The sequence below is a fragment of the Candidatus Pelagadaptatus aseana genome, from assembly GCF_040362265.1.
GTDB classification, from domain to species: domain Bacteria; phylum Pseudomonadota; class Gammaproteobacteria; order Pseudomonadales; family Cellvibrionaceae; genus Pelagadaptatus; species Pelagadaptatus aseana.
Genome location: NZ_BAABNJ010000002.1, coordinates 1 through 57,671, shown reverse-complemented (window position 1 = coordinate 57,671; position 57,671 = coordinate 1). Strand labels below are relative to the sequence as shown.

49 protein-coding genes and 1 pseudogene (1 of these 50 running past the window's edge) are annotated in these 57,671 nt (G+C 52.7%); 18 read left to right on the top strand and 32 right to left on the bottom strand.

All coding sequences use genetic code 11. The features are described from left to right. The 7 genes from ACPXV9_RS02830 to ACPXV9_RS02800 form a co-directional block, all read right to left on the bottom strand. Positions 1–354, bottom strand: the start of a protein-coding gene (locus tag ACPXV9_RS02830) for a propionyl-CoA synthetase (protein ID WP_423894406.1). 1,551 nt of this gene lie to the left of the window's left edge; 354 of the gene's 1,905 nt are visible here — the first part of the coding sequence; it begins with the start codon at positions 352–354; its stop codon lies beyond the left edge, outside the window. A 124-nt stretch (positions 355–478) separates the two neighbouring features. Continuing rightward, the gene (locus ACPXV9_RS02825; protein ID WP_423894405.1) at positions 479–1,288 is read right to left on the bottom strand and encodes a substrate-binding periplasmic protein; all 810 of its coding nucleotides are present in this window, start codon (positions 1,286–1,288) and stop codon (positions 479–481) included. Positions 1,289–1,292: 4 nt separating this feature from the next. After that, a complete protein-coding gene (locus ACPXV9_RS02820) occupies positions 1,293–2,432 on the bottom strand; it encodes an ABC transporter substrate-binding protein (RefSeq protein WP_423894403.1) in 1,140 nt (379 codons plus the stop codon). A 92-nt stretch (positions 2,433–2,524) separates the two neighbouring features. Then, a complete protein-coding gene (locus ACPXV9_RS02815) occupies positions 2,525–3,172 on the bottom strand; it encodes an HPP family protein (RefSeq protein WP_423894402.1) in 648 nt (215 codons plus the stop codon). Between the two features lie 110 nt (positions 3,173–3,282). Beyond that, a complete protein-coding gene (locus tag ACPXV9_RS02810) occupies positions 3,283–4,518 on the bottom strand; it encodes a DUF445 domain-containing protein (protein WP_423894401.1) in 1,236 nt (411 codons plus the stop codon). An 18-nt stretch (positions 4,519–4,536) separates the two neighbouring features. Further along, the gene (locus tag ACPXV9_RS02805; RefSeq protein ID WP_423894400.1) at positions 4,537–5,295 is read right to left on the bottom strand and encodes a glutathione S-transferase N-terminal domain-containing protein; all 759 of its coding nucleotides are present in this window, start codon (positions 5,293–5,295) and stop codon (positions 4,537–4,539) included. Between the two features lie 238 nt (positions 5,296–5,533). Next, positions 5,534–6,709 (bottom strand): aromatic ring-hydroxylating oxygenase subunit alpha, encoded by a 1,176-nt coding sequence (locus ACPXV9_RS02800; protein ID WP_423894398.1) that lies wholly within the window; start codon positions 6,707–6,709, stop codon positions 5,534–5,536. A 260-nt stretch (positions 6,710–6,969) separates the two neighbouring features. Between ACPXV9_RS02800 and ACPXV9_RS02795 the strand changes: the two genes are divergently transcribed. Genes ACPXV9_RS02795 through ACPXV9_RS02785 form a run of 3 tightly spaced genes read left to right on the top strand, consistent with a single transcriptional unit; the run spans position 6,970 to position 10,819 of the window. Next, the gene (locus ACPXV9_RS02795) at positions 6,970–7,785 is read left to right on the top strand and encodes an HAD-IIB family hydrolase (protein WP_423894396.1); all 816 of its coding nucleotides are present in this window, start codon (positions 6,970–6,972) and stop codon (positions 7,783–7,785) included. 25 nt (positions 7,786–7,810) lie between these two features. Beyond that, the gene (locus ACPXV9_RS02790) at positions 7,811–9,037 is read left to right on the top strand and encodes a glycosyl transferase (RefSeq protein WP_423894395.1); all 1,227 of its coding nucleotides are present in this window, start codon (positions 7,811–7,813) and stop codon (positions 9,035–9,037) included. A gap of 36 nt (positions 9,038–9,073) precedes the next feature. Then, positions 9,074–10,819 carry a sugar phosphorylase gene (locus tag ACPXV9_RS02785; RefSeq protein WP_423894393.1) on the top strand — a complete coding sequence of 582 codons (1,746 nt, stop codon included), beginning with the start codon at positions 9,074–9,076 and terminating at the stop codon, positions 10,817–10,819. A 12-nt stretch (positions 10,820–10,831) separates the two neighbouring features. On the opposite strand, the gene ACPXV9_RS02780 is transcribed toward ACPXV9_RS02785, so the two are convergent. From ACPXV9_RS02780 to ACPXV9_RS02765, 4 genes are read right to left on the bottom strand one after another with little or no spacing between them, the layout of a single operon-like run. Continuing rightward, on the bottom strand, positions 10,832–12,142 hold the full coding sequence (locus tag ACPXV9_RS02780; protein WP_423894392.1) for an HD-GYP domain-containing protein: 1,311 nt from the start codon (positions 12,140–12,142) through the stop codon (positions 10,832–10,834). 59 nt (positions 12,143–12,201) lie between these two features. Beyond that, entirely contained in the window at positions 12,202–14,166 is a 1,965-nt protein-coding gene (locus ACPXV9_RS02775; protein ID WP_423894390.1) for an EAL domain-containing protein, read from the bottom strand. Then, positions 14,159–15,853 (bottom strand): putative bifunctional diguanylate cyclase/phosphodiesterase, encoded by a 1,695-nt coding sequence (locus tag ACPXV9_RS02770; protein ID WP_423894388.1) that lies wholly within the window; start codon positions 15,851–15,853, stop codon positions 14,159–14,161. Before ACPXV9_RS02770 ends, ACPXV9_RS02775 begins: the two co-directional genes overlap by 8 nt. Next, a complete protein-coding gene (locus ACPXV9_RS02765; RefSeq protein WP_423894387.1) occupies positions 15,846–16,427 on the bottom strand; it encodes a response regulator in 582 nt (193 codons plus the stop codon). Before ACPXV9_RS02765 ends, ACPXV9_RS02770 begins: the two co-directional genes overlap by 8 nt. Before the next feature lie 185 nt (positions 16,428–16,612). On the opposite strand from ACPXV9_RS02765, the gene ACPXV9_RS02760 reads away from it, so the two are divergent. Further along, entirely contained in the window at positions 16,613–18,658 is a 2,046-nt protein-coding gene (locus ACPXV9_RS02760) for a PAS domain-containing protein (protein ID WP_423894385.1), read from the top strand. Here ACPXV9_RS02760 and ACPXV9_RS02755 read toward each other — a convergent pair whose 3' ends face one another. Genes ACPXV9_RS02755 through ACPXV9_RS02730 form a run of 6 tightly spaced genes read right to left on the bottom strand, consistent with a single transcriptional unit; the run spans position 18,659 to position 23,762 of the window. Continuing rightward, positions 18,659–19,312: a class I SAM-dependent methyltransferase gene (locus ACPXV9_RS02755; RefSeq protein WP_423894383.1), complete on the bottom strand. Its 654-nt coding sequence runs from the start codon at positions 19,310–19,312 to the stop codon at positions 18,659–18,661. It abuts the gene before it with no gap. Between the two features lie 21 nt (positions 19,313–19,333). After that, on the bottom strand, positions 19,334–20,368 hold the full coding sequence (locus ACPXV9_RS02750) for an AI-2E family transporter (protein ID WP_423894382.1): 1,035 nt from the start codon (positions 20,366–20,368) through the stop codon (positions 19,334–19,336). Positions 20,369–20,406: 38 nt separating this feature from the next. Beyond that, the gene (locus tag ACPXV9_RS02745; protein ID WP_423894380.1) at positions 20,407–20,754 is read right to left on the bottom strand and encodes a hypothetical protein; all 348 of its coding nucleotides are present in this window, start codon (positions 20,752–20,754) and stop codon (positions 20,407–20,409) included. After that, positions 20,751–21,488 (bottom strand): TSUP family transporter, encoded by a 738-nt coding sequence (locus tag ACPXV9_RS02740; RefSeq protein WP_423894378.1) that lies wholly within the window; start codon positions 21,486–21,488, stop codon positions 20,751–20,753. The genes ACPXV9_RS02745 and ACPXV9_RS02740 overlap by 4 nt, the downstream gene beginning before the upstream one ends. A 48-nt stretch (positions 21,489–21,536) precedes the next feature. After that, positions 21,537–22,133 carry a 1-acyl-sn-glycerol-3-phosphate acyltransferase gene (locus ACPXV9_RS02735; protein ID WP_423894376.1) on the bottom strand — a complete coding sequence of 199 codons (597 nt, stop codon included), beginning with the start codon at positions 22,131–22,133 and terminating at the stop codon, positions 21,537–21,539. 48 nt (positions 22,134–22,181) lie between these two features. Next, on the bottom strand, positions 22,182–23,762 hold the full coding sequence (locus ACPXV9_RS02730) for a peptide chain release factor 3 (protein WP_423894374.1): 1,581 nt from the start codon (positions 23,760–23,762) through the stop codon (positions 22,182–22,184). Positions 23,763–24,018: 256 nt separating this feature from the next. On the opposite strand from ACPXV9_RS02730, the gene ACPXV9_RS02725 reads away from it, so the two are divergent. Further along, positions 24,019–25,050, top strand: coding sequence for a diguanylate cyclase (locus ACPXV9_RS02725; RefSeq protein ID WP_423894373.1), 1,032 nt, complete (start codon positions 24,019–24,021; stop codon positions 25,048–25,050). 141 nt (positions 25,051–25,191) lie between these two features. After that, a complete protein-coding gene (locus ACPXV9_RS02720; protein ID WP_423894371.1) occupies positions 25,192–26,988 on the top strand; it encodes a response regulator in 1,797 nt (598 codons plus the stop codon). Between the two features lie 29 nt (positions 26,989–27,017). Here ACPXV9_RS02720 and ACPXV9_RS02715 read toward each other — a convergent pair whose 3' ends face one another. Beyond that, complete coding sequence (locus ACPXV9_RS02715) at positions 27,018–27,635, bottom strand: TetR/AcrR family transcriptional regulator (protein WP_423894369.1); 618 nt, start codon at positions 27,633–27,635, stop codon at positions 27,018–27,020. A gap of 197 nt (positions 27,636–27,832) precedes the next feature. On the opposite strand from ACPXV9_RS02715, the gene ACPXV9_RS02710 reads away from it, so the two are divergent. Beyond that, entirely contained in the window at positions 27,833–28,807 is a 975-nt protein-coding gene (locus tag ACPXV9_RS02710) for an NAD(P)H-dependent flavin oxidoreductase (protein WP_423894367.1), read from the top strand. Between the two features lie 29 nt (positions 28,808–28,836). Beyond that, positions 28,837–30,633 (top strand): acyl-CoA dehydrogenase C-terminal domain-containing protein, encoded by a 1,797-nt coding sequence (locus tag ACPXV9_RS02705; RefSeq protein ID WP_423894365.1) that lies wholly within the window; start codon positions 28,837–28,839, stop codon positions 30,631–30,633. Here the strand turns inward: ACPXV9_RS02705 and ACPXV9_RS02700 are convergent. Then, positions 30,630–31,985: an MATE family efflux transporter gene (locus ACPXV9_RS02700; protein WP_423894363.1), complete on the bottom strand. Its 1,356-nt coding sequence runs from the start codon at positions 31,983–31,985 to the stop codon at positions 30,630–30,632. The two genes, ACPXV9_RS02705 and ACPXV9_RS02700, sit on opposite strands and share 4 nt — an antisense overlap. 124 nt (positions 31,986–32,109) lie before the next feature. Between ACPXV9_RS02700 and ACPXV9_RS02695 the strand changes: the two genes are divergently transcribed. From ACPXV9_RS02695 to ACPXV9_RS02685, 3 genes are all read left to right on the top strand, one after another. Further along, positions 32,110–34,176, top strand: a complete 2,067-nt coding sequence (locus tag ACPXV9_RS02695) for a TonB-dependent receptor plug domain-containing protein (RefSeq protein WP_423894361.1) — start codon at positions 32,110–32,112, stop codon at positions 34,174–34,176. Positions 34,177–34,435: 259 nt separating this feature from the next. Beyond that, entirely contained in the window at positions 34,436–35,740 is a 1,305-nt protein-coding gene (locus ACPXV9_RS02690; protein ID WP_423894360.1) for an ATP-binding protein, read from the top strand. Beyond that, a complete protein-coding gene (locus ACPXV9_RS02685) occupies positions 35,737–36,264 on the top strand; it encodes a response regulator transcription factor (RefSeq protein ID WP_423894358.1) in 528 nt (175 codons plus the stop codon). The genes ACPXV9_RS02690 and ACPXV9_RS02685 overlap by 4 nt, the downstream gene beginning before the upstream one ends. Positions 36,265–36,272: 8 nt before the next feature. On the opposite strand, the gene ispF is transcribed toward ACPXV9_RS02685, so the two are convergent. From ispF to tilS, 7 genes are all read right to left on the bottom strand, one after another. Further along, positions 36,273–36,746, bottom strand: a complete 474-nt coding sequence (gene ispF, locus ACPXV9_RS02680) for a 2-C-methyl-D-erythritol 2,4-cyclodiphosphate synthase (protein ID WP_423894357.1) — start codon at positions 36,744–36,746, stop codon at positions 36,273–36,275. Next, a complete protein-coding gene (gene ispD / locus ACPXV9_RS02675) occupies positions 36,700–37,473 on the bottom strand; it encodes a 2-C-methyl-D-erythritol 4-phosphate cytidylyltransferase (RefSeq protein WP_423894356.1) in 774 nt (257 codons plus the stop codon). Before ispD ends, ispF begins: the two co-directional genes overlap by 47 nt. Before the next feature lie 20 nt (positions 37,474–37,493). Further along, the gene (ftsB, locus tag ACPXV9_RS02670) at positions 37,494–37,772 is read right to left on the bottom strand and encodes a cell division protein FtsB (protein ID WP_423894354.1); all 279 of its coding nucleotides are present in this window, start codon (positions 37,770–37,772) and stop codon (positions 37,494–37,496) included. 96 nt (positions 37,773–37,868) lie between these two features. After that, positions 37,869–39,161: a phosphopyruvate hydratase gene (eno, locus tag ACPXV9_RS02665; protein ID WP_423894352.1), complete on the bottom strand. Its 1,293-nt coding sequence runs from the start codon at positions 39,159–39,161 to the stop codon at positions 37,869–37,871. Between the two features lie 67 nt (positions 39,162–39,228). Then, on the bottom strand, positions 39,229–40,095 hold the full coding sequence (kdsA, locus tag ACPXV9_RS02660; protein WP_423894350.1) for a 3-deoxy-8-phosphooctulonate synthase: 867 nt from the start codon (positions 40,093–40,095) through the stop codon (positions 39,229–39,231). A 110-nt stretch (positions 40,096–40,205) separates the two neighbouring features. Then, entirely contained in the window at positions 40,206–41,828 is a 1,623-nt protein-coding gene (locus ACPXV9_RS02655) for a CTP synthase (RefSeq protein WP_423894348.1), read from the bottom strand. A 226-nt stretch (positions 41,829–42,054) separates the two neighbouring features. Then, positions 42,055–43,395, bottom strand: a complete 1,341-nt coding sequence (gene tilS / locus ACPXV9_RS02650; protein WP_423894346.1) for a tRNA lysidine(34) synthetase TilS — start codon at positions 43,393–43,395, stop codon at positions 42,055–42,057. A 72-nt stretch (positions 43,396–43,467) separates the two neighbouring features. Here tilS and ACPXV9_RS02645 point away from each other — a divergent pair, with 72 nt between their 5' ends. Continuing rightward, positions 43,468–45,441 carry a S9 family peptidase gene (locus ACPXV9_RS02645; RefSeq protein ID WP_423894344.1) on the top strand — a complete coding sequence of 658 codons (1,974 nt, stop codon included), beginning with the start codon at positions 43,468–43,470 and terminating at the stop codon, positions 45,439–45,441. A gap of 2 nt (positions 45,442–45,443) precedes the next feature. Continuing rightward, positions 45,444–46,400 carry an XdhC family protein gene (locus tag ACPXV9_RS02640; RefSeq protein WP_423894342.1) on the top strand — a complete coding sequence of 319 codons (957 nt, stop codon included), beginning with the start codon at positions 45,444–45,446 and terminating at the stop codon, positions 46,398–46,400. A 6-nt stretch (positions 46,401–46,406) separates the two neighbouring features. Here ACPXV9_RS02640 and greB read toward each other — a convergent pair whose 3' ends face one another. Beyond that, a complete protein-coding gene (gene greB, locus ACPXV9_RS02635) occupies positions 46,407–46,883 on the bottom strand; it encodes a transcription elongation factor GreB (protein ID WP_423894341.1) in 477 nt (158 codons plus the stop codon). A gap of 188 nt (positions 46,884–47,071) precedes the next feature. On the opposite strand from greB, the gene ACPXV9_RS02630 reads away from it, so the two are divergent. After that, complete coding sequence (locus ACPXV9_RS02630) at positions 47,072–48,784, top strand: putative bifunctional diguanylate cyclase/phosphodiesterase (RefSeq protein WP_423894340.1); 1,713 nt, start codon at positions 47,072–47,074, stop codon at positions 48,782–48,784. A gap of 554 nt (positions 48,785–49,338) precedes the next feature. On the opposite strand, the gene ACPXV9_RS02625 is transcribed toward ACPXV9_RS02630, so the two are convergent. Then, entirely contained in the window at positions 49,339–50,511 is a 1,173-nt protein-coding gene (locus ACPXV9_RS02625; RefSeq protein ID WP_423894338.1) for an aromatic amino acid transaminase, read from the bottom strand. 124 nt (positions 50,512–50,635) lie between these two features. Between ACPXV9_RS02625 and ACPXV9_RS02620 the strand changes: the two genes are divergently transcribed. The 4 genes from ACPXV9_RS02620 to ACPXV9_RS02605 all read left to right on the top strand — a co-directional run bounded on the left by ACPXV9_RS02620 (position 50,636) and on the right by ACPXV9_RS02605 (position 53,845). Then, positions 50,636–51,127, top strand: coding sequence for an Lrp/AsnC family transcriptional regulator (locus tag ACPXV9_RS02620; RefSeq protein WP_423894336.1), 492 nt, complete (start codon positions 50,636–50,638; stop codon positions 51,125–51,127). Positions 51,128–51,247: 120 nt separating this feature from the next. After that, complete coding sequence (gene bktB / locus ACPXV9_RS02615) at positions 51,248–52,432, top strand: beta-ketothiolase BktB (RefSeq protein ID WP_423894334.1); 1,185 nt, start codon at positions 51,248–51,250, stop codon at positions 52,430–52,432. A 66-nt stretch (positions 52,433–52,498) separates the two neighbouring features. After that, positions 52,499–53,293, top strand: coding sequence for an enoyl-CoA hydratase-related protein (locus ACPXV9_RS02610; protein WP_423894333.1), 795 nt, complete (start codon positions 52,499–52,501; stop codon positions 53,291–53,293). A 39-nt stretch (positions 53,294–53,332) separates the two neighbouring features. Further along, complete coding sequence (locus ACPXV9_RS02605; RefSeq protein ID WP_423894331.1) at positions 53,333–53,845, top strand: shikimate kinase; 513 nt, start codon at positions 53,333–53,335, stop codon at positions 53,843–53,845. 109 nt (positions 53,846–53,954) lie between these two features. On the opposite strand, the gene ACPXV9_RS02600 is transcribed toward ACPXV9_RS02605, so the two are convergent. The 4 genes and pseudogenes from ACPXV9_RS02600 to ACPXV9_RS02585 form a co-directional block, all read right to left on the bottom strand. Continuing rightward, the gene (locus ACPXV9_RS02600) at positions 53,955–54,635 is read right to left on the bottom strand and encodes an exonuclease domain-containing protein (protein ID WP_423894329.1); all 681 of its coding nucleotides are present in this window, start codon (positions 54,633–54,635) and stop codon (positions 53,955–53,957) included. A gap of 10 nt (positions 54,636–54,645) precedes the next feature. Next, positions 54,646–56,484, bottom strand: a complete 1,839-nt coding sequence (locus ACPXV9_RS02595) for a DUF294 nucleotidyltransferase-like domain-containing protein (protein ID WP_423894327.1) — start codon at positions 56,482–56,484, stop codon at positions 54,646–54,648. Between the two features lie 161 nt (positions 56,485–56,645). Continuing rightward, positions 56,646–57,140 (bottom strand): hypothetical protein, encoded by a 495-nt coding sequence (locus tag ACPXV9_RS02590; protein WP_423894325.1) that lies wholly within the window; start codon positions 57,138–57,140, stop codon positions 56,646–56,648. A 220-nt stretch (positions 57,141–57,360) separates the two neighbouring features. Beyond that, a pseudogene (locus tag ACPXV9_RS02585) lies at positions 57,361–57,671 on the bottom strand (cation acetate symporter); the annotation flags it as partial.

Below are 57,671 nucleotides of genomic sequence, written 5' to 3'. Positions count from 1 at the left end.
CATTGGCATATAGATCAGCACCCGGTCACCCTTGCTGACGCCACGTTGTTTCAAGCCACCGGCAAACAAGGCCACTCGGTCGCGGAGTTCGTTGTAGGTAATGGCTTCCTTACTGGCGGTTACCGGAGAATCATAATAGATGGCGACCTGATCACCACGGCCAGCGTCAATATTGGCGTCCAGTGCCATATGGCAGGTATTCATTTCACCGTCTACAAACCAGCGATCAATGCCATTTTCATCCTTGCCCAGTACGGTTTGAGGAAACTGGAACCAATCCAGATCGCGCGCCTTTTCAGACCAAAACGCCTCCGGTTCCTGAATTGAGCGTTGATATTCAGCTGCGTAGCTCATAGATAACTCCGATACCCACTAAAGACTTTAAGCATTTGAAATTATTGTTTTTTTGCCAGCTGCACAACACGACTTTAGTAGCAGGACATTGAGCATAGACCATTTACCAGCCGGTCAGATCTGCCTATTGCTGTGCAGTATCGGGAAGAATCCGATCCTGTTGACGACTCCATTGGTAGTTACGGTCAAAAATCTCACTGAGTGAACCGTTCTGATGCAGTTGCTCCAGTGCCTCGGCGTAAACCGGCAACAGATCTTTGTGAGGGGAGTGTTTGGACATATACAGACTGCCGCTGGCACCTTTGAAATCGAGCAGCACCGTCAGCCTGGCGGGATCGACCTGCATTTTTTCCATGGCCCAGTACACCGCCTGATCGGTTCCCGCCATGGCGTAAAGGCGATTGCGCAGCAACATGGCGATACCCTGATACATACTGTTAACCGGTATGCGGCGAATGACATCGTCTTCATCAAAGACAGGACCGTATTTCGATCCCCGCATATGCCCCACATTCTGCCCGGCAAGATCTTTCATGGACGAAATAGCCGGCCTGTCGGCAAGGGCAATAATCAGAATGCGGGTATCAACAATATGCCCGACACGAAGGGCCGATTGGCGGGACTCAGGGGAATCAAACAACACCGCCAGATCCACGGCGCCACTGAACAGGGAATAAATCACCCGCGGGTAAGGCATCATTTGATTATTAGCCGCAATACCGGTGGTCGACTGGAGAGAATCCATGACAGAGACCAGCAAACCGGAGGGCGCCTGTCCCGGCTCGGAGATCCCCCAAGGCGTAATGGTTGTGGTGGCAAATTTGACCGGCTGCGTCGAAGAAGAGCCTTTTAGAGACTCAGGGTAAGAAGCATCTGCAGCCCAGACATTACCGATCCAGCCCCAACACAAAAACAACAGTAGAAATAAACGCATAAGCCTAATGATCAATCCCCTGGGTAGCGATCAGCGCTTTTGAATCAAGCAACTGTCCAAGAGAAAACTGGTAAGCCGGGCGCTCAGAATTATAAACCTTGCTCAGGCTTCTGTAGTTCAGGTTACGCCACTGTCGCGTATGTAAGATCGGTAGGTAGTGCTTTATATTATTCCGGGTCACAGCCTCAAACAGCCTCCTTTGCTGATACAGCCCGCCATCATCCTTAAAGTCGAGCCCATGATGATAATCATACAGCATGATCAGGCTCCAGCCAGCAGTCATAAAATGGCCACCCACTGAGGCAAACAGTGAACCCTCCTCCAGCGCCGCCACTTCATCGGCATCCCAGTTAATGCTGGCAAGATTGATCTCAGGCAGATCCGGGTGTTTCCTCAATGCCGCCAGAACCCCCATGGCCATGGCGCCATTGGCCGCCCAGATGGCGTTGACCTGAGGATAGCGCCGTAGCAATCCCGGAGTTTTCCTTAAGGGCGTGTCATAGCGCCAGTCGCCCGCTTCAATATGCTCAAGTCTGGCCCCGGGGTGATTAGCCACCGCACGCATTAAGCCCTTTACTCTTAATGTGGAGGCTGAGGTGATGTCGTCACCGCTGTAAGCCAGCAACCGGGCCTCCCCATCGGGCAAACTGTGGAGTAAGTGTTCCGCCAGTTGATATCCGGCGTATTCATTATCAGGCAGCAGGGAGCCGAGCCAGTGTCGATACTGTTGTCTGGGCAAGGGCTGGCGATCCAGCGTTTTACTGAAGTGGTTATAGGCCAGAAAAAAAGGAATACCCGCCGCATCAATTTGTGCAAACAGAGGATTCAATGCGAAACGCTCATTCACCAGCAGCAGATAATCGGGTTTTTGCTGGCGGTTTATCACCTCAGTGACCAGCGACTGCATCGTAAAACTGCTTCGCCCGGCGTATAGAATTTCCAGCCTGATCCCCAGATCCAGAGCAACCGCCTCAGCAAAGCGGCCGGCTTCTGGCCAGAAGCCACCCGTGGGGTTATTAGTTTGATTATGTCCCGGATTGACAAATACCACGTGCATCGGCTCGGCCTTTGGGGCTTGAGCAACAACACTGATACTGATCAACAGGGCCAGAACCGGCCCAAGTCTTCGAGCAAACTGCAACATGGAGAGTAACTGCGTCCGATTTACTTCCAGTATAGGCGCAGTCTTACTGTAATAAAGTCCGGCAGGTGATCTGCTCCAGAAATCTAGAAAGCCTAGGTCCAGAGATCAATAGGGGTTTGATGAGTCAGCGTGCGAAGAATATCCGAGCGGGTAACAATCCCGATCAGTTGTTCCCCGGCCATGATGGGCATGGCACCAACGCGATGATCCAACATAACCTCCGCCAGCGTACGCAAATAGGTGTCGGCGGTGGCCGTCAGAACCTTGTGACTCATTACGTCCCCCACCGTCAGCCTGTCGGATTTGCCATTGAGCAGCTCCGTGTCGGGCAACAACAGACTCGAACTGGCCTGCAGCGCATCGCGGTCCGAGACCAGCCCCAATAACCGTCCCTGGCCATCAAGCACCGGGAAGTGACGAAAACGCCATTGTGAAAATTGCTGCCAGAGCCCCACCAGATTCAGTCCAGGTGCGACAGACTGCACCGGTTTGCTCATAATCTGCTCAGCAAAAAACACCGGATGCCGCTGTTGCTCGACCGGCGCGGCTGAAAACAGGGGTTTGCGTTGCCGACCAGCAACCGCTGAACCATAGGGATGGTCACCGTCCTTATACTGATCTCGGGGTGATACCTTATGTGGGCCGCCACTGGCATTGGCCTTATTGACATGGCGGGGAGGAAAAACATCGTACCAGGGAGTGGCAATACCCCTCCCCTGTTCATAAACCTGAAATGGCATAAGAGCCCCGCAACAGAAAACACATCTTCAGTGTAACTCCCATTGCCTGAATTTACAGGGGCCAAGCCATTGCGACTTATTTTAAATCAAGGATGTCGAGCAGTAGAGTCTCAGGTCAGTAAAGCCCACTGCCAGAAACCCGCCAGCAGCCCCAGTACAGCACCGACTGCAATCAGCTTCCATTCGTCCTCGGCCACAACCGGGTGCAACAATTCATAGAACTCTTCACCAGGCAAGTTGCCGACACGTTCAGCCACCGTCTCCTCAATATCAAAAGCCTTATCGATATAATTCAAAGAACGCTTATCAGGACGCTCCAGCTCTTTGATGGTGCGATCACTGATGATATCGCTGATGCGAGCATACTGGGTCGGGCCAATACTCATTACCGTGAGCGGCTTAAAGGAGCCCTGAGTCGCCTCCAGAGAATGATTGACCTCACGATGAATCATATCGCGGATACGATCGACCGAATTCTTGCTCTTGAGGAATTCCTCGGCAACGATCTCTGCGCGAATCAGATCCTCAGCAAACACCTTGCCAAAGTAACGAGACACCTCTTTCTGGCGTTTGATAAACAGCCCCAGAATGGTAAAAGGGCCAACTTTTACCGGCTCCACCGGTTTCTGAATCAGGTAGATGGCGATGGTGTTGGTCAGGTAGCCAACCAACAGGCCGAACAGGGGCAGTAACCACCAGACCGGATAGAAATACCAGAGAAACATCACCGGAATCCCCAAGGGGAAGCCAAAATAAAAACCACTGCGCTCGAGAAAGCGAAACTCTTTTGCCCCCGACGTTTTAAAGATGTCGATCAACATCTCCTTGTTGTTACCCAGCTTTTCGACAATCAACTCATTCAGATCAAGTAAGTCCTCCGATTCATCCTTGATGTCATCGACCATCTTGCGAACCATATCCGGCAACTGCTTTTTAACCTCGTCGTAAACCTTCTCTTTGAGCCAGATGGGTGAGGCACTCCAGAGAAAATTACTGACTTTGAAACCGTAGCTGGTGGTTTGCTCCATGACTTCGTCGACCAGCTCTTCTACAAAGTTTTCCAACCGGTTCGACATGGCATCCACCAGATGTTCCGGGTGAACGCGACTGATCAATTCCTCCTGAGTCAGGACCCGGCGCACACTGTGATCAACTACCACACGGGCCATCTTCTCGGAATTAGCCGGAATCACGCCCTGCCAGCCGATAGGACCTACCCCCTGAAATTCAACCGGCCCCATCATCATTTTTACGGCCAGCCAATTGGTGCCATAGCCGACAATGGCACTGACCAGAGGAATGGTCAGATAGGTCCAGTACTCTTGAAAAAACTCTGCGATTGTCATATCAGCTCCTGCAAATAATTATTTCTTGTTCTTTTGCCCATAGGTGTGCTCGAGATAGCGATTGATGTCCGCCGACTCGTACATTTCCACACCGGTGTTTGGGTCAATCAGGTAGGGCACCTGCACCTTGCCGGTGCGTTCCAGCAAAGCCTTGCGATTGCGCCCCTTGACCGCCAATCCCGGAAACAGGGCTGATCGAATTTGTGGCGGCCCCATATCCCGCCACATGGCCTTGCCGGTATTGCGCAATTCATAGGGCAACTCCAACTCACACAAACGCTCGCGGACCCGGCGGGCAAACGGACTGGATTCAAAACTGTACAGCACCAGAGGCTTCTCAGGCTGACGTGCCGGGCGTGCGGTTTGCTTGCCACGAACCAGAGAAGCAGAAATCGAGCCAGCCACTGCCAGTTCTCTTAGTCCCAGCGGCTGTCGCCTCTGACCATAGGTTTTATACAGATACTGGATGATGGCATCCGACTCATAGAGTTTCTTGCCGGTGTTGTGGTCAACCAGGAAAGGCAATTGCACCCGGCCACCAAGCTCACGCACCTGTTTGCGGTAGCGATCACCACCCGGTGGGCAGGGATAAATCATTGCATCCACATCCAGCTCGGTCAGCGCCTCTCGCACCAACCGGCAATAGGGACAGGATTCAAACTCATAGAGTTCCAGCATCTGCTTGGGCTGGCGTCTGGCGGGTTTGGCACTGGTGCCACGCCAGGCTCGCATGGTCGATGTCACAGACGAATTCAATACATCCAGTACCGGCTGCATAAATCACCTCAAAAGTTTATAAGGAGTCCCAGAAAGAGCCCCAAAGAATATCAAAAAAACAGGGTCATAGTACCCGTGGGCAAGGCCCCAAAGTGCTTTCTGGTAAGCAGAAACCGGATAATGGCAGAGATAGAATGACCACAGAGTCAGACAAGGCTACTACGCCAGCCATAAGAAGTGAACATCGACACCCGACAATTCATAAAACTGCCTTTGGTGTCGATTTTGGCACCGCAAATTACGCGTTATTTTCGGCCTTCAGATAACGCTGGATAAATTCATCACGGGCCTGATGAAAAATACGCACGCCCTCTTCGTAGCCGCCCACAACAAAGTGATCGTTGGCGCCACTGCGCAGAGTCTTCTGAATATCTACGGAGATGGCCAGATCCTCTTTTTCAAACACCGTGCCCTGAATGTGCTCGAAACTGGCATCGAGCTTGGCTGCCACCTCATCGTTGGCAGGTGCCTCGGGGACCAACATCCGATGAACCACCCGCATCTGATCGGCGCCTACCGGGAACAGCGACATCTGTGAAATCCAGTGCGGGTGAAACACCAGAATGGTATTGGGAAAAATATTGTAAAACAGGGTGGTATTAAGGCGCAGATCCCATTGCTCCGGGTCTTTTTTAATTTCTTCGGTCAGGGTTTTACGCCCACCCATTTGCCGCGTATGCGGGTAACAGTCGTCATAGATACTGGCATCGAGAAAAAATCGCGACAGACTATTTTTGTGCAGAGTCTTGAGGTGATAGCCCTCGGCGAAGGCATCCATCACCAGCTTCCAGTTGCACTCGTTTTGTAAGGCAACGCGCTTGTGCATGACCTGACCAGCAAACTCAAACCCCTCCAGATCCGACACGATGGACTCCCCCAAAAAGCCATCCACATCCAATGGCTCGTCGGGATCACCATCAATCACAACCCAGATAAAACCATGCTTCTGGGCAAACTGCACCGGGACCAGATTCAGTTTGGAAAAGTCTTCGTCGCCAAACAGCTCTTTTTCCGGTACCGCCGCCAGACTGCCATCGAGCTTAAAACTCCAGGCGTGATAGGGGCAAACCAATAACCGCTTGCACTGCCCCTTTTCACCTTGTAATAAACGGGCACCCCGATGGCGGCAGGCATTCACCAGAACCCGCAGCTCGCCACTGTGATCTCTGAGGATAATCAACGGTACCCCGTCAATCTCTTCTGTCACATAGTTACCGGGCTCAGCCACCTCCGTTACATGGGCCACTATAGTGGGCACCTTGCGAAATATGGCCTTCTGCTCAAGGATGAGTTCATCGGTTTCGAAATAGCGTTTAACATCAATACGATGATTGACTGAGGGCATCTCATCGAGGGTTTTGTTGGCGGCGCCAACCACTCTTTCAATCAGATTGATCTGTCTTTCCTTTTTCATTGCACCGCACCGCCTGTCGTTAATCCTTTGCCATTATCATCTGCCCCTGAGTCTATCAGTGCAACTGAATAGACTGCCAAACACCTTGATATTTTCTCTCCGACTGACCGCTGCACTGCACCAAAAAAGAACACAAAAAAATTAAGCCACCATAGCCGCACCAGTCTGGCGCACCCACACACATGATGCAGATTGAGCCGTGCAGAAGCCTGCATTTACCGCTACCCTGAGCCCATTCACGCTTATGGAGCTCTTCACCTATGACCGCCAGACTGATCGTCTCTACCGACCTCGATGGCACCTTACTGGACCATTTCAACTACAGTTTTGAGGCCGCAGCGCCCGCCATGCAAAGGCTTGAAAGCCAGGGCATTCCCATCATCATCAACACCAGCAAAACCTTCAGCGAAGTGCTGTTACTGCGCCAACAGATGGGTAATCACCACCCGTTTATTGTCGAGAACGGCTCGGGCATTGTTGTCCCCAATGACTATTTTGACGCACTACCCGAGTCCGCCAGACCCTATGGCGACTATCATCTGATCGATTTTGGTGCCGATTACGCCAGCCTCTGCCGACACTTGAGCAAGCTGAAATCGCGCTATCAATTTACCGGCTTCAGCGATATGAACGACGAACAAATTCAGGCCCACACCAACCTGCCTCTGGAAAACGCCCATTTGGCAAAACAGCGCCTGTTCAGTGAACCCCTGATCTGGCAGGACAGTGACGATGCCCGCACGGCCTTTATCAGCGAACTGGCTGAAGCCGGCATACAGGCGCTGCAGGGCGGGCGCTTTCTCCACGTCATGGCGCCAACCGACAAGGGTAAAAGCCTGCAAACCCTGAAAACGCTTTATGAAACACAATGGCAAACAAATTGCTTTACTGTAGCTCTGGGTGACAGTGCGAACGACATTGCCATGTTGGAACAAGCCGATATAGCGGTGATTGTCCGCTCCCCCAAGCACCCGCCACTGACGGTCAGTGGTCGGCAACAAACCATAATTACAGACGACATGGGTCCGACTGGCTGGAATCAGGCCATAGGGTCCATACTCGATGAGCGACTTTAGTAGATAACACAACGGGACTGACAACATGGGCGACTTTTACCAGAATGGAATCATCACCACCCTGCACAATCTTTCACGCAGGCCGCTGGAAGAAATGGAACAGGAGCTGCAACGGTTTTCCGAAAAGCGCCCCATGTCACTGGTGTTACCCTCGCTGTATTCCGAGCTGCAGGGTGAAGCCCTGCCCCACATCATCAAGGAGTTGAAAGGCGCCAGTTATCTCGGCGAAGTGATCATCGGTCTGGACCGCGCCAGTGAAGACGAATACCGCCATGCGCTGGAATTTTTTGGTGAGTTACCCCAGCACCATCGCGTGCTCTGGAACGAAGGACCAAGACTGCAGGCCATTGATGCCAAGCTACAGGAGCAGGGGCTGGCGCCCAGAGAACTGGGCAAAGGCCGCAACGTCTGGTACTGCCTGGGCTACGCTCTGGCATCCGGCAAGTCCGAGGCCATTGCGTTGCATGACTGCGACATTGTCACCTACGAGAGAGGCTTATTGGCCAAATTGATTTACCCGGTGGCCAACCCTAGTTTCAACTACGAATTCTGCAAAGGCTATTATGCGCGGGTTGCCGATGGCAAGATCAATGGTCGGGTCAGCCGTTTATTGGTGACACCACTGATCCGTGCACTCAAGAAAACCATCGGCAACATGGACTATCTGGATTATCTGGACAGCTACCGCTACCCACTGGCCGGTGAGTTTTCTTTCCGCCGCGACGTTATTAACGATCTGCGCATTCCCAGTGACTGGGGGCTGGAAATTGGCGTTCTGTCGGAGATGAAACGCAACTACGCCACCAACCGTCTGTGCCAGGTAGACATCGCTGATATCTACGACCACAAACATCAGGACCTGTCGCTGAATAACGATCAGGGCGGCCTGTCTAAAATGTCCATCGACATTTCCAAAGCCATGTTCCGCAAGCTCGCCACCTATGGCGTGGTGTTTAACGAGGAAACCTTCCGTTCCATCAAGGCCAGTTACTTCCGCATCGCACTGGATTTTGTCGAAACCTACAAAAATGATGCCGAGATTAACGGCCTGAAACTGGATATCCATCAGGAGGAAAGTGCCGTGGAGCTGTTTTCAGAGAACATCATGAAAGCCGGCGATCGCTTCCTCAACAGCCCCATGGAGAAGCCCTTTATCCCAAGCTGGAGCCGGGTGCAAAGTGCGATACCGGATATTTTTGAACAACTCAGAGAAGCCGTTGAAGCCGATCACGAAGAATTTCTGAACCAATAATCAACCAACAGATACTGCCGAAAGAGAACCACAGCAATGCCCGAGACCAGAGCCCTGGACGATGTTATTTACCAGCTTAAAGACCATCTGGACTTTATTTATCCCAATCTGGACAACACAGAACTGGTCAATGAAATGGTGCGCACCATGCGCTTTGGTGAAACCTGCCACAAGGTTCAACGCCATCAGAACTTGTGGGATGAATCAGACATCACCATGATCACCTATGGTGACAGCATTCGCAGCGGCGAAGAAAAACCGCTGCTGACACTGTACCATTTTCTCAACAAGCATCTGCAGGATCAGATCAGCATTGTTCATCTGTTACCCTTCTTTCCATGGAGCTCAGACGATGGCTTTTCGGTGATCAACTACACCGCCGTCAACGATTGTCTGGGAGACTGGACATACATTCGCGGTTTGGCCAGCCGCTACAAAGTCATGGCCGACCTGGTGGTCAATCACTGCTCGGCTCGCAGCCTCTGGTTTGACAACTTTATTAAAGGCGAAGAACCGGGCAAGGGTTATTTTTTCACCGCCTCCCCCGACGACGACACCAGTCTGGTTGTGCGACCCAGGACCAACGATCTGCTGCGTCCGGTGGAAACCAGCGAGGGTACCCAACACGTCTGGTGTACCTTCAGTGATGATCAGGTCGATCTCAACTTCAAGAACCCGCAGGTATTAATGGAGTTCTGCAAAATTCTGCGGTTCTATCTGGATGAAGGTGTTTCCATTTTCCGCCTCGACGCCATCGCCTTTGTCTGGAAAGAAATTGGCAGTAACTGTCTAAACCTGCCCCAGACCCATGAGATCGTCAGGCTGCTGCGAACACTGGTGGAGCACGCCAACCCCAATGCCGTGATCATCACCGAAACCAATATCCCCAATCAGGAAAATCTGTCTTACTTCGGCAACACCAACGAAGCGCACTGGATTTATAATTTCTCTCTACCACCGCTGCTGTTGAATACTCTTGTGAGTGGCAGTTGCCGGTACCTGAACAACTGGATGATGGGCATGCCACCAGCCCGTCACGGCACCACCTACTTTAACTTTATCGCCAGTCACGATGGCATTGGTCTGCGCCCCGCCGAAGGCATTCTCACCGATGAGGAAGTGGACACCCTGATTGAAACCATGGAATCGTTTGGCGGCAAAATCTCCTGGCGCTCACTCAATGATGGCGGCCGCCGCCCCTATGAGATCAACATCAGCCTGATCGATGCCCTGAAGGGAACCACCAAAGGTCCGGACGCGTATCAAATTGATCGCTTTGTGTGCGCTCACGCCATCATGCTGGCACTGGAAGGGGTTCCGGCGTTTTATATCCACAGTCTGCTGGGCACTGAAAACGATTATGAGCGGGTTGAGCATACCAACCACAACCGCCACATCAATCGCCACCAATGGCAACTAGACAAACTCAACGACGCACTGGGTGATTCTCTGCGACACCACCGCACGGTGCTGGAGCGATTAAAAGCGTTGATTGATATCCGCAGTAAGCAATCGGCGTTTCACCCCAACGCGGTACAGTTTACCTTGCACATCAGCGATCAGATTTTTGGCTTCTGGCGCCATAGTCTCGACCGCACCCAGTGTATTTTTGTCCTGAACAATATTTCCGATCAGCCTCAGGAACTGCCACTGGCGCGCATCAATCTGGTGAATACCGAAGAGTGGACCGATTTGATTTCCGGAGAGAGTTTTCAGGATCACCACGAAAACCTGACGTTACAGCCCTATCAAACTCTGTGGTTAACCAATCTGCGGCACTGATCGCGCCGGAGGTCAGACCAGTTCACTGCCCCCTTCACGAATTGCGGTCTGGTAGAGCTCGTTCTTATTGACCCGCACCAGATTGTAGATGGTCGAATCGATCTGACCTTTGGCGTCCATCTCATCCATGATGGCCAATACATCGTCCACCTCCAGACGATCGCGATAGGGACGTTTCTGGCACAATGCCTGAAAAATATCGGCGATGGATAACACCCGGGTGGGCAGATCGATGCGATCACCACTCCAGCCAAACGGGTATCCGGAGCCATCCAGCTTTTCGTGGTGCTCCGCGGCCCACTTGGCAATCGGAGTATTGGGAAAGATCGCTTTTAAGACCCGTTTACTATCCAGTGTGTGAGACCGCATTTGTGCCGCTTCCTCATCGGACAGTCGGCCGGGCTTTTCAAGAATTTCATCAGGCGTTCGCAGTTTGCCAACATCGTGTAACAAACCGGCAATACGAAGAATACGGCGCTGGTAATAATCCATCCCCGCCAACCCGGCAATGGAATAGGCAAGATCGGCAACCCGCAAACTGTGGTAGTGGGTAAAGGGGCTTTTGGCATCGACAATCAATGAAATCAATTCCCCGAGAGATTCAATTTCATCAAAACTCAGACTCACCTGATAATCGCTGGAATCGAGTGTTTCAAAAATGGCATCATCGAGGAATTCATCGCGCAGCTCCAACCAGAAACTGTCTTTCTCCGCAGCCTGTTTAGCCGCTGCAAACAAATGATCGGCGAACAATAAATCAGCATGAGGTTCCAGCTCTGCCAGAATCTCGCGCTTATTGAGCAGCACCTGATGAAATGAATGACGGGCGACAAAACGTACGTGAACCACATCTAGGCGATCGGCGAGAAAAATCAGATTGGCGTATTCACGGGTGTCACGATCCAGATGCTCCGGCATATTGCGCCAGCGGGTATGGTGATAGCGAACGGCCTCAGCGTATTCCTGAAATGGAGGAAAGCTGCGCAGGAAATAGTCACCCCGCTCGCAATGGTGTTCGGCGCCATCCCACTCCATTTCATCCACCAGTTTTTTGTGCACCACAGTGGAAGAAACGCCACAATCGTGCAGCATCCCGGCCAACAATACAAAGTGGCGGCGCTCCCGCTCCCAGCCCAACAAATGGGCAATACGATGACAAATCAAGCCCACACGGCGCCCGTGACTGCGGTCATTAACGCCAACATAATCTAGCGCTTTGGTGACCGTATGGGCCGCTCGCCCAAGGTCAATATCCATACCCACAAAAGCACCGACGGACTGATCAAAGGCATCAAACATGGTTTCAGGGAGGCTTACTGACATACTGCTACACCGATGGCTCTGTCACTGCGAGAGAGCCTTTTAAAAAAGCAGGGATTATATCAAAACAGTTCAATATCGTCGCCATCATCGAACAATTCAATATCCTCAACCTCGCTCTCAGTCACTTCGGTATCACGCTGAACCGCCACCAGTTTATCCACTGAGGAAGAAACCCGGGCAACCAGAGCCTCGGTGGAGTCACCTTGAGAGGCATGTTCGGCCAGAGCCTCCTGAATAATGCTGGTGAGATAGCTCTCCTGCTCACTGGTCAGATCCAGCACATGAAAGCTCATCTTTACATCCTCGCCTATTTTCTCAATCAGGCGCTCACGATCGCTGTGACTGGCCTCCAGAGAAGCGGCCGCCTGACCAGCGGCTTCGGTCAGCTCCATGGCGATGGCTTCCAGAGCTTGTGCCTGAATAATGGCACGGTAGCGAGATTCCATGCCCTCAACCAAAGCCGCGACATAATCGCGGACCTGGCCCGCGAGACTTTCCTCTTCGGGCATGTTCTTGATCAGAAACGACACGTGGTTATCGTTCACCATCAAACGCGAACCAAATGCATAGAGCCGGCCTTTTTCCCTGAGAATTTCATAGACGTTAATTTCTGTCGGACTGCAGCTGATACCACTGCAATCAAAACTGTAAGTCGCCCCCTTCTGACGGAAAATAACCGACGACTGCAGTCCCTGATTGCCCATAAATTTGAAAAAAGCTCTGGCGATTGTCGATTCATCCCGGGCATGGGAGACATCTTTCATAAACTGCACAATTTCGCCATAACGGGATGCATCGCGCATCGACTGAAAGGCCAACACCTCGGTATCACTGAGACTTGCCGATATGGCCGAACGCTTTTTGTGGTAACCGGCAATGCGGTCGATTTTGGTCACCAGGTCGACCAGAGCCAGTGGTTTTTTGAGAAAATCAATGGCACCGGCCAGATAAGAGGCAACGCGATTATCTTTCGAGTCATCGCCACTCATCATTACAATACTGATGTGACTCTCTTCGTAATCGCTGGAGATCTGTTGGGCAATATTCAACCCGGATCCTTCAGGCAGATGAATATCAATCAGCACAATGTTGGGCTCCTGCTGTTTGATGATTTCCAGCGCGTCCATTTCATTTGTAGCAAACAGCAATTTGTAATTGGCGGACAGAATTTCCCCTATCAAATCCTGATAGATCAGATCGTCCTCGACGATCAGAACCTTGACCTGATGCAAATCATCATTGGCCGGAGCAATCTCTCCGGTCTCTGATCGCACCTGTTCCGGCTGCAGATAATCGGAGAAAAAATAACCTTGCGCATAATCAAAGCCGGATTTAAGAATAATCTCCTGTTCTTCGGATGTTTCAACCCCTACCGCCGTGGTGCTGATCGAAAAACGCTGAGCCTGAGAGGCCATCTTTTTTAATAATGAGTGCTGGGTAGCCTGCTGGGTGGTTTTCATAATCACCGAGCGGGAAATCTTCAGCTCCTCAACCGGCAAGCGGGATACCTCATCGACCGACAATTTCAAACCCGCATGAATTTCTGCGGCAAAATAAAATCCCGCCAACTTCATTTTATCCAGAGCGGGTTTCACCCGCTCCAGCAGTTCGGGGTCATCCACACCAATATCAAATGAAATCGCGCTGGGCTGAATATTTCTGGCCGCAACCAGCTTACAGACAGAATCGACAAATGCCGGTTCTTCCAGTGCCGTCAAATCAAGATTGATGCTGATACCGATTTCATTATTGCTTAAACGCGCTTCAAGATCCGTTAATACCTTGTTGAGAATCTTTATGGCAAAGTCTCCCACCAATCCCAGGCTGCGAATCTCCTTAAGGAACATCATCACCGGTACATTGGTGTGCTCAATTTCCAGTCTTGAAAAGACTTCGTAACCCAGAAGCTGACCACTGCTGAGTTCGATCTTCTCCTGATAGACCACTCTGAACATGTCCTCATTAAAGGCTTTGAGCAACATTTCCGGACTGAGGGTAAACGACTCATCAATCACATTATTCACAGATAAGGCCCCGCTTATTTTTTTCTATCCATGTAAACGTACTCTCAAATGGCATAGGCCTGGAGTAGTAGTATCCCTGTAAGCTGACTTGCTTGAAGCAGGCCAGCTTTTGCAATTGTTCGCGGGTTTCAATGCCTTCGAGCACCACTGAGAACCCCAACTCTTCAATCAGTTTTATCATCCCGGCCAGCAGCTTTTGACTCCGGTCGGATGTCACTACATCATCGACAAACAGCTTATCGATTTTTACCGTATCGATTGGCAATTTCTGCAGATAGGAAAAAGAACTGAAACCACAGCCAAAGTCATCAACGGCGATCTTGATGCCGACCTGCCTGAGGCGATTGAAGTCATCCATGTATTTGACCATTTCAAGCAAATTGGCGCTTTCGGTCAGCTCAATACCAATCTGGGCAGGTGACACCTGATAGCGCTCGCAGATTTCCAGCAGATGGCTGTAAACATCTCTGCGCGACAACTCCACCACGGACAAATTAATATTCACCGTAACATCAATATCGCATTTATCACGCCAGACTTTGATCGCCTGACAGGCAGACTCCACTATAAACATGCCCAGCAGATTGATCTCTCCGGTCTGCTCAGCGGCCGGAATAAAATCCAATGGTGAGACATAACCTTCGGTCTCATGCTGCCAACGCAGCAAAGCTTCAAACTTGATGTCACGCTCCGGGCTGACAATAGGCTGATAATGGAGAGAAAAATCTCCTTGTCTTAATCCCCGTCCAATTTCGTTGAAAATAACGGCATTCAACCGAGCGCTGTCGGATACCCCCTGATCGTAAATCTTATAGCTGTCGTGATAATGCTTTTTGGCGTATTCCAGCGACTGAGACACTCGTTGTAACAGGTCAGTACTCTTATCTGTTTCACTTGCAGCAAGTCCAAATAAACCGGCGCCAATCCGGACATCAAACTGCAGCGATGCGCCCTCTTTCTGTCTGAGGGCGGCGGCCAATTTATTGAGAAAGGTTTCGAGCACACTCATGTCTTTAATGTGATCAATCAGGATGCCAAACACGTCCGAACTGAGGCGGCTGACAACATCGTCCTCACGGACACAATTGAGGATGCGATCTGCAACCGCCTTTAAAACCCGATTGCCGAATTCCCGGCCATAAAGATCATTGATTTTGCTGAACTGACTGACATCCACCAGAATTACGGCAAAACCCTTTTGCCTGAGCCGACTCTCTTCAACCATCATATCCATTGCCAGATTAAAATATTTGGCGTTAAACAGATCGGTCAGAGAGTCATGATTGGACGCGTGCCTGAGTTTCTCGGTCTCGACTTTTTTACTGCTGAAGTCTTCAATAATACCCACATAGCCCTGCAACTGGCCCTCGCTATCGAGCCGCCGGGCAATGGCTATGCGCTCAATAAACACCTTGCCGTTCTTGCGACGATTCCATAATTCTCCCTGCCAGCTGCCAAGGGATTGCAGGGACTGCCACATGTCGGTGTAAATGGAATCATCCTGCATCCCAGACCCGAGAATACTCGGGTCCTGGCCAAGCACATCGCGAGCACTGTAACCGGTGATACGTTCAAAAGACGCGTTCACCCGGGTGATGCGATTGTCTTTATCCGTAATCAGAATGCCCTGTGCCGACTGAGCAAAAATAAATTCTGAAGCCAGGCTATCCATCACCGTATCAGGCATAGGCCGGCTCCTGAATTTTTTCGACTTCAGCAAACACCAGACCCAGATTGAAAGGCTTGGTCAATACCGTGGTAACCCCGGCATCGATCATGGTCTGCAGATTCTCTGGCGAGGCGTAACCGGTGATGGCGGCGATGGGTATATGGCGGGTGCGGATATTGGATTTCAGATAGTTGCAGACTGCATCCCCCTGAATTCCCGGCATGCGAATATCGAGAAAAATCAGATCGGGTAAGACTTCGGCAACCAGAGCACCGGCCTCGAAGCCATTATTCACCGCGACAACATTGATCTCGGGATATTTGAATTCCAGTGCCGACATCAATAACTCGGCGACGGCCTCGTCATCATCGACAATCAGAATGGTTTTTTGCTGTTCTGTTACCGGAGAATTGCCCTTCAGCCGTTGCGCCGCCAGTTGTTCGACATCCGCCAACCGAAAACGCCGATGGCCACCTGGAGTCACTGACGCTTTTAATAATCCCTTTTGCGCCCAGCTTCTTACCGTAATCGGAGAAACCTGAAAATAAGCAGCCACCTCCGCCGGAGTCAGCCAACCCGAACTGGATTCCATACCATCACCGTTCATAATCTCGTAGATCCAACCTGTCGATTGATAACACATCCTTTGTGGCATCAAATCGATATAAACGATATTAGATTAGCAAAAAAATAAAAAAAACGCCAAAAATCGATATATTCGATATACTCACTAGACAATAATGCCCATCTATCCTCCCGTTGCATGGAACAAGTGCCATGGCTGACCCGTTACCGCCCAAGAGAAACAGCGCTTACATCGACATCAATACCAATCTGATTTCCGATCAATTGGATATCGGTTACTGGAAGCTCAACCTCGAAACCGAAGAAATTTTCTGGGGAGCTGCCACCCAAAGAATCCATGAAGTGGACGACGATTACATTCCCGATCTGGCCACCGCTATCCAATTCTACGACACCATCGAACCGGGCCGGATCGCCATCACGGAAGCCGTCGACCATATCATCCGCACCGGGGAAGCCTATGACATCGAATGCCGTTTTGTTACGGCAAAAGGCAACAAGCGCTGGGTGCGTACCGCCGGGCACGCCCTGTTCGACAGTCAGGGCAAAATGACCCATCTCGAGGGTATCTTTCAGGACATCAGCCACTACAAGCAAATGCAGGAGACCAGCTTCTTTATTCAGAAAGAACTGAACTACATGACCTACGCTTTGGATCATCACGCCATTGTCAGCATGGCTGATACCGAGGGCAGCATCATTTATGTCAACGATCTGTTTTGTCAGGCCTCAAAATACGACCAGTCAGCGTTACTGGAAAAGAACCATAGTGTGGTTGCATCGGGTCATCACGACAGCAGTTTCTGGGAAACATTCTGGAAAACCATATCCAGCGGTAAAATCTACAAGGGTGAGATATGCAACCGCAGACAGGACGGTGAATACTACTGGGTCAACACCACCGTGGTTCCTCACCTGGACACCGACAACAAAATTGACCGCTACATTTCCATTTCAACGGATATCACCGAAGACAAACGCATAGCAGAACACCAGAAAGCCATGGAACAGAGCCTGTTCCGCAGCCAGAAAATGGAAGCCCTAGGGCAGGCTGTAGGCGGCATTGCCCACGATTTCAATAATATTCTGGCCGTCGCCATGGGCTACACCCAGTTGTTACTGCTCAAGGCTCCGGACCCCAACGCCCCCGAGCTCAAGGCAATACGCAACATTGATGCCGCGGCCAACAAAGCCAAGCTCCTGATCGATAAGATGTTGTCCTTTGCCCGTGGCAGCTCCGATGAATCCAGTCACATCCACCTGTCGCGCAAACTGAAGGATTTTTCCCAGTTTATCGACCCCTTGCTACCGGTGGATATCGAGCTGCAGATCGGCCATGTTGACGACAACATCCAACTGCTGATGGCGGAATCCTCTCTGGACCAGATTTTACTGAATCTCGCCATCAACGCCCGCGATGCCATTGGCGACAAGGGTGTCATTACCCTTGAGGCAGAGGCCATCGATGCAGACTGTGGCTACTGCCAGTCCTGCGGACAGGCCATCAACGCCAGCTACGTTCAACTCCGGGTCAAAGACAATGGGCCGGGACTGCATGGCATCAGCACCGATGAGATCTTCCAGCCTTTCTACTCCACCAAAGAACCCGGCAAGGGCTCAGGCATGGGACTGTCGGTGGTTCATGGTTTACTGCACGGCATCGGTGGCCATATTCAGGCCTTCAGTGGAGCCGAACAAGGTGCCGAAGAAGGCGCTGAAAAAGGTGCCGAAGAAGGCGCTGAAAAAGGTGCCGAATTTATTGCCTACATCCCCAACACCCAGCAGAGCAAACCAACACAAAGCAAATCGGTACAATCGAGTCTGCCAGAGCTGGATAACCGCAACGAGCTCAATGGTCTCACGCTGGCGGTGGTGGATGATGAGGAGGGGATTACCTCCATGTTAACGGAATTCTTCTCGCTGTTTGGCGCGAGAATGATCAGTTACAACAACGCCCTGAACTTTATTCACGATCTGGAAAAGACCGATCTGGCATTTGACCTCGCGCTGCTGGACATCACCATGCCACGACTTTCCGGCATCGAGGTCTGCAAAAAAATCCGGGAGCACAGTCAGGCCAGAGTCATTGCCATGTCCGGCTACAGCGACAAGGTCACGCCGGCCAGTTTCGGCCAATACGGGTTTGATGGCTTTTTAAGCAAGCCCATCAATATGAAACAGGCGATAGATCTGGTGCGCCAACTGATTGCCGCGCACAGCAACTCGCCAGAATCCTGATCAGGCCCGGTAAATCCTGACGTCGCGAAATTCCAGCGACTCATCCAGATCCGGCAGAGTACAGGCATCCACCTGCGCCACCTGCTTGTAGGGCGGGTAATCAAAATTCTTTACCCGTGAATCCGCCACCAGCACATCGTCTGCTCTGGCACTGAAGCGGTCCAGCCACGGCAGGTTGTCGCGATCGTAGAGCACGTCGGCGACAATAATAATATCGATATGGCCTTCAATCTGATCAAAATCTTCACTGATGACCAGATCGACGTCATTGATACGGGCATTTTCACGGGTCGCCAGAATCGCCAGAGGATCAATATCACAGGCGACCACTTCGCTGGCACCGGCTTTGCTGGCGGCGATGGCTACGACACCGGAGCCACAACCAAAATCAACCACCCGCTTGCCCTGTACCAGCTCTGGATTAGCCATTATGTACTGAGCCAGCACGGCACCAGAAGCCCAACAAAAGGCCCAGTAAAATGGCTGTTCCATCAGCTTCATGGCCGCCTCATAGGGCAGACGACCGGTGGGATAATCCTCATTCATCAGAAACAGATCGATGCCGGTATCGTTAGGCAGACGATACTTTTCGATGCGCGCCTCGGGCACTATGGCTGAGACTATCTCGCTCAGATGCTGATGTACTTCTCTCATGGGCATTCTTTTTACAAATGTTCAGTGCTTCAGGTCCTTGCCGGAACTCAACAGTACCGCAAACCAGTGAGTGGCATTGAGATTTTCCAGTGCAATCTTGATGGTCATGGTCAAAGGCACGGACAACAGCATACCCACCGGCCCCAGCACCCAGCCCCAGAAAACCAAGGACAGGAAAACCACCAGTGTCGACAAATCCAAACCTCGCCCCATGATCCGGGGCTCCAGCACATTGCCCACCCCGACATTCACAGCAACGTAACCGGCCGCGGTCAACAGCGCACTGAGCGGCCCCAGCTGCACCAGAGCCAGCAACACAGCTGGGATAGCGGCCAGAATCGAACCCAGGTTGGGTACAAAATTGAGCAAGAACGCCAGCAGGCCCCACAGCACCGGATAGTCGACGCCCAGAATCAGCAACCAGATCAACACCAGGCCACCGGTCAGCAGGCTCAGTACCGCCTTGATCGCCATATATTGGTTAATGCTGGATGAAAACCTTTCCATGGCACGCAGGGTACTTTCAGCGTTGTCTTTTTGGGCGTAGCGGACCTTGTCACTGAAGTGCACCTCTTCCATCAAGATAAAGATCACCGTCAACAGAATCAGAAAGGCATTGGTCATCACATTGCCCAGCGACGCGAGCATATTGCCCACAAAGGAAAACACCACACCAGGGTCAAATACTTCCTGCCACTGGTCTTGGGAAACGCTGATGCCAAAGCGCTGCAGGTAGCCAATGGCCTGTTGTGACAGACCGGAGAGACGCTGCTGATATTCCGGCAGGTTTTCCCGGAAGTCCACAATCGATGACCCCACCACCGCACCAAAGATCAGACCGATCACCACCACCAGTGAAATCACCAGCACCAGCGCCAGGCCGGACGGCACGCCCCGTTGTTTCAGCCAGGTCAAAGGCGGAGAAAAAATCACCACGATAAACAGCGACAGCAGAAACGGCACCAGAATCGATTCCGACGCCTTCATGCCAGCCACCACGATGACAAAGGCCGCCGTAAACAATAAAAAGCGTCCGAGAGGAGATTCCTGATTCATAACCATGTCCTTAATGGAGTGTACTGTTGATATTATCGTTATTGTTGTTTTTGTCGCTGTCGCTGATATTGGCGCAGCTCTTCAAGCAGCGGTTTTAATTTATCCAGCCCTTCATCGGTGAGCAAGTAAATCGAGCGACTGGTGGCCCTGGGGTACAGCTCGGCAATTTCGGCACAGCGTAGACGCACCTTGTTGAGCGTCTCGTCATGGAGTATGGGCAAAGTGCAGAAGACTTCCCAGTCGTTTTCGTCAGCCTGACCCAGCAACATCCACTCCAGTAAACGAATACTGCTGCCAACGGTGACTCGCCGACGGGACTTCTGGGTAATCATCAGAAGGGTTACCGCCACCAGACAAAACACCAGTGTTGCCAGAAAAGTCATCATGGGAAAAAAATCAGTTTAAGAGCCAGAATCACAATCACGCCCACCAGTATCGGTTTGATAAAACCGGCGCCTCTGGTCATCACCAGATTCGATCCAATCCGGGCACCCACCACCTGCGCCAGCGCCATGGGAATGGCCAGACTCCACAATACATGGCCGGCCAACACAAACATTACCATGGATGTGGTGTTGGTAATCAACACCAGAGGTTTGGTGTGCGCCGTGGCACGCTTGAGGTTGTAACCGCGCAGCGACGAATAGGCCACGGCAAAAAAAGAACCCATTCCCGGGCCGAGAAAACCGCCATAAAAACCAATACCGCCGCCGACACCCAGATCAAACTGCCGGGCAGACCAACGCGGTTCAGAATCCTGATCGGACATGCGCGGCGACAGCGCCACATAAATGGCGAGCAACAGCAGGAAGTACGGCAACCCCTGTTTTAACAGCGCCGTATCCATCTGCTGCACCGCCCAGGTACCGAGGCAGGCGCCGATAAACGCACAGACCAGAGTGAACCTCATGGAGGACAGATCAATATGGCCTTTGCGGAAAAAGTTAATGGTTGAAGACAGGGTGCCAAACACACTTTGAAACTTGTTAGTGGCCAGTGCAGCCAGCGGCGGCAACCCTGCCGATAACAAAGTGGGCAAGACAATCAGGCCGCCAGAGCCCGCTATGGCACTGATCAGCCCCGCCATAAACCCCACCAGAATCAGCAGTGAGTATGTCATCAATGATAATTCCAAGCGGAGCTACTCCCCTGATCCCTGCGGTGGACGTTATTGATTTTCCGGGCAAATGCCGACAAATGTCTGATTGATGTATTGGCGCAACTCTTCGGCCTGCTGCTCAAACTGATCCGTGGCCTCAACCACTTTATCAAAAACAATGCGTTTATTGGGGGCATCGAAGCCAATCACAAAAATGGGCACACCCGCGCCATGGGCAATGCGTACAAAGCCGGATTTCCAGCGAGTCACCTTGCTGCGTGTACCATCCGGGGTAATGCCGATCCACAGCTGGTCGCGGCGCTGGAACTCTGCCACCGACTGGTCAATCACGTTGGTGGCCCGATTGCGGTCAATGGGAATGCCGCCCAGCTTTTTAAACAGACCACCCAAAGGCCAGAAGAAGGCTTCCTTTTTCATAAAATAGGAAATGTTCACCCCCAAAGCCATGATGGTTGATATCGCCAGGGTAAAATCCCAATTGGAGGTATGGGGCGCACCAATCACCATCAACTTTTTCTTATTGGGCAGTTCCCCGGTAACTTTCCAGCCGTGCAGCCGCAGCAACAATCGTCCCAACCAACGCACAAAACCATTACCCATCCGCGGCATATTCTCCGGCACATCCGGATGCAGTTTCTCAGTCATCAATACAATCTCTGAATAATTCTTTAGTTCTGACAGTCACACCCGAAATCAGTGCTCACGGGTTGCCCGGAAGTCAATTTCCGGAAAGCGCTCTTCGGTCAGGGACAGGTTCACCCGGGTGGGTGCCAGATAGGTCAGGTGTCCGCCACCGTCAATGGCAATATTGTCCGACGCCTTGCGCTTGAGTTCCTCGACCTTTTTACTGTCTTCGGACTCAACCCAGCGGGCCGTATTGATATTGACGTTCTCGTAGATGGCGTCGACCTTGTACTCGTCTTTCAAACGGTAGGCCACCACCTCAAATTGCAGAACACCCACAGCACCCACAATGATGTCATTGGAGTTCACCGGGAAGAACACCTGGGTTGAGCCCTCCTCCGATAACTGCTGCAGGCCTTTTTGCAGTTGTTTGGTTTTCAGCGGATCGGCCAGGCGTATTTTACGGAACAGTTCCGGTGCAAAATGCGGAATACCCGTAAACTTAAGGCTTTCACCCTCGGTAAAGGTGTCGCCAATCTGAATGGAACCATGATTGTGCAGGCCGATGATATCGCCGGAGAAGGCTTTATCCACCAATTCCCGCTCACCGGCTTTGAAGCTCACCGCATCGGCAATCTTTACGTCCTTGCCCAAACGAGTGTGTTTCATTTTCATGCCTTTTTTGTAGCTGCCAGAGCAGATGCGCATAAAGGCAATGCGGTCGCGATGTTTCGGATCCATATTGGCCTGGATCTTAAACACAAAACCCGATAATTTATCTTCGTCGGCTGACACTTCACGGGTCTCTGTCTGACGAGCTTGTGGGCGAGGCGCCCACTCAACAAAACCGTCGAGCATTTCCCGCACACCGAAGTTGGCCAGCGCAGTACCGAAAAACACCGGAGTCAGCTTACCGGCCAGAAAGGCCTCAAGATCAAACTCGTGACTGGCGCCACGAACCAGCTCAATCTCTTCACAGAAGTCATCGTAGTAAACACCCAGCAGCTCTTTGGCTTCATCGCTTTCCAGCCCCTGAATCTGGATATCTTCGGCAACCACGTAGTTGGAACCACGCTCAAACACGTGAATGGTATCGCTGTAGAGGTTGTAAACGCCCTTGAATTCCTTACCCATACCAATGGGCCAGTTGATCGGCGCCCCCTCAATCTTCAACACCTCTTCAATTTCGTCGAGCAGCTCAATGGGATCGCGAATATCGCGGTCCATCTTGTTCACAAAGCTGATGATCGGCGTGTCTCTGAGACGGCATACGTCCATCAACTTGATGGTACGTTCCTCGACACCCTTGGCGCCATCCACCACCATCAGTGCCGAATCCACGGCGGTCAGAGTTCGATAGGTATCTTCGGAGAAATCCTCGTGCCCCGGGGTGTCGAGCAGATTGACGATGCGATCTTTATAGGGGAACTGCATTACCGAAGAGGTGACCGAGATGCCCCGCTCCTGCTCCATGCCCATCCAGTCAGAGGTCGCATGGCGATCTGAGCCCTTGCCCTTGACCGAGCCAGCCACCTGAATCAATTGCCCAAGCAACAGCAGTTTTTCGGTTATGGTGGTTTTACCCGCATCCGGGTGGGAGATGATGGCAAACGTGCGGCGCTGGTCTACTTCCGCTTGAAACTGGCTCATATCGACGATCTATCCGGCAAAAACAAAGGCCGGGATTATACGCGCATTTACCGGGAGAGTCGCCCATGATCCGGTGACCATTTAGCCAGCGGTGGTTTTCAAACTGTGAATGAGGGTTAATTTCTAAAAACCCGTGTTATTATGGGTTCATTAGGACAAGCCCGCCATCACAGGACAGTTCAGCCCTTACCAGGCACAATTGGCGAGGCCAGCAATATAAGCCCTCACAAACCGGTAATAACAACAGAAACAAGCAATGTCAGTTAATCCCGATTTTGAAATCTCCGCCAAGTTTCTGGATGAAGCTCTGGCTGAGATGAAAGCCCTGAATATCCCGACTTCCCCCGCCAATATTCGCGTCTGGTACGACTTCTGCGAAGGTGAAAACACCGATCTGGTGGTTGCCATCAACGAGTTGCGAGACAACAAGCTGGTCTTCGATGCCGACCTCTGTTACGAAATCTACCACCGCTTTTATGGCGAACTGCCTGCGGAAAGGCTGGAGCAGTTCAAAACCGCCTTAAATGCCATGATCTCGGAGCTCGGCATTCAGCTTGAGGGAATTGCCGACGGTTCCTCCGAATGTGCCGACGCGCTGGCCGAAGCCGAAAAAGCACTGGAAGCCGGTTGTGAGCTCACGGCCTTAAAAACCATCACCCAACAACTGATCCGCGAAAGCCGCAAGGTGCTGGAACACAATCATCAGATGGGTGACATCGTCAAGTCGATGCAGGTCCAGATGTCTTCCCTGCAGGTCAACCTTGAAAAGGCCAGTCTGGAAGCACTCACCGACAAACTGACCGGCGTATCCAATCGTCGCGCCTACGACAAAAAAGTCGACGAGTTAATGAGCAACCGCAAGCCAGAGGACAATGTCTGCATGCTGGTCATGGACATCGACCACTTCAAACAGTTTAACGACACCCACGGCCACCTGATGGGCGACAAGGTTCTGCGTTTTGTGGCACAGATGATCCTGAAGGTGATCAAAGGGGATGATTTTCTGGCCCGTACCGGTGGCGAAGAGTTTCACTTGATTCTTGAGGATTGCACCCTGGAAGGCGCCATCAAGGTCGCTGAAAAAATCCGCGAAGTGATTGGCAGCGCCAAGCTGACCAAGGGCAAGGATCGCACGCCCGTTGGCTATGTAACCTTGTCCATTGGGGTGGCCAAAATCGGCATGAATGAGACCCGTAACGATTTGATCAACCGAGCCGACAGCTATCTCTATGACGCCAAAGCTCAGGGCCGCAACCGGGTTATCAGTGAAGAGCTGTTTTCCGCCTGATCACCCGCCTTATCACTCTTGACAACTTCCATCCTGATTTACCCGTCACCGGGTGAGTCAGGCTGCAGAAGCATCAAACAACAAAAAATGGGCAAATTGCCATCGGACAGCGATAATCAATAAAAAAGATTAAAGCTCGATATGGATACCACCACCCAAAACAAATTTCACCTGATCAAAGAACAGAAGTTGCGCACCGCAACAATGGTCATGCTCGCCACCGTGGCCATGGTGTCATTTTTCTTTGCCATTCGCGGCTATCAATGGGGTGTTCACGGCCGAATCGTATCCCTTGGAACCTGCGGTCTTATCGCAGCTGCCACGGCCATCTATCTGGCTCGGGGCGGCTCTCGCGTACACGCAGCCGAAATCTGCCTGATTGCCCTGTGCTGGGCCAGCATTTACGCCACCCACAGCAGTGGCGGCATTACCACGCCGTCTGTTGGCTGGCTGTTGATCGTGCCCCTGTTTGCCGGTCTTATGGGTGGCGTAAAGCTCTGCCTGATCTCCTGTGGCATTTCCATTGCCTCTCTCATCGCCATGGGCTTTAACGAACACATCAACGGACCACCCCCCAATTTAACGCCAGAACCCTTTCGCCAAACTCACCTGCTGAGCACTCTGGCGTTTCAAATGCTGGCGGTGGTTATCTGTATCTACGCCATTCACAGACAGTTAAAAACCATAGAGTCAGAACTGATTGAAACCCTCGAGGACCTGTCGGAAGAAGTTCAGCAAAGAGAGCATGCCGAATTGCAGGCCGAACACGCCAACAGGGCCAAAAGCCTGTTTCTGGCGAACATGAGCCATGAAATCCGCACCCCCATGAACGGGGTTATCGGCATGCTCAACCAGCTGACCAAAGAACCCATGTCCGAGCGCCAAAATCATTATGTAGATATGGCCAAAACCAGCTCCGATTGGCTTATGGTGATCATCGATGACATTCTCGATATTTCTAAAATCGAATCGGGCCGACTGGAACTGGAGCTGACCGAGTTTGATATCAATAAATTGTTCACCGACATTGTCAATACGGTAATCACCACCGCCGAAGACAAAGGGCTGACACTGACCCTTGAGAAGCCCCAATGGCATCATCTGGTGATGGGCGACCCGACGCGCCTGAAGCAAATCCTGTTAAACCTGCTGGGCAACGCCATCAAATTTACCGAGCAGGGCAGCATTCATACCCGGGTTGAATTTACAGAGCAGCCAGAGCAACGCCTGTTGATGCGCTGCGAAATAACAGATTCAGGCATCGGCATAACCGAAGAATCTCAGGCCGCCCTGTTCCAGCCCTTCACTCAGGCGGACAGCTCCACCACCCGGCGTTTTGGTGGAACCGGTCTGGGGCTGACCATCTCTAAAAAGCTGGCCAGCTTAATGGAGGGCGACATTCTTGTGTCAAGTCAGGTGGGGGAAGGCAGCACCTTCACCCTGCTGGTGGAACTAACGACAACAGCAATACCGACTGCCACCAGCGAACTCCCACTCCAGTCGCAAACCGCTGACCACCAGACAGCCAAATCAACAACGACTGCAGGCGCTCCTGCCCATATTTTGCTGGTCGATGACAACGAAATTAATTTGTTTGTCGCACAAGGAGAACTGGAAGATCTTCCTTTTGAAGTGTTTGTCGATACCGCCAGCAACGGCAAACAAGCGCTGGAAAAAATAAACCATGCCGCGCCCCCTTTTGATCTGATTCTGATGGACTGCCAAATGCCGGAAATGGATGGCTATACCGCCACCCGCAAACTCAGAGAAATGGAAGCCTTTAAACAACTCCCCATCATCGCCATGACCGCCAATGCCATGAAAGGTGACCGGGAAAAATGCCTGGAGGCCGGCATGAGTGACTATTTATCCAAACCGCTCGATCCGGATCAGCTTGCGAGTAAATTGCAGCAATGGCTGTTTCAAAACATCGGATGATTTGAAACAGCGCGGGCAACACAAAATGTTTAACGACGAAAAAACACCATCAACGGTGTCACTTCCTGAATTATCTGCTCACGACTGAGACGGGTGGTCACCAGATTCTCAATCATCAGGCTGGAGAGTCCATGCACCAGAGACTGAATCAGCAACTTATCGCCCTCTCGCAATTCAGAATCTTCCCTGCCCTGTTCACGGTTGTGCTGTAACAGACATTGCATTGGCCACTTGAACACTTCACTCCGCGCCGCAGCCAGCTCGGGAAAGTTCTGGCGATCGGCCAACAGTTCACCAAACATCAAGCGATACAGATTTGGATGTTCACAGGCAAAATTAACGTAGGCTTCGGCGCAGCTGCGCAGCCGCGCCTCGGCTTCAAGCTCCGACTGATAAGCCCGCTCCATGCGCGCCGCCATATCCAGAAAGCCCTGCTCTGCGACCGCGGCCAGTAAGGCATCTTTGCCGGAAAAATGGCGATACAGCGCCGATTGCGACACGCCCAGTGACTGACTGACTTTTCTTAAACTGAAATCGCCAGCGCCGTTTTTATCGATCATGGCATTGGCCGCATCAATCAGCGCCACTCGCAAATCGCCGTGATGATAGTCCTTGTCAGCCATGGGTTTGCCTGCTCCTGCCACCATTGATTCCAACACTCCAGAGTCGATATGTCTCAGGGCCACAACTATCGGCCCGAACAAACGCCACCATACCACGAACCCATAATGTTGACACTGTTCACATATTGCAATAAATTAAATGTGAACAGCGTTAACATTTGACTATCATCGATATTGGACTGCCGTCGACAAAATGTCATCGATACCACAGAGAGGAAGCCATGGCCCTGCCCGCACAGTTTGAAAACCGCCTGTCGATCCCACTGATCGGATCACCCCTGTTTATCATCTCCAACCCCAGACTGGTTATTGAGCAGTGCAAAGCGGGAATCATTGGCTCCTTCCCGGCGCTGAATGCCCGCCCGGCCGAATTACTCGACAGCTGGCTGGAGCAAATCACGTCCGAGCTGGAGCAATATCGCCGCGACAACCCGGACAAACCCGTTGCCCCTTACGCTGTCAATCAAATCGTTCATCGCTCCAATGAGCGCCTGCAGCACGACATCGACCTGTGTGTAAAACACAAGGTACCCGTGGTCATTACCAGCCTGATGGCGCCCACTCAGGTGGTCGGCCCGGTGCACTCCTATGGTGGCCTGGTGTTCCACGATGTCACCAACGTTCACCACGCCAAAAAAGCCATTGCCGCTGGTGTCGATGGCCTGATTCTGGTGTGCGCCGGAGCCGGCGGTCACGCAGGCAGCCTCAGCCCCTTTGCTCTGGTATCGGAAATCCGTGAGTTCTATGACGGCACCATCATTCTGTCCGGTGCCATGTCCTCCGGGCGCGACGTTCTGGCAGCCGAAGCCATGGGTGCCGACATGGGCTACATGGGCACACGTTTTATCGCCACCCGCGAAGCTCAGGCCGATGAACGCTACAAGCAGATGCTGGTCGACAGCAGTGCCGAAGACATCATTTACTCCAATCTGTTTACCGGTGTGCACGGCAACTACCTCAAGCCCAGCATCAAGGCCGCCGGCCTCGATCCGGACAATTTACAGGACGGTGACAAGTCCACCATGGATTGGAGCAACTCCGACAGCAAGGCCTGGAAAGACGTCTGGGGTTCCGGTCAGGGCATCGGCAGCATCAAGGATGTTCCGGCCACCGCCGATCTGGTTGCCAACATGGTGAACCAGTATCAAGAGGCCAAACAGAAGATCAACAGCAAGCCCTTTCCCCTTGCCAGTTAATTCATCATTCACCTGCCCGGACCATCACCATGACAAGTTATCAGGCGCCTTTACGCGACATTCACTTCAGTGCTTTCGAGTTGCACAATTTCGCCGATCACTACCGGCAGTTACCCGGTGCAGAAGATCTCACCCCGGAACTGTGCTCAGCCATTCTGGAAGAAAGCGCTAAGTTCGCGGAAACCGTTCTGGCGCCGATCAACAGCAGCGGTGATCTTGAGGGGGCCCGCTGGCACAACGGTCTGGTGACGACGCCAAAAGGCTTTAAACAAGCCTTTGCTGCATTTGCCGAAGGTGGCTGGATGGGACTGAGTTACGACGAGCAATACGGCGGTCAGGGGTTGCCCAAATCTCTGGAAACGTTGACCGCGGAAATGCGTTCAGGCGCCAACATGACCTGGTCGCTGTGCCCCAGCCTCGCCAAAGGCGCCATAGACACCCTGAAAGCCTGGGGTACCGAAGCGCAAAAACAAACCTGGCTGGCGCCGATCATTCAGGGTCGCTGGACCGCCACCATGTGCCTTACCGAAGCCCACAGCGGCACCGATCTGGGTCTGCTGAAAACCCGAGCGACACCCCAGGCCGACGGCAGTTACCGGATCAGTGGCAGCAAAATTTTCATCACCTTTGGCGATCACGACTGGACCGACAACATAGTACATCTGGTGCTGGCCAAGTTGCCCGACGCCCCCAAAGGCAGCAAAGGCATCTCCCTGTTTATTGTTCCCAAATTTCAACTCAAGGACGACGGCACACCGGGCCAAGCCAACAACGTCAGCTGCGGTTCTATTGAAACGAAAATGGGCCTGCACGCCAGCCCAACCTGTGTCATGAACTTTGATGACGCCACCGGCTATCTGCTTGGCAATGAACACGGTGGCCTGCAATGCATGTTTACCTTTATGAACACCATGCGTCTCGGCACCGGCGCTCAGGGCGTGATTCACTCCCAGATTGCCCTGCAAAAATCCCAGCAGTACGCCCGCGAGCGCCTGCAGATGCGCTCTCTGACGGGCATAAAAAATCCGGAGGGGGCGGCCGACCCCATTGTGGTGCACCCGGATGTTCGCCGTATGTTGCTCACCCAGAAAGCGATCGCCGAGGGAGGTCGCCTGTTTGTCCACTACATGGCCAAGCAGAGTGATCTGCGCGATCGCGCCCAGTGTGAGAAAACACGTGAGCAAGCCGATCAACTGCTGTCCTTTCTCACACCCATCGGCAAAGCCTTTCTCACCGAACTGGGTTTGGAGGCCGCGAGTCTGGGCATCCAATGCTTTGGCGGTCACGGCTACATCCATGAAACCGGAGTGGAACAGAATCTGCGAGATGCACGCATTGCCACATTGTACGAAGGCACCACCGGCATTCAGGCACTCGATTTACTGGGACGCAAGGTGCTGGGCAGCGGCGGACAATTGCTGGGGTTATTTACCCGACAGGTTCAGGATTTTTGCCAGCAGCCGCACCCCGAAACCATCCAACCCCTGACAGATTTGCTGAATCAACACTGTCAGGACTGGGCCACCATGACACAAGCCATTGCCGAACAGGCCATGGCCAACGCCGATGAAGTGGGCGCTGCGTCGTTTGATTACCTGATGTATTCCGGCTACACCATTCTGGCGTTTTTCTGGGCTCAGGCCGCTGAACTGGCACTGGAAAAAATTGAAACCGGCGATGACTGCGATGGCTTTTATCAGGCCAAACTGGAAACCGCGCGCTTTTACTACGCGCGTCTGCTACCTCGGGCACAATCTCACAGAAGTGCGGCGTTGGCGGGGGCAGACTCGCTGATGAAGATTGCCGAATCAGGTTTCTGTTTTTAACTGGTTGTCTTTTTTAACTGATTGTCTTTGAGGGTTCGGCGCAACCAGAAATAGCCCAACAACCCGGCCAGAATATTGGCCACACCGGTGGCGGCAAACAACCCGTTCAAGCCCCACAGGTGCTGGCCTAGCCACACCAGAGGCAAATAGAAACCCAGCACCCGCATCACACTGATCACCACCGAAGGCATGGGCTTACCCAGACCATTGAAGGTGGCATTGATCGACATCACCAAACCGTACAGACCGTAACTGACTGGGACAATCATCAGATAGGCCACCGATACCGCCACGACTTGCGGTGAATCACTGAACCAGGCACTGACCGGCTCAGCCACCAGCCATAACAGAATCGCGATGGCCAGACCAAAGCCGAGACAGAAACGCATCACCAGCAACAGGGCTTTTTTCTGACGCTGCTGATACTGCTGCGCCATATTCTGTCCAAAGAAAGGACCAATCACACCGGACAAGGCATAGAAGGCAATCAACACCACCGGCTCGATCCGCTGCGCCACCCCAAAGCCCGCCACCGCGTCCAGCCCGTAATTGGCCACCAGCGCTACGGTAATACCACTGGCAAAAGGGATGATCATATTGGTGGCCATGGCCGGTATGCCAATGTGCAGAATCGAAGCCCAGGCCTCGCGCACATCCTGCCAGCGGGTGTGCGGCATGGACACCAGCTTTAACCGATTCAGCACGTAATAACCGGATCCAGCCACCAGCAACAAGCGCGTCAACAGGGTAGCCCAGGCGGCCCCCTCAATTTCCATCCGCGGTATCGGTCCCCAGCCAAAAATCAGGATGGGATCAAGGATACCGTTCAACACGGCGGCCACAATCATCAGAATGCCCCACACCATATTGTTGCCCGTGGCGCGCATCAACGCCGAGATGGTCATGGGAATGATGATAAAGGGGGCACTCAGATACCAGATGCGCATGTAGCTGGCAATTTCCGGAATCAACTCCGGCGACGCCCCCAACAACAAAAACAGCGGTTCTATGGTCAGCAGACCAATCACCACCATCACAATCGACAGCAGGGTCGACAGCAACAAACTGTCTGCGGCCAGACGCCGGGCATAATCAGTACGCTGTTGCCCCAGCAAACGGGCGATGACCGAAGACGTCCCCGCTCCCAGACCAATGGCCATACTGGTCACCACCATCACTACAGGAAAGGTAAAGCTCATGGCCGCCAGGCTTTCCTCACCCAGCTGCGCCACAAAATAGGTATCCACAGCATTAAACGACATGGTCGCGAGCAGCCCCCAAACCATGGGCAGAGACATGCGATACAACAGATGACCTACAGGGTCTTGGGTAAAGGAAACAGCTTGTTTCACAGAGGCTCCAGGGGAATTGGACAGCAAGGCAATAACGCAATGCGACATTATGTCACATCCCGAACAGGCGTCTGAATCTTTATCATTACGCCACTTAAAAAATAACCCTAAGGGAAGAGAGAGTATGCTGCAGAAGCACCCACTGATGATTGCCCTGGCGATGGCCCATGGTGTCACTATTTCTTCAGCCGTTATGGCCGATCATAAGCATGATATGACGATGGAAGAAATTATCGTTGAAGAGCTGCACGTGCAAAAAGCCGAGCACATTGTCGATGGCGGTAAACTGCAACACGCCGATACCTCTGAAATTCTGAAATCGATTCCCGGCGCCTCGGTCAATCGCAATGGTGGCCTCACCGGCATTGCCCAGTTTCGTGGCTTCTATGGCGATCGACTGGCGGTAAGCATCGACAACGCCAGCATTGTAGGTGGCGGTCCCAACGCCATGGATGCCCCGCTATCCTATGTCCCAGCCAGCCTGTTAAAAGAGCTGAGCGTTGATCGTGGTGCGACTTCGGTCAGTCAGGCTCAGGAATCACTCGGCGGAATGATTCGCGCCAAGAGCGAACAGGGCGACTTTGCCGAGAGTTCGGACGTTACTGTCAGCGGCCGAGCCCACACGCAATACAACTCACAAAACGATGCCAGTAACAGCAGCCTGCTGCTTAATGCCGCCAACCACAATCACAAGCTGGGCATCAGCAGCAGTTACGATACAGCCGATGACAGTGAATTCGATGGCGGTGATATTAACAGCACCGAATACGAACGCCGCCGTCACGACCTGTTTTACGGCTACAAGCAGGGCGACAACGCTCTGAATATCAAACTGGGTAAAAACAACACCGGTGAAAGTGGCACCCCTGCCCTGCCGATGGATATCACCGCCATCGACAGCGATATTGCCAGCTTTGATGTCAGCACCAAACTGGGCGACGCCACCGTCCTCTGGGCCAGTGACTACTCTCACGTTTACCACGCCATGGATAACTTTACCCTGCGCCCTGAACCCATGATGGGCAAGCGCGAAACCATCGCCACCGGACAACAGGTCAGCCATAAACTGATGGCCAGTTTCCCGCTGGAGACCGGCAATATCAAAGTGGGCACCGACTATTCTGAAAGCCGCCACAGCGCCACGGTTTACAACCCGGATATGGCCATGTTCGAAATTGAAAACTTTGATAATGCCCAACGCGACATCTCGGGCGCTTTTGTTGAGTGGCAACAGCAGGCAGGCGATCTATCCTGGGAACTGGGCCTGCGTGCCAATCGGGTTGAAATGGATGCCGATCAAGTCAGCGCCAGTGGCCTCATGGGCATGATGGCAATGATGGCTAACAACATGGCCAATGCCTTTAACGCTCAGAATTTGAGTGAAACCTACAACAACCGCGACATCGTCTTTAAAAGCACTTACCGCATCAATGAATCCCTGATGCTCAATGCCAACCTGTCCAGCAAAGAGCGCGCGCCGTCCTATCAGGAGCGCTACCTTTGGCTTGGCATGCAATCCACTGGCGGTCTGGCCGATGGCAAAACCTATCTGGGCAATCTGGAACTGGACAGTGAAACCGCCAATGAGCTGAGTTTGGGGCTGGATTACAGCAATGGCTCGACCTATCTGGGCCTGCACAGCTTCTACCGCAAAGTCAGCGATTACATTCAGGGCACCCCCGATGGGGCCGGTACCGGCGGCATGAGCGGTGACCTCAAGTACAACAACATCGACGCCAAGCTCTACGGCGGTGAATTCAGTTACGGCTTAGCCTTTAACGACAACTGGAAGCTCGACGGCCACCTCAGCTACACCCGCGGCAAGCGCGATGACGGTGTCAGTGACAACCTCTATCGCATAGCCCCGCTGCACAATCAATTGAGCCTGAGTTATCGTCAAAACAATCTGAAGGTATCTCTGGTCAACGACCTCTATGACGAGCAGAACAAGGTTTCAAGCTACAACGACGAAGAGCAGACCAGCGGCTACAGCCTCTGGCACATCAACGCCGTGTACGACTTCAGCAACCAACTGCAACTGCGCGCCAGTGTCGACAATCTGACCGATAAACACTATCAGGATCACCTGGCCGGTTATAATCGCGTCGAAGACAACGCCGATATCGCCGTGGGCGAACGCCTCTATGGCACCGGCCGCAGCATCAACCTCGGAGCGACCTACCGCTTCTAAGCGCTTACTGTCATCCTGACAGGTTTTTGCTCCTCGGCAACTGCTCCTGCGTTGCTCTAATAAGTGACATCCCTGTCACGATGCAAAACCTGCATACGTGCCATCCATGGCAATAACAGGCGCAGCGCGGAAGGATCTCTTGGGCCAGGCACCTAACTCTGGAGATCCCTCACTTTCGTTCGGGATGACATATTCGGACGGAATGACAGTTTCCGTTTCATACAATGACGAGAAGGCGTCTCTGGTTTACTATCCCTGCATGTCTTCATTTAGCCTCAGCACCGCAGCCCCCGCCGAAAACCTGAGACGCCTGTTAATGGTGCGAGGCCTGTTTCTGCTGAGTCTATGCACCCTGCTGGCATTCAGCTATTGGAATCTGCAACTGGCCCTGCCCTACCGCCCGATGCTTTGGGTGATATCCGGGCTGACTTTAGTCAACATCGTCACCCTGTTGCAGATGCGCTATCAACCCCGGGTGCCGAGCTCCGCTTTCGGTGCACAATTACTGACAGACATTATCGGGATCACGGCGTTACTGTATTTTAGCGGCGGCGCCGACAACCCTTTTGTATCCTATTATCTGGTGCCCCTGTGTATGGGGGCTGCCACATTAAACTGGCGAGCGTCATGGATCCTGATGCTGTTTTCGCTGGGCTGCTACACCCTGTTATTTTTCTATCACATACCTCTGCCGGATCTGGCCCCACACGCAGGTCACGCCGGCCATATGAATCACAGCGCTCATGACAGCCGTGGTTTCAGCGCCCATACGATCGGCATGTGGTTCAACTTTTTGGTGAGTGCCACCTTGGTCACGTTTTTTGTGGTGCGCATGGCCGACTCCCTGCGTCGTCAACATGAAGACCTGACCCAGCTAAAAGAAGATCGACTGCGTGACGAACAACTGCTCGCCGTGGCTACTCTGGCAGCGGGAACGTCACACGAGTTGAGTACGCCATTGACGACCATCAAAGCCCTGCTGCACGAAATGATTGATGAGCAGACTGAATCGTCACAACTCAAAGATGACCTGCAACTTTTGCAAAACCAGGTCAGCCAGTGCACCCAGGCACTGGACAACCTGAGACAGCAGGCTTCCCATTGGAGCGAAGACACCCAGCCGCAACAGAATATCGCGATCTACTGCCAACAGCTGATCGACAACTGGCTATTAATGCGCCCTGAGGTCAATGCCCGGATAGCGTTTGACGCCCACAGCAGTAACGACCAATTGGCAAATTTTCACCCATCGGAATCACAGGCCATTCTCAATATTCTCAACAACGCCGCCGATGCCAATCCGGAAAATATTGAAATCATCGTCACCTGGAATGAAAACCGTCTGAAACTGATGATTCGCGATCACGGCCCCGGCATCGACCCACAACTGACCCAGCAACTGGGAGAGGCGTTTATCAGTGAAAAGGGACAGGGACGCGGGCTGGGTTTATTTTTAACCCGGGCCACACTGGAGAGACACAAGGGAACGCTGACACTGGACAATCACATCGAAGGTGGCACTGAAGCCATTATCACCCTATCACTGCAGGGCAATGGGACATGAGTCAGAAAATATTAATCGTCGACGACGACACCATATTGACCCGGGTACTGGCAAGGGCCTTTACCAAAAGGGGATATGACGTTGCTGAAGCCCACAACGCCGAGGCGGCAATACAACAGATCCAACAGCAACCATACGATCGCTGCGTACTGGATTTGAAAATTGCCAGCGACTCGGGTCTGCCCCTGATTCCCAAATTAAAAGCGCTGCAGCCCGACTTAAATATCGTTATGTTGACCGGCTACTCCAGTATCAATACGGCGGTGGAGGCCATCAAATTGGGCGCCAGTAATTATCTGTGCAAGCCCGCCGATGCCGACGAAATTCTGGCCGCGTTTGCAGCCGAGCCGGACGCCAGTGTCGAGATCAGCAACAACCCCATCTCTGTCAATCGGCTGGAGTGGGAACACATTCAAAAGGTATTGGCGGAACACGACGGCAATATTTCCGCGACCGCCCGAGCGCTGGGCATGCACCGCAGAACCCTGCAGCGTAAATTGCAAAAAAAACCGGTTAAGCAATAACGCCTTTATTAAGCTGACTGCAAAATCACCACAGCATGGGCAGAGATACCTTCCTTGCGCCCTTCAAAACCCAGCTTTTCGGTGGTGGTGGCCTTAACATTTACCTGCCCGATATCAGCTTGCAGATCCGCCGCGATATTGGCACGCATGGCTTCAATGTGCGGCGCCATTTTCGGGGCCTGGGCAATCACGGTCATATCGGCATTACCCAGCTTATACCCAGCGGCCTTTACCTTTGAAAACACCATGCGCAACAAAGCGCGACTGTCGGCATTTTTGTAAGACGGATCGTTATCCGGAAAGTGTTTGCCAATATCACCCAGAGCCAGCGCTCCCAGTAATGCATCACACAGTGCGTGTAACAGCACGTCACCATCGGAATGAGCCACCAATCCATGAGTGTGTGGAATAGCGGCGCCACCAATGACTATCTTGTCACCGTCGCCAAAGGCGTGAACGTCGTAACCGTGACCTATTCTCACTGTCAGTTTTCCTTTCATTGCCAACCTCAGAAGGAGATCCCCCTGCGGCTTTAAGAATCAATTCCGCTACCGGTAAATCTTCCGGGCGGGTAATTTTAATGTTATCGCGGCGACCTTCCACAATGGCCGGATGATATCCCGCACTTTCCAGCGCTGAGGCTTCATCGGTAATGGTAATGGATTGGCTTAAGGCGCTGGCGAGGGATTGTTGTAACAACCCATAACGAAACATTTGCGGTGTTTGAGCCTGCCATAAAATCGAGCGATCCAGCGTTTGTTCAATTTCCTGTTGAGCCACGCGCTTGATGGTATCACTGACCGGTGTCCCCAAAATGCCACCAACCGGATGTTCCTGAAGCTCACTCAGCAATTTTTCAACATCACTTTGGGCCACACAGGGGCGCGCGGCATCGTGTACCAGTACCCAGTCATCGTCGGCGATTTGACCGGCCAGAACAGCCAGACCATTGAGTACCGAATCACAGCGCTCCACGCCGCCATCGGCCACCACAATACGAGCATCTGTTAATAGCGCCAGCTCACGACCAAACTGATCTTCCTGACCGAGCACCACCACAATACCCTGCAATCCCGATAACGACAGCAGCCGCTCTAGGGTGTGCTCCAGAATGGTTTTACCCAGCAACGACAAATACTGTTTGGGTTTGTCAGCCTGCATACGCGCGCCAACACCCGCAGCGGGCACCACCACCCAAAAATTGGGCAAAGTTGTTTCCCCCGCCATCCTCATTCTTCTGCCTTGATCACAAGATAAAAAGTTTCACCCTGCTTGATCATCCCCAGATCTTCGCGGGCTCGCTCTTCCACGGCATTATCACCGGATTTCAGAGCGCGCACCTCAGCGGCCAACACATCGTTACGCTGCTTTAAGCGCTCATTTTCCTGCTGCTGTGCCGCGATCTCGCGGTCCAGACGCACCACATCAGCCAGACTGCCCTCGCCTATCCAGAGGCGATATTGCAGACCGATCAGCATCAGCAGTAACAGCGGAATTAAATATTTCATGGGGTAGTGGATAAAGTGCCTAACGAAAAAGGGGTCGAAGTAGCTTAGCCACTCCGACCCCACACGTAAACCAAAGCGGCTTACTTGTTGTCTGACTTACGCCTTAAATTCGGCGCGGCCACGGTAAGGAGCCTTCTCGGCACCCAGCTCGGCCTCGATGCGCAGCAGACGGTTGTACTTGGCTACGCGGTCGGAGCGACACAGGGAACCGGTCTTGATTTGACCCGCAGCGGTAGCAACAGCCAAATCGGCAATGGTGGTATCTTCAGTTTCACCGGAACGGTGAGAAATTACCGCGGTGTAACCGGCGTCTTTGGCCATTTGGATGGCTTCCAGAGTTTCGGTCAAAGAACCAATCTGATTGAATTTGATCAGGATGGAGTTACCCACGCCCATCTCGATGCCCTTCTTCAGAATCTTGGTGTTGGTTACAAACAGATCGTCACCCACCAGCTGTACTTTGTCGCCCAGCTTTTCAGTCTGGTACTTCCAACCGTCCCAGTCAGACTCATCCTGACCGTCTTCAATGGAAATAATCGGGTACTGATCACACAGCTCAGCCAGGAAATCACTGAAACCTTCGGCGGTGTATACCTTACCTTCACCGGACAGATCGTACTTGCCGTCTTTGTAGAATTCGGAAGAAGCACAATCCAGAGCCAGAGTCACATCTTCGCCCAGCTTGTAACCGGCCTGCTCGGTGGCTTCTTTAATAACCGCCAGAGCGTCAGCATTGGAAGACAGGTTAGGCGCGAAACCACCTTCATCACCTACCGCGGTGTTCAGGCCTTTGCCGCTCAACACTTTCTTCAGCGCGTGGAAAATTTCAGCACCGACTTGCAGGGCTTCGGTAAAGGTCTTGGCGCCAACGGGCTGAACCATAAACTCCTGAATATCAACATTGTTGTCGGCGTGCTCACCACCGTTGATGATATTCATCATAGGAACCGGCATGGTGAACTGGCCCGGAGTGCCATTAACGTCAGCAATGTGGGCGTACAGTGGGATACCCTTGTCAGCGGCAGCGGCCTTGGCGGCAGCCAGAGATACCGCAAGAATGGCGTTGGCGCCCAGATTGGCTTTGTTTTCAGTGCCGTCGGCATCGATCATGGCCTTGTCCAACGCGCGCTGATCGCCAGCGTCCATGCCCACCAGCAAACCCTTGATGGTGGTATTGATGTTCTCAACGGCTTTCAGAACACCTTTACCCAGATAGCGGCTTTTGTCGCCATCGCGCAGCTCCAGTGCTTCACGGGAACCGGTAGAGGCACCGGAAGGGGCGCAGGCAGAACCCACAACGCCGGATTCCAGAATAACATCGGCTTCTACCGTTGGGTTACCACGAGAGTCCAGGACTTCGTAGGCTTTAACATCAGCAATCTTGCTCATGACAAGAGACTCCTTAGAGTAATTGTTTGACGCTTCTCAGCGTTTTTTAAAGTTTAAAAGTGAATTCTTATTGGATATCGAGTGCGGGCAAAGACTTGATCACATCATCCACCGCTTTCATTTCAGCCAAAAACGGCTCCAGCTTGTCCAGCGGCAAGGCACTCGGGCCATCGCATTTGGCCTGATCCGGGTTCGGGTGTGCCTCCAGGAACAGACCCGCCAAACCAACTGCCATGCCAGCGCGGCCCAGCTCTGCCACCTGATGACGGCGGCCACCGGAAGCGGCACCCATGGGATCGCGGCACTGCAGCGCGTGGGTAACATCAAAGATCAGCGGCGCACCGCCACTGATTTCTTTCATGGTGCGGAAACCCAGCATATCCACCACCAGATTGTCGTAACCGAAGCAGCTGCCACGTTCACACAACATAACCTGCTCGTTGCCGCACTCGCCGAACTTCTCAACGATGTTCTTCATTTGCGGGGCACTGAGGAACTGGGGCTTCTTGATATTGATCACAGCACCGGTTTTTGCCATGGCTTCCACCAGATCGGTCTGACGAGCCAGAAAAGCAGGCAACTGGATAATATCGCAGACATCCGCCACCGGCTGACACTGATAAATCTCGTGGACATCGGTGATCACCGGCACCTTGAAAGTCTGCTTGATCTCTTCAAAGATTTTCAGGCCCTCTTCCATACCCGGACCGCGATAGGAGTGCACAGATGAACGATTGGCCTTATCGAAAGACGCTTTAAATACGTAGGGGATACCCAGCTTTTCAGTGACCGTCACGTAATGCTCGGCAACCTGCATTGCCAGATCACGGGACTCAAGCACATTCATGCCACCAAACAGGGCAAACGGACGATCATTGGCCACTTCAATGGCTTTAACATCGCCCTTGCCAACGGTGATTAACTTTTGGCTCATATGTCTCTCATCTTACTATTTTGTCACTCCTGCGAAGGCGGGAGTCCAGTGGGGTCTTTTGCCCCTGCTACTGTATTTTGGATTCCCGCCTTTGCGGGAATGACAGTAAATTATTGCTTGTTGTCTACGGCTGCCTGAATGTAACTGGTAAACAGCGGATGACCATCCCGTGGTGTAGAGGTGAATTCCGGATGGAACTGACAGGCCACAAACCAGGGGTGATCTTCCAGCTCCACCATTTCCACCAAGCTGTCGTCAGCTGACCAGCCACCGATTTTCAAACCGCCCTTCTGCAACTGGTCCACATAATTATTGTTCACTTCGTAGCGGTGGCGGTGACGCTCAACAATGACATCATCGCCATACACTTCGCGCGCCTTGCTGCCAGCCACCAAACGACACTCCTGGCCACCCAGACGCATGGTACCGCCTAAATCAGAGCTTTCGTCACGCTGCTCAACGCCACCTTCGGAGGTAACCCACTCGGTTATCAAACCAATCACCGGGTTGGCAGTTTCTTTATTGAACTCGGTGCTGTTGGCGTCTTTCAGGCCCAGTACGTTGCGGGCAAATTCGATCACCACCGACTGCATACCCAGACAGATACCCAAGTATGGAACTTTGTTCTCACGGGCGTATTTGACGGACATCAACTTGCCTTCCAAACCGCGCTCACCGAAACCGCCCGGCACCAGAATGGCGTCGGCGTCCTCGATCAGTTTGGTGCCTTCTTTCTCAACATCTTCAGCGTTGATGTAGTTCACATTAACCTTGGTGCGGGTGTGAATGCCGGCATGGACCAGAGACTCGTTCAGTGACTTATAAGCGTCCAGCAGTTCCATGTACTTACCGACCATGGCCACGGTAATTTCATTCTCGGGGTTGAGCTTGCCATCGACCACCTTGTCCCACTCGGACAGATCCGCTTCCGGCGCTTCCAGGCCGAAATTATCCAGCACGATCTGATCGAGATTGTAGCTTTTCAGCAGATCGGGAATGGAGTAAATGGTTTTGGCGTCGGGCAGCGGCACCACGGCGCGCTCTTCAACGTTGGTAAACAAAGCAATCTTGCGACGGGAATCGGCGTCCACTTCTTTTTCAGAGCGGCACAACAGCACTTCCGGCTGCACACCGATAGAGCGCAATTCTTTCACCGAGTGCTGGGTTGGCTTGGTCTTGGTCTCGCCGGCAGTGGCGATATAGGGCACCAGAGTCAGGTGAATCCACTGGGCGCGCTCACGACCCAGCTCCACTTTCAGCTGACGAGCAGCTTCCAGGAATGGCTGGGATTCGATGTCACCCACGGTACCGCCGATTTCCACCAGGGCGATATCCGCATCTTTGCCACCTTCCAGTACGCGACGTTTGATTTCATCGGTAATGTGCGGAATCACCTGCACGGTGCCGCCGAGATAGTCACCACGACGCTCTTTGCGCAGTACGGTCTCGTAGACACGGCCGGTGGTGAAGTTGTTGCGTCGACTCATTTTCGTACGAATAAAGCGCTCATAGTGGCCCAGATCCAGATCCGTCTCAGCGCCATCTTCGGTGACATAGACTTCGCCGTGCTGGAAGGGGCTCATGGTACCCGGATCTACGTTGATGTAGGGGTCCAGCTTAAGCACAGTCACCTTGAGGCCACGGGATTCCAAAATCGCACCAAGAGAAGCGGAGGCGATGCCCTTGCCCAATGAAGAAACAACACCACCTGTAACGAAGATATATCGCGTCATGTAAAACCTTGCTGAAAAACAGTCTGAGTAAAGTGCAGATGGGGCATCCGCCAGCTTAATATCGCTGGCAGAAATCAGTTTGCCGGGAATACGCAAAACATCCTGTGATACGCCCCGTGACAGCCCCTCATGAGATGGGGCGCCAGTGTACCGGAAAGGCGTTTTTGCCTCAATTACTCTGACGAAAAAAACGGCACTCGAAAACCACTATAGAACAGCGGTCCGATTAATCAGATCGGGCAGGCGCCTGCCACTGCAACAGGTAACCGGGACCATCGCCGGAACCGTAGCCCTCACACACCCACAGATCACCCACGGCAACGATCTCACCGCGATGACGCAACACCGGCACAGAGTCGCGCAACCAAGGCTCCAAGGCGTATTCCTGCAACAGCTTTTTCAGAGTCTGGGAACGCCCTCGACCTATGGGCTTACATCTGTCTCCGGGTTGGCGAACGCCCACTTCCAGATCGCTACCGGGCGGCAACAACAAGCCCGCCGAGGCCACCTCCCATGCCCGCAGCTCACCGTCGCCCCAGACAAGTGGCTGCTGCAGATCCCAACACTGTAGCTCGGGCGGCCCCAACGCCAGGGTTTCCGGTAGAAAATACAGGCGCTGACGGTAGTGACGCAGCTGGATTGGGCCCCAGCAAACCGCTCCCTGAGCATCGTCCCGGGGCTGCAACAGCTGCCGCTCAATCTGCTCAAGATGCACTGAATCAGGCAGGGGTAATTGCAGCTGCGTCATCAATTGCCGCAGCAGATTTCCCCGGCGGAACTCAGACAGCGACTGCAGATAAGCAAGACACAGGCTCCACCCCCAACGCTCGGAGCGCAGCTCGGCAGCGGTCAGATCATCACAAGCCTGACTCTGCAGCTGCTCATCGGCCTCGCGGCACAGTGCGGCACTCTGCTGCCAACGCCCGGCAAAACCGGGCCAGCGCTCTTCGAGCAGAGGCATAACCTGATGACGCAGGTAATTGCGATCAAAATCCAGCGACCCATTGCTGTCATCATCCACCCAACTCATATCGGCGGTGACGGCCCAATCGTGTAATTGCTGGCGCTGAAAATGCAACAGAGGCCGAAACAACTGCCCATCCCCCAAAGGCCGGGAGCGTGGCATAGCAGCCAATCCCCGCGGGCCAGCCCCACGCATCAGCCGCAACAGCAGAGTTTCCGCCTGATCGTCCTGATGATGAGCCAGCAACAGGGCATCCCCTTGCTGCAACAACTGACTGAAAGCCTGATAGCGCTGCTCCCGGGCGGCATCCTCCAGACCTCGACCAGATCGCTCGACCCGGGCTCGGCATACCTGTATGGGCACATCCAACTCCTGACACTGAGCCTCGCAGTGGGACTGCCACTGATCCGCCAGTGGTGACAACTGGTGATTGATATGGATCGCCAACACCGGCCGCGACTCTTGGCCCTGATCACGCAGCTGGCACAGCAGATGCAACAGTACGGAGGAATCCAGCCCACCGCTGTAGCCTACCAGCAGGCGCCGGGCATCACTCAGGGTGGCCAGTTGATTCTGCATTTGATGCAGCAGGGATTGAGACACAGTATTTCCAATAGATCATTACCAACACTTGATTCTACAATAGACCGAACAGCTCCTTACAGAAGAATTACCATGCCCAAATCATCCGTCAAAACAGCACCTCATGGCAGCTGGTCATCCCCCATACACAGCAGTTTGCTGACGCAGAAAAGCGTCCGACTGGGTGAGCCCGCATTATTGGGTAACGACATCTTCTGGCTGGAATACCGCCCTCAGGAAAAGGGCCGCTCGGTGCTCGTCAGATACCGCGACAATCAACAGCAGGATATGATTCCACCCCCGTTCGGAGTTTTTAGCAAAGCCCATGAATACGGTGGCGGCGCCTACTGTCTGAGCGATTCCACCGTATATTTTGTCAATGCCGGCGACCAGCAAATCTACGCAGCCAGCCTGGATCTGCAAACGTCCCCTCAGGCCGTCACCGCCAAATCAAAGCGCCGCTTTGCCGATCTGTGCCTGGACCTGCAGCGCAATCGCCTGATCTGTGTCTGCGAAGATCACACTCATCAGGACGCCGAACCTGAAACCACTCTGGTGAGTATTGATCTCGGCTCCGGGGCCGTGAGCCCCCTGCTGCAAGGCAACGATTTTTACTCCAACCCGCAACTGTCCCCCTGCGGCACCAAACTCAGCTGGCTCAGCTGGGACCACCCCTTTATGCCCTGGGATCAATCCCAGTGCTGGATCGCCGATCTGGATTACCAGGGCAATCCCGTTCATCCGAATCTGATCACCGGTGGCACACTCAATAACGAGCACGGTGAGTCGGTATTTCAGCCGCAATGGGGGCCGGACGGTCATCTCTATTTCGTTTCCGACCGTAACAACTGGTGGAATATCTATCGCTATCGCCAGAGCAGCATGCACACCCATATTGACAGTATCACCTGTGAAGACGCCGAATTTGCCACGCCGCAATGGGTGTTTGGTATGTCCACCTACAGTTTTCTCAATGAAGAGGAAATACTGGCGTTAGCCACCCGCAACGGCCAGTGGCAACTGGTGCACATCAACCTGCTGACCAAGACACTCACCCCTCTGGACACCCCCTGGACCGACTTGAGCAGCATCCGCTGCAACGGCCATGGTGATACGGTATTGATGGCCGCATCGCCTTCCGAAGCCAGCCAGATAGTGTCACTCAAGACCTCTGGCACGCAATTGCATTCCACTCAGGTGATCAAGAGCGCTAATGCCGCCGAGATTGATCCTGACTACATCAGTGAACCTCAAGCCATCAGTTTTGCCACGGGCAGTGGCAGTAACAACGCAATAGCCCACGCCTTTTTCTACCCCCCCTGCAACCCCGCGTTTCAGGGGGATGGCAAGCCACCATTGATTGTACTTTGCCATGGCGGGCCCACCGGGGCGACGGAGACCGGGCTCAACATCAAAATCCAGTACTGGACCAGCCGCGGTTTTGCCGTGGCCGACGTCAACTACCGCGGCAGCACCGGTTACGGGCGCCTCTATCGCGAGCAACTCAACGGCAACTGGGGCGTTAGCGATGTGGAAGACGTCTGTGCCGTGGTCAAATATCTGGCGGATAACCATCAGATCAATCCTGATCAGGTCACCATCAAGGGCAGCAGCGCGGGCGGCTACACGGTTTTGGCCGCACTGACGTTCACGGACACCTTCAAAGCCGGCGCCAGCCTCTACGGCATTGGCAATCTTGAAACTCTGGCTCTGGATACCCACAAGTTTGAAGCCCGTTATCTGGATTCACTGGTTGGCCCCTACCCCGAGCAACAAGCCCTGTATCAGCAGCGCTCGCCGATTCACAACCCGGAAGGGCTCAACTGCCCGGTCATTTTCTTTCAGGGTCTGGAAGACAAGGTGGTACCTCCCAATCAGGCAGAAGCCATGGTTCAGGTATTGAAGGACAAACAGGTTCCGGTGGCCTACATCACCTTTGCCACCGAAGGCCACGGTTTCCGTCAGGCCGACAGCATCCAGCGCAGCATCGAAGGTGAATTGAGCTTCTACGCTCAAATCTTTGGCTTTGAGCCCGCGGATACCATCGAGCCGGTGGAGATCATCTAGCCATGCAGAGCACCCAGCTGGAAGTATTAAACGGTATTCTCTCCGCGCTGGAGCGAGGCGCAGAGGCGACACTGATTTCCGTAGCCCAAACCTACGGCACCTCCCCCAGACCAGTTGGAGCACTGCTGGCCATCACATCGGACCAGCAGATTTTTGGCTCGGTATCCGGCGGCTGCATTGAGGAAGATCTGATTGAAAAATTGATTGCCGAACCACCAAGCCAGCCTTATATCCAGCTCTATGGCGAAACCGCCGAAGAGCGCTATCGTTTCGGCCTGCCCTGTGGCGGCACCATGAAACTGGTGGTAGAACCCATGGTGGATCGCGATGAAATCCTGCGACTTATTGACGCCATCGAACGCCGTGACATACTGGTGCGCAGTCTGGATCTGTCCACCGGTCAGAGTCAATTACAGCAGGGCTGCAACACCGCTTCGGCCCAACTGAAAGACAACCAATGGATTAATGTGTTTGGCCCTCTCTATCAGCTGGTCATCATTGGCGCAGGGCAAACCAGCGAGTACCTCGCCGAAATGGCCCTGACTCTGGAATTCAAAGTCCACATCTGTGACCCTCGCCCGGAATACCATCGCCACTGGCCAGTCAAAAACTGCCTGATTCACACCGAGTATCCGGACGACACCCTGAGCAAAATCGGCATTGATGCCCGCACCGCCATAGTTGCTCTGACTCACGACCCCAAACTGGACGATCTGGCCTTGATAACAGCTCTGGGCTCGGAGGCATTCTATGTTGGCGCGCTCGGCTCCGTGAGAACCAGTGACAATCGTCGTCAACGGCTACGACAGCACTTTGACTTCAGCGAGCAGGCGCTGGCACAACTGCACGCACCGGTGGGATTGGATATTGGCAGCAAAACACCGCCGGAAATTGCCCTGTCGGTACTGGCCGAAGTCACGGCCATCAAGAATCAGCTGGCCGCCCGGAACAACAACTGAATAAGCTCAGGGCTTGGGGTATTCAATGCTGTTGATGTACCAGGTCACTGATCCGGCCTCGGTTCTGACCACGGCCTCATCATCCACTTCTTTCTTTAACAGGGCCCGGGCCATAGGCGAGTCGATGGAGATATAGTCCTTGCGATCGAAGATTTCATCGTAACCGACGATACGAAACCGGAGCACCTCGCCGTCGTCGTTTTCTACCTCAACCCAGGCCCCGAAAAACACCTTGCCCTCCTGCTCCGACCGGTAATCAACGATCTTAAGATTCTCGAGACTTTTGCGCAGATAGCGAACTCGGCGATCAATTTCTCTCAGGCGCTTTTTGTTGTACTGATAATCAGCATTTTCACTGCGGTCCCCCAGACTGACAGCCCAGGAAACCTTTTTGGTTACCTCCGGGCGCTCTTCACGCCACAGATAGTCCAGCTCTTTGCGCAGGCTTTCATAGCCATCTCTTGTTATCAAACCCGACTTCAACGCCAGCCCTCTCTCGATTAATGTCCTGTATTTCGGCAGTCACCCTTGAGCATCCAGTCACCTCTGGCTAAACTGCAGGAGCATAATAAATTCTCGCTGATAAAACCGCGATACCCAATACAAACCGCATTCTCAGGGATAATAACTTGTCAGAGAAACACAAGCCTTTTAGCAGTCTATTCTGGCGAATGACAATTCTCCCTATCAGTCTGATCAGCCTGCTGTTACTTCTGGTAGCCGGATATCAGCTAACCTACAGCGGTTTTGACTGGTTTCCCCTGCTGACCCTGATCTTCTGTGGTGCCATTGTCTGTGCCAGCATCGTCATGGTGGCACACTCGTTTTCCGACCGCCTGCGCAAACTTACCAATCTGCTACCACTGATTGGTGAAGGTCGCTTTCAGGAAGTACACGGCGCACTGGCCTCCAGCATCAAAACCAAAAACCCGACCGAGCTCGATCAGCTGGAAACTTCCCTGTTGGAACTTTCCGACAAGATGGAAGACCAGAACCGCAACATCGATTTCCATAACAAAGAAATCGAGCGCATGTCGCTGTTCGATACATTAACCGGTCTGGCGAATCGTCATTTGTTCCAATACGAAGTCCAGAGCGATCTGCAGGAAATCCGCGAAGACAAACGCGAAGATATGATCGCGGTCATTATTATTGATCTGGATAAATTCAAGCGCATCAATGATTCACTGGGCCACCAGCTCGGTGATCTGCTGCTGGAAAAACTGGGCAAGCGCCTGAAAAAGGCCACGAGCAGCCTGGGATTGATTGGTCGCCCGGGCGGTGACGAATTTGCCATTCTGCTGCGCAACCTCAAGCGCACCGAGCAGCTCGACAGCCTCTGCAACAAATTACTGGCGCTGGTATCGCGCCCCATCAATCTCGGCGAGACCTCTGTTGTGGTTAACGCCAGTATTGGTGTCGCTGCCAGCAGTGCCGGCGAATCCGCCAGTGATCTGGTGCGCCACGCAGAAATCGCCATGTACAAAGCCAAAGACAACGGCGGCAATAACTACTGCATTTTTTCACCGGAGATGGCCTCCGAAGCCCATGAAAACCTGCTGCTGGAAAGTGAAATCCGCCGGGCTTTCGAAGAGGAAGAATTCACTCTCTACCTGCAGCCCAAGGTGGACATGAACAACAAGATCCGCAGCTTCGAAGCGCTGGTGCGCTGGGAGCACCCGGACAAGGGCATTATCCCGCCGGGCGAGTTTATCCCCGCCATGGAGAATATGAACTTTATCAGTCAACTCGATGACTGGATTCTGGAAACCAGTTGCCGCCAGCTGAAGATTCTGATGCAGCACTACCCGGGTCTGTCGATTGCGGTGAATATTTCTTCCACCCGGTTTGCCGAGGAAAGCTTTTTACATTTTCTGCAGGAGTGCATCAAAGTCTATCAGCTTGACCCATCCCACCTGGAACTTGAAATCACCGAGTCCATGCTGATGGAAAACATGGCCGGCGCCATGAAAATTCTGTCCGAAATCCGGGATATGGGCGTCAGCATTGCGATTGATGATTTCGGCACCGGCTACTCGTCTCTCAGCTACCTGAAAGACCTCCCGGTTAACACCGTGAAAATCGACCGTGCCTTTATCTGCGATATCCCCGACAGCGAGAAGGATATGCAGATCTCTTCCGTTATCATCTATCTGGCGAAAAAGCTTAACTACAAGGTGGTCGCCGAAGGCGTTGAAACCAAAGATCAGATGGAGTTTCTTAAAGACAGCCAGTGCGATCTGATGCAGGGTTTTTACTTCAGCAAGCCCATCCCCGCACACAAGGTATTGCTGATGCTCGAAACCGAACGACTGATTGGTCTTGGGCTGGACGATTCGGAAATTGATATTCCGGAGCTGGCAGCCGACTTTAAGAATTTGTAATTGATCTGCACTTTGAACACCTAATTGTATTTTACCTTTTGGTTTGCCTTGGCATTGTTCTCACCCCGTGCCCATAGCGGGAGCAAGGCAATGGGTTTTAGGGGACGCGCAAGTACGTCCATGTAGCTCTTTGGCGACGTCCGTGTCGCCAAAGCCCCGAAAACCCATCACCTTACTCCCATTGACCTCTGACTTCGCAATGAGAATTTTGTGTGCCTTATTTTAGTTTGGCACACCAAGGTCCCTTGTGAGTTGCCGAACGGAGAGATGAGATTAGGGTAAATCGCACAGGATGTGCGATTTAGATGTGTCGCGCAGGGATGCGCGTATATACCGACCCGTGAGATCAGCTCGCAGTGAGGGAAGCCGAAGGCCAACGACCGGGGTGTGCTTTTGATGTATAGGACTTACGAATGCCGCGAGCGCATGGAAGCGCTGGAGCGGCCTATTGCTTCTGTTTTCTTTTGCACAAGCAAAAGAAAATGAAGTCGCCCAACAAGGCGAAACCTATACTGAGAACAACTCCGCTTTATTGTATGTATGCTGGATAAAGATTAAAGAACCTTTCGAATAGCCTCTGCCAGATAATCAATATTACCGCTATTAACTCCGGCAATATTAATCCGACTCGAATCCACCATATAAACACTGTGCTCGGTCTTGAGGCGGCCCACCTGCTCCGGGGACAGCCCCAAGAAAGAAAACATGCCCTTTTGCTGCGGAATAAAACTGAAATCTCCCGCATCGGCCAGAGCATTGGCCAGCAGTAATCGCAGGGAATGAATCCGCTCGCGCATTTCAGCGACGTCCTGCTGCCACTGTTGTTTCAAATCGCCGGTTAAGATTTCTTCCACCAACAAGGCGCCATGGGCGGGCGGCATGGAGTAGATACCGCGAGCCACTTTCATTAAATGACTGCGGGCATTGTTACTCGCTTCGGCCGTCGCCGACACCACGGTGATCGCGCCAGTACGCTCACGATACAGACCAAAGTTTTTTGAGCAGGAACTGGCAATCAACATTTCCGGCAATTGTTTGGCCAGCAACCGCAGGCCGGCGGCATCTTCTTCAATACCGTCCCCAAATCCCTGATAAGCCAGATCCACAAACGGCGTAAAACCCTGTTGCCGAGCCATATCAGCCAATTGCTGCCACTGTTCCAGAGTCAGATCCGTACCGCAGGGGTTGTGACAGCAGCCATGCAGAAGCACCACATCGCCAGCCGGAACGGTTTTTAACACCTCAACCATGGCATCAAAATTGACCGACTGGGAAGCCGGGTCGTAGTAGGGATATTCCTGCAGTTTGAGACCGGCACTGCCAAGCAACGGAATATGGTTTGCCCAGGTCGGTGTACTGACCCAAATGGTGGCCTGCGGGTTGATTTCCCTGATCAGCTCCGCCCCCAGACGCAGCGCTCCGCAACCGCCCGGTGATTGCAATGTGGCTGCACGCTGCTGCAAGGCAGGATCGTCCGACAAAATCAACTGCTGCAATGCGACATTAAACCCTTCGCTGCCCACCGGACCCTGATAAGCCTTGGTCTGTTCGGTCGCCACCAATCGATTCTGGGCAGCGATCACCGATGACAACACCGGCGTCTGCCCCTGCTCGGTTTTGTAAACCCCAACGCCCAGATCCACCTTGTCGGGATTGGGGTCTTCACGATAGGCAACGGACAACCCCAAAATCGGATCGGCAGGAAGGGCTTGTAGGGTTTCGAACATGATAACTCCAGGTAATTTATTACACATCAACAGAGGCCATTATGAAGGGCTAACAAATTGAATTGAAGCTTTGCAGTGCGCGTCTATACTGACATCACTGGACGGCCCGCATTTGAGGTTATACATGCCCGACAAACACCAACTCGATGAATTTGACACCAAGATTCTGATCGCCCTGCAGGAAAACGCTGATTACTCCATGAACGAGCTTGGCGATCTGGTGGGCTTATCTCACACCCCCTGCTGGCGCCGCATTAAGCGACTTGAAGCCGAGGGCTATATTCAGGGTAAGGTCACCCTGCTCAACCCCAAATTACTCAACCTGAGCGTCAGCGTTCACGCCTATGTAACCATCAAGAGTCACGATGAAGCCTCCCTCAATGCCTTTGAATCCTCGGTACAGGACGTCAAGGAAATCGTTGAATGCTATTCCACCACCGGTGAAAAAGATTATCTGCTGCGCGTCGTGGTAGAGAGCGTCGAGCACTACGAAACCCTGCTCAAGCAAACTCTGGTGCACCTGCCCAACGTCGCTTCGGTCAATTCCGCTTTCGCCCTGAAGCAAGTCAAATACACCGCCGCTCTGCCTCTGGAGCCCCCCAGCCGTCGTAGCTGACCGTCGTGAAATCCACCCATGGATTTCACGCTGCATGCAAATTCAAACAAGTGTATAATCACCCCCGAAACCGGACTCTGTGTAGTTTTTATTACAAGGTTTATTACAGGAAGACTGAATATGAGCAAACGTGAAGTAGTCGTTTTAAGCGGCGTAAGAACCCCAATCGGAACCTTTGGCGGCAGCCTGAAAGACATCCCACCAACTGACCTGGCCGGTCAGGTGGTTGCCGGCGCCGTAGAGCGCTCTGGCCTGAACAGTGAAGACATCGATCACGTCGTATTCGGCAACGTGACCCACTCTGATCGTCGCGACATGTACATGAGCCGTGTGGCCACCCTCAAAGGCGGACTGCCTGAGTCCACCCCGGCCCTGACCGTTAACCGCCTGTGCGGCTCCGGTCTGCAGGCCATCATCTCCGCGGCACAGCTGGTACTGCTGGGTGATGCCGATGCCGTTGTTTGTGGCGGTGCCGAATCCATGAGCCGCGTACCCTACTGGCTGCCAAACGCTCGCTGGGGCGCTCGCATGGGTGACGGAGCCATGGTTGACGCCATGACCGGTGCACTGACCTGCCCAATAGACGATAACCACATGGGCATCACCGCTGAGAACGTTGCCGAGAAGTGGGGCATCAGCCGTGAAGAGCAGGATCAGTTGGCTGCTGAGAGCCACAACCGCGCCGAGAACGCCATCAACAACAACTACTTCGCCGACCAGATTCTGCCAGTAGAAGTTAAAACCCGTAAGGGCGTTGTCAGCTTCGACAACGACGAGCACGTTCGCATGGGCGCCAAAGCCGACGACATGGCCAAACTGCGTCCTGTGTTCAAGAAAGACGGCAGTGTAACCGCCGGCAATGCCTCTGGTCTGAACGATGCCGCTGCGGGCATGGTAATGATGGAGCGCGAAGCCGCCGAAGCCAAAGGCCTGAAGCCAATGGCCAAACTGGTTGGCTACTCCTTCTCCGGTGTAGAGCCCAAGTACATGGGCATTGGCCCTGTCCCTGCGGTTAAAACCCTTCTGGAAAAAGCCAACCTGACTGTTGACGACATCGACACCTGGGAAGTTAACGAAGCCTTTGCCGCTCAGGCTCTGGCCGTAGCCAAAGATCTGAACCTGCCAATGGACAAGGTTAACCCGAACGGCAGTGGCATCTCTCTGGGCCACCCAATCGGTGCTACCGGTGCAGTTATCGCTGTTAAGGCCCTGCACGAGCTGAAGCGCATCAACGGCCGCTACGCGGTTGTAACCATGTGCATTGGCGGTGGACAGGGTATCGCAGCGCTGTTTGAAGCGATGTAAAATAGCGATAAGCCATCGACAAGGGGAGCTTTTTAGCTCCCCTTTCTTGTATTAGGAAAGCCAAAAATGATTCCAGATTTCAAAGATTCCGAATTAACCGTCAGCAACCGCGTCGCCACTCTCACCTTTAAACGTCACGACGTGCGTAATGCCTTAACCGGCACCACATTGGTCGATGACATAGTGGCCACCGTGAACTGGATCAACGGCAACAAAGACGTATCCGCACTGGTCATCACCGGTGAAGGCTCGGCATTTTCTGCCGGAGGTAATGTCAAGGACATGGCCGAGCGCAAGGGTGATTTTGGCGGCACAGTGGAAGAAGTCTCGGAGCATTATCGACGTGGCATTCAGCGCATGCCTCTGGCTATGAGCAAATTGGAAGTGCCCGCCATTGCCGCCATTAACGGCCCGGCCATTGGCGCCGGTTTTGACCTGACCAACATGTGCGACATTCGCATCGCGTCCAGTAAAGCCAAATTTGGGGAAACCTTTGTCAACCTGGGCATTATTCCCGGCGATGGTGGCGCCTGGTTTCTGCAACGCCTGATCGGTTACCAGAAAGCCGCGGAACTGACACTGACCGGCCGCATTATCGACGCCGATGAAGCCAAACAGCTGGGTATCGTGCTGGAGATCACCGAGCCGGACAACCTGCTGGCAAGAGCACAGCATCTCGCCGGCGAAATGGCCTCAAAACCACCCCATGCGGTGCGCATGACCAAACGCCTGATGAAAATGGCCCAGCGTCAGGAGCTACCGGATTTTCTCGACCTATGCGCCGCCTTTCAGGGAATGTGCCACAACAACGAGGACCATTTACTCGCCGTAGAAAATCTCTTGAGCAAAATGGCCAAATAAGCGGTCAGAAAGACGTAACGTTATCAACTGGATAAGACAATGAGTAACAGCATTATTCTGGTGGGCATGCCCGGTTCTGGCAAAAGCACCCTGGGTCGTTTACTGGCAAACCGAACTCAAATGCCGTTTGCCGATACCGACCTCTATATCGAAGGCAAAGCCGGTGTATCTCTGCAGGAATATTTGGATGAGCACGGCTACTTAAAATTGCGTGAACTGGAAGAAACCGTAATTCTGGAACACGAACATCACTTTCACCGTACCATTATTTCAACTGGTGGTAGCGTGGTGTACAGCGACAAAGCCATGGAGCACCTGAAGCGCTTTGGCACCATTGTCTACTTACAGGTCAGCGCCGATGCTCTGCTGGAACGCATCCACAATATGGAAAGCCGCGGGATTGCCTGTAAACCGGGGCAAACGTTTCACGACCTGTATGAAGAGCGATGCTTCCTCTATGAAAAGTACGCCGATATTACTTTGAATATCGATGGCGAGACTGAAATGGAATCCCTGGAAAAACTGCTGAACAACAGCAAGCTGTCATTCTGATTACTAGCAACTTGTCATTCTGGCGACTGTATACCAACCAGTCATTCTGACGACTGCAAGGAGGAAGACTCTTCAGGGAGATCCTTCGCTTTCGCTCAGGATGACATCTTTAAAGAATCTCCAGCAACTCTCTGGTCTTTACCTTGCTGCTCTTGTGTACCGCATGGGCCACCAGCAACTCGGCAGTGGCCAGCGCATCCACCAACGCATTGTGGGCCGGATAATCAGGCAACCCATAACGTTCACGGCAGCCGCCCAACCTGAGCGCACCATTGGGGATAGCATCTTCCTTGCGAAGAATTTTTCTTTTTTCGAGCTCAAGGGTGTCGGATATGGGCAGCAATAAGCGGGAGCCATACAGGCGCTTGCTCCAAAGATCCAGAAAGCCTATATCCAGAGACGCATGGTGAAATACCAACACCTTACCCGCAGCCACCTGTAAAAATTCCCGCATCATTTCCGACGGACAAATGCCATCTTCCAGCTCACAATCGCGAATCAAATGAATACTGGCGCTCTGGCCGACACTCTCTTCGGGTGTCAGCAAGATATGGCGCGCCGAATCCAGTTTGATCTGACCGCCACTGACAACCACCCACCCAATACTCAATAATTCGCCTTCGTCCACATTCAGGCCCGACGTTTCAGTATCGGCAACCAGAAATTCCTGATCACGCCAGTCACCGGAAAAGTTGTAGTGGCTGTTGTCCCAACAGGCGAGCAAAGGTGCACTCTCCTGATTGGCTTTGATGCGCTGGCGATGATAAAAACGCTTAAGCGATAACAACATAAATAATCACTCAAAGACCGGGACGATAGGTATTGCGAACAGAGGTCTGGGCATCCACCACAATCGAAAATGAATCTCTTAATTGTTTACGCACCAGCTTCGATAAATCATCCGGATTCAGCCAGTTGGACACCGGCTGCCCCGACGTCACCTGCCGCGCCTGTGCCTGTAACCGGGTTTGCGTAATCACGCTGTAGGCATCCTGCAGATTACGACTATCACGAATACTCATGGCTTTATGTTCGGCTAAAGCCTGCAGTCGATCAATGGTGTTAATGGCTTTGATACCATGGGATAAACTGTGAATACGGGCAATATCCACAATCGACATCAAGCCGCTTTTTTTGATGTTCAGTTCATCTCGGTGCTCACCGTTTCTGTCCACCACAAAGCGACGGAAGATCCCCAGTGGAGGTGGAGAATCGAGGACATTTTCAGCCAGCATGGCAAAGAAGATGCTGTTGCCATTAACCCGATTGAGCATGTGCTTCTGCAATTTTTTGCACAGCGAATTATCGCCATAAATGGAGCGCAGATCGAAGAATATACTGACGCGCATCAAGGCATCCGATGTGGGACTCTGGGTCCAGTTATCCACGGTTTTCTTCCAGCCCGACAAAGGCTGACGCCACTGATCGGTTGTCGCCATGACTTCACCCGGGCAATAGACATAACCACAGCTATTAAGGCCATCACAGACACTGTGCGCCAGAGCCTTAAACCAGGGCTCATGTTCTTCCTGCATATCGTTGGAGATCAACAGGCCATTATCCTGATCACCGCCCAGCAACTGTTCGCCACGCCCCTGCGAACCAAATCCCAACCAACTGAAGGGAACCGGCGGCTCGCCATTTTTATCGATAAACAGCTCAATCAACCTGACGGTAACGGCATCGCTGATGGCGGTGAGAATATGACTGATCTGATTAGAACGCATGCCCGCATTGACCCACTGCACCAGCAGATTGGGTAGCAAATCAGTAATGCTCTTTAACCCCTCTACCGAGGTTTGACGGCCAACATGTTGTACCAAAAAGACCGGATCATCCTGACGCGCCAACATCAGATCCGACGAGGTCACAATGCCCTTGACCTTGTCGTTGTGGACCACCGGAATATGGTGGATTTTGGACCGCGTCATAAATAAGGTGGCATCAAAAATAGTGGACTCGGTATCAATGGTATAAGGATCCGGTGTCATAATGGTTCTGACCTGCTGATCGAAACCCACTCCCTCAGCCACTGCCCGGGCGCGCAAATCCCGATCGGTTACAATACCCAGCAAGTTTTCTTCATCCATCACCAGCACCGAGGACACGCGACAGCTGGTCATTAAGATGGCGGTGGATTGTATCGACAATTCTGGCGCCACGGCGATAACCTCCTCGGTCATCACATCCTTGATGTGGCGCATCATGTCATTGGAGTCCGGTTCGTGCCGAGCCGCACGCCTTACACGCCGGGCGCGCTGGCTGTGGAAGAAGCGATCGATGCCACGTCGTTTTTTGCGAAGCTTCTGATACTCTTCTTCCGGAAAAATATACAGCAGGGAATCTTCGATCAGTACCGCTTTGATGCCGGGATCTTCCTGATGCAAGCCCTTAAGGTTAAAACTGACTCCTTCACCCAGGCGATCAATCAATTGATCCTTATCGCCGCGCAACTCAGCCGCGCCGCTGCGTATTATCCGCAGACCGGCATCGTCGTCCTTGATTTCAAAAACGTGGCCCTTGCGAAAGTAGGCAATTTCAATCGTGCCAACCAACTCTTCCACTTCGTCGCGAGGCAGTTCATCGAAGGGAATGCACTCACACAAAAAATCCAGAATGGCTTTAAGTTCAGGGCTCATAAACTTGATATCCTAAATCGTGACTGTCATTTAAACGACCATCGCAACCTAAATTCCGGCTGTCATTCTGACGGTCATTGCACCCTAAATTCTAGTTGTCATTCTGACGACCATCGGGAGGAAGAATCTTCAGAAGATCCTTCACTGCGTTCAGGATGACATTAACGGCGAAAATCTTCCTTAAAGCTGGTTTCATACAGAGTAAATGTCATTGCGGCATCACCATAGTAGAGAACGCCGTCGGCAGACACCGCAACACGCAAGCGACTTTTGGCGCGATCAGGACGATCGAGATCAATATTCCAGGCCATACCATCCATATCGGTCTGAGTCATATCACTGGGCAGGCCCTCGTCAGATTCACTATCCACCAAAGCCACCTTGGCGCCCTCGAGCGGCACCACTGATTTCAAATGCAGCTTCAGGCGATTGTCATCCAACCAGTCGGTTGTCAGGAGCAGTTCAAAATCGTTGTTTTTCAGACCGCAGGCACCGGAGGTGTAGCGACAATTGGGTTTTTCTATTAACGCATAACTGCCGCCTTTTTTTGCTACATGGGGTTTTTCAGCGACGATACTGTCGACCAGAAAATAACCCAGCACAGCCAGAATAGGAGTAATAATTAGGGCGGCAACAACATGTTTGTTTTTGAACATTGAAATGTCTCTTGTGATTATCAATTGAGTCTGTAGTTACTTTACAGAAAGAACGCTTACATAGGTTGTTTTATAACAAAACAACTATGAAAAAATTCTTACCGCAACTTAAAAATTTAAGGCTCCCTGAGGAGCCTTAAAATGTTGCGAACCTGCCACCCGACTACCTTGCCGGGTCGTCACTTGCTTTTTCCGGGCAGCAAGGTCCGCTATTCAGCCCTTAGTGATCGTGGGCCGCTTCAACACCGGTAGGTACACGCATATTCTCAACCAGATCCTGAATCTCTTGTGAAGGCTCAGTAGTCATGCGAGACACAACGAACGCTACCGCGAAGTTAACGATGGCACCAATTGCACCGAAGGCGTTTGGCTCGATCCCCATGAACCAGTTAGGAGACATATCACCCAGGAACGAAGTACTGGCGATGAACATGATGCCTTTGTGCTGGAACACGTACAGCAGGGTCACAGTGATGCCTGCGATCATACCGGCAACCGCACCTTCCTTATTGATACGCTTGGAGAAGATAC

What these genes read in the sequence shown, in the direction of transcription:
- ACPXV9_RS02825 (WP_423894405.1), bottom strand. Translation starts at nt 1,288, where the DNA reads ATGCGTTTATTTCTACTGTTGTTTTTGTGTTGGGGCTGGATCGGTAAT.
- ACPXV9_RS02820 (WP_423894403.1), bottom strand. Translation starts at nt 2,432, where the DNA reads ATGTTGCAGTTTGCTCGAAGACTTGGGCCGGTTCTGGCCCTGTTGATC.
- ACPXV9_RS02815 (WP_423894402.1), bottom strand. Translation starts at nt 3,172, where the DNA reads ATGCCATTTCAGGTTTATGAACAGGGGAGGGGTATTGCCACTCCCTGG.
- ACPXV9_RS02810 (WP_423894401.1), bottom strand. Translation starts at nt 4,518, where the DNA reads ATGACAATCGCAGAGTTTTTTCAAGAGTACTGGACCTATCTGACCATT.
- ACPXV9_RS02805 (WP_423894400.1), bottom strand. Translation starts at nt 5,295, where the DNA reads ATGCAGCCGGTACTGGATGTATTGAATTCGTCTGTGACATCGACCATG.
- ACPXV9_RS02800 (WP_423894398.1), bottom strand. Translation starts at nt 6,709, where the DNA reads ATGAAAAAGGAAAGACAGATCAATCTGATTGAAAGAGTGGTTGGCGCC.
- ACPXV9_RS02795 (WP_423894396.1), top strand. Translation starts at nt 6,970, where the DNA reads ATGACCGCCAGACTGATCGTCTCTACCGACCTCGATGGCACCTTACTG.
- ACPXV9_RS02790 (WP_423894395.1), top strand. Translation starts at nt 7,811, where the DNA reads ATGGGCGACTTTTACCAGAATGGAATCATCACCACCCTGCACAATCTT.
- ACPXV9_RS02785 (WP_423894393.1), top strand. Translation starts at nt 9,074, where the DNA reads ATGCCCGAGACCAGAGCCCTGGACGATGTTATTTACCAGCTTAAAGAC.
- ACPXV9_RS02780 (WP_423894392.1), bottom strand. Translation starts at nt 12,142, where the DNA reads ATGTCAGTAAGCCTCCCTGAAACCATGTTTGATGCCTTTGATCAGTCC.
- ACPXV9_RS02770 (WP_423894388.1), bottom strand. Translation starts at nt 15,853, where the DNA reads ATGCCTGATACGGTGATGGATAGCCTGGCTTCAGAATTTATTTTTGCT.
- ACPXV9_RS02765 (WP_423894387.1), bottom strand. Translation starts at nt 16,427, where the DNA reads ATGGAATCCAGTTCGGGTTGGCTGACTCCGGCGGAGGTGGCTGCTTAT.
- ACPXV9_RS02760 (WP_423894385.1), top strand. Translation starts at nt 16,613, where the DNA reads ATGGCTGACCCGTTACCGCCCAAGAGAAACAGCGCTTACATCGACATC.
- ACPXV9_RS02755 (WP_423894383.1), bottom strand. Translation starts at nt 19,312, where the DNA reads ATGAGAGAAGTACATCAGCATCTGAGCGAGATAGTCTCAGCCATAGTG.
- ACPXV9_RS02750 (WP_423894382.1), bottom strand. Translation starts at nt 20,368, where the DNA reads ATGAATCAGGAATCTCCTCTCGGACGCTTTTTATTGTTTACGGCGGCC.
- ACPXV9_RS02745 (WP_423894380.1), bottom strand. Translation starts at nt 20,754, where the DNA reads ATGATGACTTTTCTGGCAACACTGGTGTTTTGTCTGGTGGCGGTAACC.
- ACPXV9_RS02740 (WP_423894378.1), bottom strand. Translation starts at nt 21,488, where the DNA reads ATGACATACTCACTGCTGATTCTGGTGGGGTTTATGGCGGGGCTGATC.
- ACPXV9_RS02735 (WP_423894376.1), bottom strand. Translation starts at nt 22,133, where the DNA reads ATGACTGAGAAACTGCATCCGGATGTGCCGGAGAATATGCCGCGGATG.
- ACPXV9_RS02730 (WP_423894374.1), bottom strand. Translation starts at nt 23,762, where the DNA reads ATGAGCCAGTTTCAAGCGGAAGTAGACCAGCGCCGCACGTTTGCCATC.
- ACPXV9_RS02725 (WP_423894373.1), top strand. Translation starts at nt 24,019, where the DNA reads ATGTCAGTTAATCCCGATTTTGAAATCTCCGCCAAGTTTCTGGATGAA.
- ACPXV9_RS02720 (WP_423894371.1), top strand. Translation starts at nt 25,192, where the DNA reads ATGGATACCACCACCCAAAACAAATTTCACCTGATCAAAGAACAGAAG.
- ACPXV9_RS02715 (WP_423894369.1), bottom strand. Translation starts at nt 27,635, where the DNA reads ATGGTGGCAGGAGCAGGCAAACCCATGGCTGACAAGGACTATCATCAC.
- ACPXV9_RS02710 (WP_423894367.1), top strand. Translation starts at nt 27,833, where the DNA reads ATGGCCCTGCCCGCACAGTTTGAAAACCGCCTGTCGATCCCACTGATC.
- ACPXV9_RS02705 (WP_423894365.1), top strand. Translation starts at nt 28,837, where the DNA reads ATGACAAGTTATCAGGCGCCTTTACGCGACATTCACTTCAGTGCTTTC.
- ACPXV9_RS02695 (WP_423894361.1), top strand. Translation starts at nt 32,110, where the DNA reads ATGCTGCAGAAGCACCCACTGATGATTGCCCTGGCGATGGCCCATGGT.
- ACPXV9_RS02690 (WP_423894360.1), top strand. Translation starts at nt 34,436, where the DNA reads ATGTCTTCATTTAGCCTCAGCACCGCAGCCCCCGCCGAAAACCTGAGA.
- ACPXV9_RS02685 (WP_423894358.1), top strand. Translation starts at nt 35,737, where the DNA reads ATGAGTCAGAAAATATTAATCGTCGACGACGACACCATATTGACCCGG.
- ftsB (WP_423894354.1), bottom strand. Translation starts at nt 37,772, where the DNA reads ATGAAATATTTAATTCCGCTGTTACTGCTGATGCTGATCGGTCTGCAA.
- eno (WP_423894352.1), bottom strand. Translation starts at nt 39,161, where the DNA reads ATGAGCAAGATTGCTGATGTTAAAGCCTACGAAGTCCTGGACTCTCGT.
- kdsA (WP_423894350.1), bottom strand. Translation starts at nt 40,095, where the DNA reads ATGAGCCAAAAGTTAATCACCGTTGGCAAGGGCGATGTTAAAGCCATT.
- ACPXV9_RS02655 (WP_423894348.1), bottom strand. Translation starts at nt 41,828, where the DNA reads ATGACGCGATATATCTTCGTTACAGGTGGTGTTGTTTCTTCATTGGGC.
- ACPXV9_RS02645 (WP_423894344.1), top strand. Translation starts at nt 43,468, where the DNA reads ATGCCCAAATCATCCGTCAAAACAGCACCTCATGGCAGCTGGTCATCC.
- ACPXV9_RS02640 (WP_423894342.1), top strand. Translation starts at nt 45,444, where the DNA reads ATGCAGAGCACCCAGCTGGAAGTATTAAACGGTATTCTCTCCGCGCTG.
- ACPXV9_RS02630 (WP_423894340.1), top strand. Translation starts at nt 47,072, where the DNA reads ATGACAATTCTCCCTATCAGTCTGATCAGCCTGCTGTTACTTCTGGTA.
- ACPXV9_RS02625 (WP_423894338.1), bottom strand. Translation starts at nt 50,511, where the DNA reads ATGTTCGAAACCCTACAAGCCCTTCCTGCCGATCCGATTTTGGGGTTG.
- ACPXV9_RS02620 (WP_423894336.1), top strand. Translation starts at nt 50,636, where the DNA reads ATGCCCGACAAACACCAACTCGATGAATTTGACACCAAGATTCTGATC.
- bktB (WP_423894334.1), top strand. Translation starts at nt 51,248, where the DNA reads ATGAGCAAACGTGAAGTAGTCGTTTTAAGCGGCGTAAGAACCCCAATC.
- ACPXV9_RS02610 (WP_423894333.1), top strand. Translation starts at nt 52,499, where the DNA reads ATGATTCCAGATTTCAAAGATTCCGAATTAACCGTCAGCAACCGCGTC.
- ACPXV9_RS02605 (WP_423894331.1), top strand. Translation starts at nt 53,333, where the DNA reads ATGAGTAACAGCATTATTCTGGTGGGCATGCCCGGTTCTGGCAAAAGC.
- ACPXV9_RS02600 (WP_423894329.1), bottom strand. Translation starts at nt 54,635, where the DNA reads ATGTTGTTATCGCTTAAGCGTTTTTATCATCGCCAGCGCATCAAAGCC.
- ACPXV9_RS02595 (WP_423894327.1), bottom strand. Translation starts at nt 56,484, where the DNA reads ATGAGCCCTGAACTTAAAGCCATTCTGGATTTTTTGTGTGAGTGCATT.
- ACPXV9_RS02590 (WP_423894325.1), bottom strand. Translation starts at nt 57,140, where the DNA reads ATGTTCAAAAACAAACATGTTGTTGCCGCCCTAATTATTACTCCTATT.